This is a genomic window from Paraburkholderia sp. AV2, assembly GCF_054968425.1.
This window is the reverse complement of sequence record NZ_JBANLK010000049.1, coordinates 1-43795: the sequence shown is the minus strand read 5'-3', so window position 1 is coordinate 43795 and position 43795 is coordinate 1. Positions and strand designations below refer to the sequence as shown.

The 43795-nt window shown below is 69.0% G+C and carries 17 protein-coding genes; 15 read left to right on the top strand and 2 right to left on the bottom strand.

Annotation, left to right across the window (positions count from 1 at the left end):
• The first annotated feature begins 1 nt into the window (after position 1).
• The 8 genes from V8683_RS25795 to V8683_RS25760 all read left to right on the top strand — a co-directional run bounded on the left by V8683_RS25795 (position 2) and on the right by V8683_RS25760 (position 23202).
• Entirely contained in the window at positions 2-385 is a 384-nt protein-coding gene (locus V8683_RS25795; RefSeq protein ID WP_462880689.1) for a 4'-phosphopantetheinyl transferase family protein, read from the top strand.
• A gap of 469 nt (positions 386-854) precedes the next feature.
• On the top strand, positions 855-1109 hold the full coding sequence (locus tag V8683_RS25790; RefSeq protein ID WP_411191315.1) for an MbtH family protein: 255 nt from the start codon (positions 855-857) through the stop codon (positions 1107-1109).
• Position 1110: 1 nt separating this feature from the next.
• Complete coding sequence (locus tag V8683_RS25785) at positions 1111-1881, top strand: thioesterase II family protein (RefSeq protein WP_411191314.1); 771 nt, start codon at positions 1111-1113, stop codon at positions 1879-1881.
• Between the two features lie 101 nt (positions 1882-1982).
• Positions 1983-3425 carry a cupin domain-containing protein gene (locus V8683_RS25780; protein ID WP_411191313.1) on the top strand — a complete coding sequence of 481 codons (1443 nt, stop codon included), beginning with the start codon at positions 1983-1985 and terminating at the stop codon, positions 3423-3425.
• Between the two features lie 197 nt (positions 3426-3622).
• Positions 3623-14995, top strand: coding sequence for an amino acid adenylation domain-containing protein (locus tag V8683_RS25775; protein ID WP_411191312.1), 11373 nt, complete (start codon positions 3623-3625; stop codon positions 14993-14995).
• On the top strand, positions 14992-21813 hold the full coding sequence (locus V8683_RS25770; protein WP_462880688.1) for an amino acid adenylation domain-containing protein: 6822 nt from the start codon (positions 14992-14994) through the stop codon (positions 21811-21813). The genes V8683_RS25775 and V8683_RS25770 overlap by 4 nt, the downstream gene beginning before the upstream one ends.
• A gap of 17 nt (positions 21814-21830) precedes the next feature.
• Positions 21831-22865 (top strand): TauD/TfdA family dioxygenase, encoded by a 1035-nt coding sequence (locus V8683_RS25765; RefSeq protein ID WP_411191310.1) that lies wholly within the window; start codon positions 21831-21833, stop codon positions 22863-22865.
• Between the two features lie 37 nt (positions 22866-22902).
• Complete coding sequence (locus V8683_RS25760; protein ID WP_411191309.1) at positions 22903-23202, top strand: acyl carrier protein; 300 nt, start codon at positions 22903-22905, stop codon at positions 23200-23202.
• 57 nt (positions 23203-23259) lie between these two features.
• On the opposite strand, the gene V8683_RS25755 is transcribed toward V8683_RS25760, so the two are convergent.
• Positions 23260-24072: an AraC family transcriptional regulator gene (locus V8683_RS25755; protein WP_411191308.1), complete on the bottom strand. Its 813-nt coding sequence runs from the start codon at positions 24070-24072 to the stop codon at positions 23260-23262.
• A 226-nt stretch (positions 24073-24298) separates the two neighbouring features.
• Between V8683_RS25755 and V8683_RS25750 the strand changes: the two genes are divergently transcribed.
• From V8683_RS25750 to V8683_RS25720, 7 genes are read left to right on the top strand one after another with little or no spacing between them, the layout of a single operon-like run.
• Complete coding sequence (locus tag V8683_RS25750) at positions 24299-26488, top strand: TonB-dependent siderophore receptor (protein WP_411191307.1); 2190 nt, start codon at positions 24299-24301, stop codon at positions 26486-26488.
• A gap of 22 nt (positions 26489-26510) precedes the next feature.
• Positions 26511-34436, top strand: a complete 7926-nt coding sequence (locus V8683_RS25745) for an amino acid adenylation domain-containing protein (RefSeq protein WP_411191306.1) — start codon at positions 26511-26513, stop codon at positions 34434-34436.
• On the top strand, positions 34433-35344 hold the full coding sequence (locus tag V8683_RS25740; RefSeq protein ID WP_411191305.1) for an iron-siderophore ABC transporter substrate-binding protein: 912 nt from the start codon (positions 34433-34435) through the stop codon (positions 35342-35344). The genes V8683_RS25745 and V8683_RS25740 overlap by 4 nt, the downstream gene beginning before the upstream one ends.
• On the top strand, positions 35341-37371 hold the full coding sequence (gene fhuB / locus V8683_RS25735) for a Fe(3+)-hydroxamate ABC transporter permease FhuB (RefSeq protein WP_411191304.1): 2031 nt from the start codon (positions 35341-35343) through the stop codon (positions 37369-37371). The genes V8683_RS25740 and fhuB overlap by 4 nt, the downstream gene beginning before the upstream one ends.
• Positions 37372-37392: 21 nt before the next feature.
• Positions 37393-39057 carry a cyclic peptide export ABC transporter gene (locus V8683_RS25730; protein ID WP_411191303.1) on the top strand — a complete coding sequence of 555 codons (1665 nt, stop codon included), beginning with the start codon at positions 37393-37395 and terminating at the stop codon, positions 39055-39057.
• An 8-nt stretch (positions 39058-39065) separates the two neighbouring features.
• Positions 39066-39953 (top strand): ATP-binding cassette domain-containing protein, encoded by an 888-nt coding sequence (locus tag V8683_RS25725; RefSeq protein WP_411191302.1) that lies wholly within the window; start codon positions 39066-39068, stop codon positions 39951-39953.
• Positions 39954-39994: 41 nt separating this feature from the next.
• Positions 39995-42457, top strand: a complete 2463-nt coding sequence (locus tag V8683_RS25720) for a penicillin acylase family protein (protein WP_411191301.1) — start codon at positions 39995-39997, stop codon at positions 42455-42457.
• A 14-nt stretch (positions 42458-42471) separates the two neighbouring features.
• Here V8683_RS25720 and V8683_RS25715 read toward each other — a convergent pair whose 3' ends face one another.
• Positions 42472-43140, bottom strand: a complete 669-nt coding sequence (locus V8683_RS25715) for a cation efflux transmembrane domain-containing protein (RefSeq protein WP_411191299.1) — start codon at positions 43138-43140, stop codon at positions 42472-42474.
• Positions 43141-43795: the final 655 nt, after the last annotated feature.

Below are 43795 nucleotides of genomic sequence, written 5' to 3'. Positions count from 1 at the left end.
TATTGCTATCGGGGGGGGGCGGGGGGGGGGGGGCCCCCCCCCCCCGCCGGGGGGGGGACCCGCGGGGGGGGCGCGCGGGGCGCGCGCCGCCCCCCCCCCGGGGGGCCACCGGCGGGCGCGCGCGCCGCCAGCGGCGCGCGCCCAGGTATTCGTGCGCATCTGGACGGCGAAAGAAGCGCTGCTCAAGACGCTTGGCATAGGGATCGCACAAGACTTGCAGACGTTTTCGGTCGACCCGTGTCAGCGTGAGGGTACGGGGGAGCCGCGCGTGGAAACCTTGGCCGCGTCGGGACCAGGGGTGCGGCTGCGGACGCTGCGCTTCTGCTGGCTTGACGAACTGGCGGGCAGCGAGGGCTGCGTGGCTTGGGCGCCGCGCTGGCCTTGACGTCGGGGCCAGGCGAGCGTCGATCGCGCGACCTGTCCGAGCGCCCCGGTGCGGGAACAGCGATATGTAGTCCTGATCGACAATCATGGGCTGGCGATTATGCGTTTTGCAATGCAAGTGCGATTGAATGCGGTGTAGCGCGGGCGGCAATTTGTGACAGGAACCTTAAAGCCCCTGATAGCGGTAGTCTTAAATGGCCTTTCCGTGCTTCCCGCGCAGCGATGAAGCTTGGCGCTCAAGTCTTTGATGACGCGGCAGAATCGAGCGAATGAGGCCAGTCCGCCGCGTATGTCTCCAGGCTTGACAGGTTGACACATGAGCAATGAGCTACTACCGTTGAATAAGTTAATGGGAATGATTTGCGTTTTTATTTATAGATGGTCGCTACTGCGGATGCAACACGGAACCCTGCGCGCCGAGTCTCGCGGCGATCGCTTCGATTAACCGATTCATGCGAAGGAGGGCAGTAATGAGCTGGGGCGATGAAAACACCCAATACCACGTGGTGGTGAACCACGAAGAACAGTATTCGATCTGGCCGGACTACAAGGCGCTGCCGGCGGGATGGCGCGCGGACGGCAAGACGGGCACGAAGGACGAGTGTCTGGCGCATATCGAGGCAGTCTGGACCGACATGCGTCCGTTGAGCCTGCGCCAGGCGATGGCGCAGTACGACGCATCGGGCACGCCAGGCGTGCCTGCCGCCGGCGGCGCGCAGGCCTGACATGCGGGCCCTCGCCGAGGCGCCGGTTACGCTGTTCTGTCTGCCCTACGCCGGCGGCAATGCGGCGATCTATCGTGACTGGCGCGACGCGCTTCCGTCGTGGATCGACTGCGTTCCGCTCGATCTGCCGGGGCACGGCCGCCTGCGGGCGATGGCGCCGTGCAGCGACTGGCCGGCGCTGGCCACGGCGCTGCTCGACGCGATCGGGCCGTTGCCCGCGCGCGATTTCGCGATCTTCGGGCACAGCATGGGCGCGCTGGTCGCGCTGGAGCTGGCTCACGCGCTGCGCGAACGCGACGGACGCGAACCCGTCTGGCTAGGGGTAGCCGCGTGCGCCGCCCCGCTCGAGCGCGATTACGAGACGAAATGGCTCGAGTGCGGCGCAGAGCAGATGGTTGAGGAACTGCGGCGCCTGGGCGGCACGCCCGAAGAACTGCTCGGCGACGCGGAATTTCTTGAGCTTGCCTTGCCGGTGCTGCGCGCGGATTTCCACTTGTGCGCCACCTATGTGCGCCGCTGGCGTACGCGATCGGGCCCGCTCGCCTGTCCGGTTTGTGCCTTCGGTGGCCGGGAAGATTCGTTATCCGAACTTCATGAAAATCTTTCTTCGTGGCGCCACGAAACAACCGGCGCGTTTCGCGAGCAAATGCTGGACGGTGGCCACTTTTTCGTCGAAACGGCACGTGCGCCGTTGATTCGTGAAATCGCAGGTGCCTTGCGCGACGTCGTTGCCTTCGCGCAGCAACCGGCCGCGCTCGCCGCCGCCGGTTGAGCCTGGCCGCATCCGGCCGCCAGTGACGTGACGGCATGTTGTCTCCGTTTCCTCTCTATTGATTCGAATTTGCCGCAACGTCGGCACAAGGAGCTTTCTGCATGACGTACCGTTCTCCCGCCTTATTCGATTTCGGGGCCTACGCAGGACAGAGCGAAGCGTATGTCTCGCTGATCAAGCAGTTCGCGGCCGCGCCGGCGTTTCGCAGTGCAACGGTCGACGAACTCGTGCTCGACGGCGATTACCACCGCCGGCCGCTGCGTCCCGAGGATTTCGAGTTCCTGAAGTTCATGAAGCCGGTGCGCAGCGACAACGTGAGCCGCCTGCCGTCGCTGGCCTCGAACCGCACGCTGCTGTCGATCTACGAACTGGACGTGGCGCGCATGCCGCAGAGCGCCGCTCCCGCCGACTGGCAGCGCTTCGCCAGCTTCTACCGCGAAGACGCGCGCACGCTCGGCGCGCAGATCGCACCGTTCCTCGAAGACTATGCGTTCTCGTATCTCGGCGATCCTGCCGCGGACGAGGAGGGCGTAGATGCCGCTGCGGCGCGCCTCGTACGCCTCTTCGACGAAGAAAGCGCGTTCTGGGGTGAAACGTTTGCGCGGCTGCTGCGCAACGACTACCTCGAAGAGGGTCTGCGTTTCATCATGATCCAGCGCTGGGCGCTTGCACCGTCGCAGCGGAGCGCGGTGGCGCGAGCCGTGGCGGGCGGCCGGTTCGACGGCCTGCCGCCCGATGCGCGACCCATGGTCGGCGGCAATGGGCAGGATGACGAAATGCTCGCCCGCGTCGCGAACCATTGCGGCGTGACGCGCCAGCAGCACGCCTACTGGCAGTTCTATCTGCCCACCAGCATGGCGAAAACCAACCTGCTGTACGCGCTGGCCCGCCGCCCGGATCGCGCTTTCGCGCTCGCGGGCGCCGCGTTCGCGGCCGAGGTGGAATGGCTCGCATTTGTCGCAGCGCTCGAACGCGCATGCGCGCATCTGCGCGCGCCGCATCGTCGCGCGGACGACCGCCAGGCACGCAGACAGGATCTGGACGCGCGTCTGCGCCATGCGCTGCAGGCGATCGGAGAACACTACGGCGAAGCCGGCCGCGCGCAGTGCGTGCAGGGCATCGCGGCGTTCGATCGCCTCGCGGAGCGCGCGCGCTGGGATCTCGGCGAACAGCTCAAATGGCTCTCGGCCATCCCGCGCTTCTGCGAGTTCGCGCGGCGTATCAGCACGCGCATCGACGCCGAGTGCCCGGACATCGACCGCGAGACCTTCGTCGAGCCCCACGAGATGTGCTCGACCACGCACGTGCACAACGACCATCGCCTCGTCACGATCCAGGAGGGCGAGATGCTGTTCTGGGGCAATCTCGGCATGCAGCTCCAGATGTTCGAGGGAGACAGGGTGCTGATTCCGGACGGCCGGCTGCACGGCTCGACCGTGGTGTCGGGCGAATGCACGTATCACCAGCCCATCATTCCCGACGACTGGGTACAGGTCTTCCTGCGCGAACTCGAAGCGCCGGACGCCACGCGGGCCGCCGCCTGACATAGCGCTCAACGCAGCGCCATACCAACGGGTGCCGCGCACACCGTTCTCCAGACACCTCGCCAGCAGGTGCGGACGTTCCCCACAAAAAATTCATGAAGCGCCCTTCTCGCGGGGCGGCTAGCGTGCGCCGCCGCCATGAGGCGCCGCGCGCGGACAGCCTGCCTGTGGTTGAGGGCGCAACCAGAGGAACGAAGATGCGACCGAATGACGAAATGACGCAGCACGACGCGACGCCGTCGCTCACCCCGATCGAAGAGAACCCGGCCACGAGCGGTTTTAGTGCGGCCGACTGGAAAAGCCGGATCATCGCCGGGCGCCGGTGCGGCGCGGCAGCGCAGCCGCCGGCATGGCTCGACGCTTCATACGGGACCTTGCGCGAGCAGGTGATGCATCCGGCGTATCCGTGCTTCTTCGGCACGATGGCCGAGCGGCGCGGCGAGATGTTCTATTCGTTCGTCAACGGCAAGGACATCGGCGATCTGCCCGCGACCATGCAGACGTTCGCGGAACTCGCAACGCTACCGCAATACCGCAAGAACAACATCGCGGTGTTCTTCGAGCCCGACGCAGAACCGCTCACGCATGACGCGTATCACGCGCTCTTCTGGCAAACGCTGCAGCAACTGCACAACGTCGACCCGGACCCGGCCGCCGACCAGCAGCCCGAGCCTTCGGACGAAGCGTGGGAGTTCTCCTTCGCCGGCGTGCAGATGTTCGTGGTGTGCGCGTGCCCCTCGTTCGTGCTGCGCCACAGCCGCAATCTCGGCCCCGGCATGGTGCTGCTGTTCCAGCCGCGCAGCGTTTTCGTCGATACGATCACCAACAAGGTGATCGGCCGTGAGGCGCGCAACCAGGTCCGCAAGCGGCTGGAGACGTGGGACGATACGCCCGCGCATCCGGATCTCGGCTTTTATGGCGACCCCGGCAATCTCGAGTGGAAGCAGTACTTCCTCGACGATCACAATGTGCGTGCCGCCGACGTTTGTCCTTTCCTGAAGCGCAAGGCGCGCGAAGCGGGCATCCGGCCGCTCGCGGCGCAGCGCGAGCCTCAACCGGAAACCGAAACGCAGCCCGGCTTGCCGTCGCCGCATGGCGCGCAGACGCAAACCGATCTCGCCACGGTCGCGCTCACCTATGCCGGTCTGCCGGCGGAGAAGCGCACGACCTTCCGCGCGCGCCTGCGCGAGCGCGGCCTGTCTGGCCGGCAACTGCCGATCGTGCCAATCGTGCCGCCCGAAGGCCGCGCGCAGCGTTTTCCGCTCTCGCCCGCGCAGGAGCGTTTGTGGTTTCTCTGGCAACTGAACCCGGACGATGCGGGCTACAACGTCGCGGGTGCGCTGCGGCTGGCGGGCGCGCTCGACATCGAATGCCTGCGTGCGGCGCTCGATCATGTGGTGGCGCGCCACGAGGTGTTGCGCACGCGCTTCGATGAAAGCGACGGCCAGGTGGCGCAAGTCGTCGGCGGCGTCAGCTACACGTGGTCGGAAATCGACCTGGGCACGGCGCATGGGGAGCGCGCGACCGAGTCGGGCGATACGCGTGGCGCGCTCGAACAGCGCCTGCAGGCGCTCTCGCTCGCGCCGTTCGATCTCGTGCGCGGACCGCTCCTGCGCGTCGCGCTGCTGCGCGAGGCGTCCGGGGCCGACTATCCACCCGCACATCCGCCCGCGTCGTACGTGCTGCACGTCGCGCTGCATCACATCATCGCGGATCACGGCTCGGTGAAGCTGCTGCTCGACGAATTCGTCGCGGCCTACGGCGAGCTGTGCGCCGGTCGCTCGCCGGCGGCCGCGCCGTTGCCGGTGCAGTACGGCGACTTCGCCGCGTGGCAGCAGGAATGGGCCGACGACGGCGAACGCGAAGCCGATCTGCAGTACTGGAAGCAGCAGCTTGGCGATGCGCCCGCCGCGCTCGATCTGCCGGCCACGAAAAGGCGCGGCGGCATTCGCAACGTGCCGGGCGCGCGCGTGAGCATCGAACTCGATGCGCAGCAGACGCGCGCGCTCAAACAGCTTGCGGCGGAGCATCGCACCACGTTCTCCACGCTGCTGCTGGGCGCTTACGCGGTGCTGCTCGCGCGCTACACGGGCCAGAAAGACTTGCGCATCGGCGTGCCGGTATCGGGCCGCAATCGTCTGGAGACGGAGCGGCTGATCGGCTTTTTCGTCAACACGCTCGTGATCCGCGCCGACCTGGCCGGCGTGCCGACCTTCGGCGCGCTGCTCGAGCGTTTGCATGGCTGTGTGCTCGACGCGCATCGTCACGACGGCTTGCCGTTCGCGCAGCTCGTCGAGGCGCTGCAGCCCGAGCGCAGCGCCGGGCAAACGCCACTTTTCCAGGTGATGTTCAATCACACACGAGCGCAGCGCGTCGAGCTCGATGTCGCGGGTCTGCGCGTGACCGAACTCTCGACCGACCTCCCGACCGCTCGCTTCGATCTCGTGCTTAATGTGGTCGAACGCGACGACACCGTGCGGCTGTCGTTCAACTACGCGGCCGACCTGTTCGACGCGGCGATCGTCGGGCGCATGCTCGACCATTTCGCCGCCATCCTCGCGCAGGCGGGTAGCGTCGCCCGAGCGCCGCTTGAGCGCATCGCGCTGGAAGAACCGCGGGCCGAACGGGCGGAGCGGCGGCTCGCCGCCTTCGACGCGGTGGGCGCGCGCTTCGACCGCCGTGCCGCTACGCAGCCGCACGCGCCGGCCCTGCATTGCGAAGGCGATCGGTTGACCTACGGCGAGCTTGCGCGCTGGAGCGACCGTATTGCTGCGCGGCTGCGGCGGCTCGGCGTGCAGGCTGACCAGCGCATCGGCCTGTGCATCGAGCGCTCGGCGGCGCTTGCGGCGGGCGTGCTCGGCGTGCTGAAATCGGGCGCGGCGTTCGTGCCGCTCGATCCCGCTTATCCGCTCGAGCGTCTCGAGTCGATGCTCGACGACGCGGGCATTGCCTGCGTGCTGGCCGACAGCACGGGCGTGCAACGGCTCGGCGCCTTGCTGCAGGGGCGCGAGCCGATCGACGTCGCGGCGCTCGCGCACGCGGCCGACGCTGCCCACGGTTCCGCGGGCAGCGAAACAGACGAAGCGCACGAAGCGCACGAATTGCCGATTGAGATTCACCCGGAACAACTGGCCTACGTGATCTACACGTCGGGCTCGACGGGGCGTCCGAAGGGCGTGGCCATCACACACGGCACGCTGGCCCGGCATCTGGACGATTTCATCGGCACGTACGGGATCGGCGCGGACGACAGGCAACTGCAATCCTCCACGATCAATTTCGACGTCGCGCTGCACGAGTTGCTGCCCGCGCTGCTGATGGGCGGCCAGGTCGAAATGCGCGGGCCGCAGCTATGGGACCCGGAAACTACGAGCCGCCATCTGATCGAAGAGAAGGTCACGTTTGCGCGCATTCCCACCGCCTACTGGCAGCAATGGCTGCGCGAGCCGCCCCCCGCCGCATCGCTCGCGGCGCTACGGCAGATCACGGTGGGCGGCGAGGGGTTGCCCGGCGACGCGCTGCGCCGCTGGCGCTGCGGCCCGCTCGGTCATATCCGGCTCGACAATCTCTATGGCCCGACCGAGACCACGATCGCCTGCATGTACCGCGAAACGTGCGACGAGGACGCGGAACAGGCGATTGTCTCGATCGGCGGCCCGTACCCGTCGCGCACGGTGTGCGTGTGCGACGCGGACGGGAACGAAGCGCCGGCGGGCGCGATCGGCGAGCTATGCGTGGGCGGGCATACGCTGGCGCGCGGCTATCTGGGCCGCGCGGCGCTCACCGCGGAGCGCTTCGTTCCGGACCCGCACGGCCCGGCCGGCAGCCGCCTGTACCGCACGGGAGATCTGTGCCGCCGGCGGCTCGACGGCAGCATGGACTTTCTCGGTCGCCTCGATCAGCAGGTCAAGCTGCGCGGGCATCGGATCGAACTCGGCGAAATCGAGGCCGTGCTGCGCGAAGCGCCCGGCGTGGAAGCGGCCGCGGCCGCCTTGCACGGCGAAGGCGAGGCGCAGCGGCTGGTGGGCTACGTGGTGGGCGACGCCGACGACATGGCTGTGCGCCGTCTGCTGCAAAGCCGCTTGCCGGGCTACATGGTGCCGGCGGCACTGGTGTGGCTCGACCGGCTGCCGACGATGCAGAACGGCAAGCTGGATCGCGCGGCGTTGCCTGCCCCCGGCAACGATGCCGCGCGCCGCCGCACCGCGCCGCGCACCGTGCTCGAAGCGTCGCTGCTGGAGATCTGGCAGGCGGTGCTCGGGCGCGACGACCTGGGCGTGACCGACAACTTCTTCGACGTGGGCGGCCATTCGCTGCTGCTGATGCGTGTGGCTTCGCGCGTGCGCCAGACGCTGGGACGCGAGGTGACGCTGCGCACGCTGTTCCTCAATCCGGTGCTCGCCGATCTGGCGGCCGAGCTCGACGCTGAGGCTCCGCACGAGGCCGATGTCATCGCGCCGCGTCAACCCGGCGTGCGCATTCCGCTCACCGACGGGCAAGAGCGCCTGTGGTTTCTCTGGAAACTCGAACCCGAAAGTGCCGCGTACACGATCTCGGGCGCCGTGGGCCTGAGCGGCGCTCTCGACCGCGCGGCCGTGCGGCGTGCGCTCGACGCGCTCGTCGCGCGTCACGAGACGCTGCGCACGCGTTTCGTGGAAGCGGACGGCCAGCCGTGGCAGGTGGTGGACGCCGCGGGCTCGTACGACTGGCGCGAAGAGGACCTGGGCGGCGCGGACGAACTCGACGCGCGCCTCAAGACACTCACGCGTCTGCCGTTCGACCTCGAGCGCGGCCCGATGCTGCGTATCGCGCTGCTGACGTATCCCGAGGCGCCAAACGAAACCGTGCTGCACTTCGCGATGCCGCACATCGTCTCCGATGCGTGGTCGCAGGCGATCTTGCTGCGCGAGTTCGCGCAGGGCTACGAGGCCGCGCTGCGCGGCAACGCGCCCGCGCTGCCGCCGCTGCCGATCCAGTACGGCGACTACGCGCTCTGGCAGCGCGCGCAACGCGATCCGCAGGCGCTCGAAGCGCAATTGGCGTACTGGGAATGCGAGCTCGGCGACGAGCAGCCGCTGCTCGCCCTGCCGGCCGACCGGCCGCGCCAGGGTGCCCGCAGCAGCGCGGGCGCCACGCTGCGCCGAACGCTCGATGCCTCTCTTGTGCAGTCGCTCGATGCGCACGCGCGCGAGCAGGGCGCGACGCGTTTCATGACGCTGCTGGCGGCGTTCGGCACGCTGCTGCAAGGCTACAGCGGCCAGCAGGACGTGCGCGTCGGCGTGCCCGTGGCGGGCCGCGACCGGCTCGAAACGGAGTCGCTGCTCGGCTTCTTCGTCAATACGCTCGTGATCCGCATGACGACGGCGCGCAGCGCGCCCTTCAGCGCGTTGCTGGACGAAGTGCGCGAACGCATGGTGGGCGCGCACGCTCATGCGGACGTACCGTTCGCGACGCTGGTCGAGCGGCTGCAGCCGCAGCGCAGCGTTGCGCATACGCCGTTGTTCCAGGCGATGTTCAACTATGGCGAAGCGGGTACGGATCCGTTTGCACTGCCAGGCATTGCCGTGCGCACGCTCGCGGGCACCGCGTCGGCGGCTCAGGTCGACCTGTCGCTCGACGTGACGGCGGAGCAGGACGGGCTCAAGCTCTCGCTCACTTACGCCACCGATATTTTCGAGCGCGAGACGGCTGTTCGTCTCTTCGACAGCTACGTCGACGTGTTGCGACAGATCGTGCAGGATCGCCACGCGCGCAACCTCGCGCTGCTGGACGCATCCGGGCGCGAGCGGCTCCTCGCGTGGGGCCGCAATCCGCGGCGCTACGCGCAGGCGGCGCCGGTGCACCGGCTCATCGAGCGCCAGGCCGCGGCTACGCCGTATGCGCTCGCGGCGCAGTTCGGCGAAGAGACATTGACCTATCGCGAACTCGACGCGCGCGCCAACCGGCTCGCGCACCGGCTCATGAAGCTCGGCGTTGGGCCCGATGTGAGAGTGGGCATCGGCATGGAGCGCTCGCTGGATACACTGATCGCGTTGCTCGCCGTGATGAAGTCGGGCGGCGCCTATGTGCCGCTCGATCCGGCGATACCGTCGGCGCGGCGCGCCTATATGGCCGCCGACAGCGGCGTGCGCCTCGTCATCACGCACCGCCATCCCGCGCAGGATGTTTCCGGCCTGCCAACGCCGGTACCGCTGCTGGAACTCGACAGCCTCGATCTGAACGGCGAATCCGAGCATCGTCCGCTAGTCGAGGTGAGCGGCGAACAGCTCGCCTACGTGATCTACACCTCGGGATCGACGGGCAAACCGAAGGGCGTGATGGTGACGCATCACGCGCTGGGCCATTTCATGCTCGCCATGCAAGAGGCGCCAGGTCTCGCGGCCGACGACGTGCTGCTGGCCGTGACGTCCTTGTCATTCGATATCGCCGCGCTCGAACTCTACCTGCCGCTGACGGTGGGTGCGCGCGTGGTGATTGCGCCGCGCCAGACGGTGCGCGACGGTGCGGCGCTTGCGCGGCTCGTCGAGAGCTCGGGCGCGACCGCGCTGCAATCGACGCCCGCGGGCTGGCGCCTGCTGCGCGCGGGCGGCTGGCCGTCGGGCGCGCCGCGGCGCTTTAAGGCGCTATGCGGCGGCGAGGCGTTGCAGGCCGATCTCGCGCGGGATCTGCTCGGCCTCGGCGTCGAACTCTGGAATCTCTATGGTCCCACCGAAACGACGATCTGGTCGGCGGCGGGCCGCGTAACCGACGCGGCGCCGGTGCTCGGCGGCCCGATCGCGGGCACGCAGCTCTACGTGCTCGACGCGAATCTCGATCTCGCGCCGGCGAACGTGGCGGGCGAGCTCTATATCGGCGGCGTGGGACTCGCACGCGGCTATCTGGGCCGCTGCGATCTCACGGCGGCCCAGTTCGTCGCCAATCCGTTCGAGGCCGGCGGCGCGCGCCTGTATCGCACGGGCGATCTGGCGAAGTGGCGCAGCGACGGTCGACTCGAATATCTTGGCCGGGTCGATCATCAGGTGAAGATCCGCGGCTTTCGTATCGAGCCCGGCGAAATCGAAGCGCAACTGCTGGCACACGAGGACGTGCGCGAGGCCATGGTCGTTGCGCGGGATGGGGCGCTGGGAGCGTGCCTCGTCGCGTATGCCGTGCCGCGCGACGGGCTCGATATCGATGCCGGGACTTTCGGCGACACGCTGCGCGAGCGGCTGGCCCGCGCGCTGCCGGACTACATGGTGCCCGCGGCGGTGGTCGTGCTCGAACGCCTGCCGCTGAATCCGAACGGCAAGGTGGACCGGCACGCGCTGCCCGCACCCGCCGCGGCGCACAGCCGGTGGGCGCCGCCGCAAGGCGAAATGGAGACGCTCGTTGCCGGGGTCTGGCAGCCGTTGCTGCGCCTCGGGCGGGTGGGGCGCCACGATCACTTCTTCGAGCTGGGCGGGCAGTCGCTGCTGGCGCTGCGCATGACGGCCGCGTTGCGCGAGGCGCTTCGCGTCGAGGTGCCGGTGCGGCTCGTCTTTGCTGCGCCGGTGCTTGCCGATCTTGCGCGCGTCCTTGTCGAGCGGATCGAAGCGAAGGACGGTAGCGGCCTTGCCGCACAGTTGGCCAGCCCCATCTCCGCGCGCCCGGCGGGCATGAACACGGTGCCGCTTTCGCCCGAGCAGGAGCGTCTGTGGTTCTTCTCGCGCCTGCATCCGCAGAGCGCGGCATACAACCTGCCGGGTGCGGTACGGCTGGAAGGCGCGCTCGACCGTGCCGCGCTGCGCGGCGCGCTTGCGGCGCTGGTGGCCCGGCACGAGAGCCTGCGCACGCGTTTCGTCGAGATCGATGGCACCGCGATGCAGCGCTTCGATGCGCCCGCGCCATCGCTTTCCGTGCTCGATTTCGAAGACGTGCCGCGCGCCGGGCAGGCGCAACGCGTTGCCGACACGCTCCAGGCGATCTCGCGCGCGCCGTTCGATCTCGAAACCGGACCGCTCCTGCGCGTGACACTCCTGCGCCTTGGCGACGAGGATCACGTGCTGCACGTCGTCACGCATCACATTGTCTCGGACGCCTGGTCGAACCAGCTCGTGCTGGAGGAATTCTCGCGCGCTTATGCGGCACTGTGCGAGGGTGGCGCCGCCGATGCGGCGCCGCTGCCGCTCCAGTACGCCGATTACGCGCTGTGGCAGCAAGCGGACGCACAAACCGCGCGTGCCCATGCCGATCTCGACTTCTGGCGCATGCGTCTTGCAGGCGGTCAGGGTGGGCTCGAACTGCCCTTCGACCGCCGCCCGGGCGCCACGCGCAGCCCGGCGGGAGCGCGGTCGGGCGTGACGCTCGGCTCGTCCACCGTCGAAGCTGTGCGCGCGTTCGCGCGCAGCCATGACACGACGAGCGTGACGGTGCTGCTGGCGGCCTTCAACGTGCTGCTCGCGCGCTACAGCGGCCAGTACGATATTCGCGTGGGGATGCCGGCAACGGGCCGCGACCGGCTCGAAACGCAGCGCATGATCGGCTTCTTCGTCAACACGCTGGTCGTGCGCAGCGAACTGGATGGCCTTCCCGATGTCGCCGCGCTCGTCGCGCACGTGGGCGGGCGGCTGCGCGAAGCCCAGGCGCATCAGCACGTGCCGTTCGCGCGCGTGGTCGATGCACTGAGCCCCGATCGCAGCCTCACGCAAACGCCGCTCTTCAGCGTGATGTTCAACTACGACCACGGCACGGCGGGCGAGGGCCTGCGGCTGCCGGGCCTGCGGGCGTCGCGCGTCGAAACGTCTACGGGAACGGCACGCTTCGATCTCGTGCTTTCGGCGCGCGAGGAGGCGTCCGGCACGGCGCTTTCGCTGGCCTATGCGCGCGATGTCTTCGACGCCGCCACGATCGGGCGCATGCTTGGCGAATACGTTTCGGTGCTCGAACAGATGGTCCGTGGCGAGCACACGCCGCTGGCCGCGCTGCAGCTCGCGCCCGTGCTTGCCATGCGTGGCGCAGATCCGTTGTGCAGGCATCCTTTCGCGCCGGTGGGCGAGCGCATCGCCGCCCAGGCGCGCCGCACGCCGCACGTGAATGCACTCCATTGCGAAGGCGTCAGCCTGAACTACGGCGAGCTCGACGCGTGGTCGGCGCATATCGCGCGCGCCTTGCAGGCATGCGGCGCGGGCGCGGAGAGTCGCGTCGGCCTGTCCCTCACGCGCGGGCCGGGACTCGTCGCGGCACTCGTTGGCGTGCTGCGTTCGGGGGCGGCCTTCGTGCCGCTCGATCCCGCCTATCCGGCCGAGCGCCTGCGCGCCATGATGGATGAAGCCGAGCCGGGCTGCGTGCTTGCCGATACGCAAACGCTCGCGTCGTGCGCACCGCTTTTCGCTGGCCGCAACACGTTCGACATCGCAACCCTGCGCGGTGCACCGGGAGACGCGGCACCCGAGGTGCACGCATCGATCCATCCGGAGCAGCTCGCGTATGTGATCTACACGTCGGGGTCGGCGGGGCGGCCGAAGGGCGTTGCCGTGAGCCAGCAGGCGCTCTGCCGCCACCTCGACGATTTCATCGCGGCCTATGGCATCGGCGCGAACGACACCCAGTTGCAATCGTCGACGATCAACTTCGACGTCGCGCTGCACGAGATGCTGCCCGCGCTGATCCAGGGCGGCCGGGTCGAAATGCGCGGCGCGCAGTTGTGGGACGTGGAGACCACGAGCCGTCATCTGATCGAGCAAAAGGTCACGTTCGCGCGTATCCCCACCGCCTACTGGCAGCAATGGCTGCGCACGCCCCCGGCCGCGGCGGACCTCGCGTCGCTGCGCCAGATCACCGTGGGCGGCGAGGGGCTGCCCGGCGGCGCGCTCGCGCAATGGCGCGCCGGCCCGCTCGCGCACATCCGCCTCGACAACCTCTACGGGCCGACGGAGACGACGGTCGCGTGCATGTATCGCGAGACGCGCGCGGCCGATTGCGCGCAGACCATCGTGTCGATCGGCGAGCCCTATGGTTCGCGCTGCGTCTACGTGATGGACCGCGACGGCAACGAACTGCCTCCGGGTGCGCTCGGCGAGCTGTGCATCGGCGGGCTCACGCTCGCGCGCGGCTATCTGCGGCGGCCGGGGCTCACGGCCGCGAGCTTCATTCCCGATCCGCGGGTGCCGGGCGCGCGCCTCTATCGCAGCGGCGATCTGTGCCGCCGCCGCGCCGATGGCAGCATCGACTTCCGGGGACGATTCGATCAGCAGGTCAAGCTGCGCGGCTTTCGCATCGAGCTCGGCGAGATCGAAGCCGTGCTGCGCGAAGCGCCCGGCGTCGAGGGGAGCGTGGCGGCGCTGCATGGCGAGGGCGACGCGAAGCGGCTGGTGGGCTACGTGGTCGGCAATGCCGACGAGCGCGCGCTGCGCCGCGCGCTCGAAAGCCGCCTGCCGGGCTATATGGTGCCGGCCGCGCTCGTGCGGCTCGACCGCCTGCCGCTGATGCACAACGGCAAGCTCGACCGCGCCGCGCTGCCCGTGCCCGAGGCGTCCGGGGCACGTGACGCCGCGCGGAAAGCGGTGCCGCAAACGCCCCTCGAAGCCGAACTGCTCGGCATCTGGCAAGCGGTGCTGCCGCACGGCGAATTCGGCGTGACCGACAACTTCTTCGAAGCGGGCGGACATTCGCTGCTGGCGCTGAAGGTGCTCGCGCGGGCGAGGGAGCTAGGCCTGCCCGCGCTCACGCTCGAAGCGCTGTTCCAGCACGCGACGATTCGCGCGCTGGCGGCTCATCTGGAGTCGCAGGCGCAACCGGCCGCCGTGAGCGCCTCGAACATCGTGGCGATGACGGTGCGCAGCGATCTGCCACGCGTGTTCGCGCTGCACGCCGCGTCGGGGCTCGTGTCCGACTACCGGCCGCTTGCCGCGGCGCTCGAAGGCGTGGCAAGCGTGTACGGCGTGCAGGCGCCGTTCTATACGGAGTCCTGGTGGCCCGGCGATCTCGCGCAGCTTGCCGCCGACTACGCGGCGCGCATCCGTAGCGTGCAGCCGCACGGCCCGTACCGGCTGATCGGCTGGTCCGTGGGCGGGATGATCGCCGTCGAAGTGGCGCGTGCGCTTGCGCACGACGGCGCCGAAGTGGCGTTCGTCGGCCTGATCGATGCGTACGTGCCCGAGGCGGCCGACGAAGCTCGCAGCGACGCCTTCATCGGCCACGACGTCGCGCGAACTTACCGGGCGACCGACGCCGAGATGCAGGCGCTGCTCGGCGATACGGGCAGGCAATGGGTGCTGCCGGATGGCCTCTCCGACGCCGACACACGGGCGCTGCTCGGCCGGGCCCTGCTGTTCCAGCGCCACCTTGGCCATATCGTGCGGGGCGCCGAGCGCGCGCCGGCACCCGTCGATCTCAAGCTCTGGTGGGCGCAGCAACGCCCCCATCGTCCGGCGCATGCGGCGGCCGGGTCATGGCAGGCGCGCGTAAGCGGCCGTATCCGGCAGGGCGAGGCGATCGACGCGGACCACAAGCACATCGTGCGGCACCGTGACCTGTTCGACGCGCTCGCACGCGAAATCGAAGCGAGCGCCGCGCTCGACGCACGGAATGCACGAAAGGAGGCACTGCGATGAATGCGCGACAACGCGACAACCGGGGGTCGGGCGCGATGAGTGAAACCGGCCTGGCCGCGCGACTGCGTTCGCTCGCATCGCGGCGGCCTTCCGGCACCGCACTGATCACGATCGACGCGAGCGGCGAGACGCGTTACGACTACGCCGAGCTCGACCGCCGCGCGAGCCTGCTCGCCGCGCGGTTCGCCCGCGACCGTGCCGCGGGCGAACGCGCGCTGTTGTTGATGGACAGCGGCGTCGACTACGTGAGCGCGTTTTTTGGCTGCCTGTATGCGGGCGTCGTTGCGGTGCCGGTCTATCCACCCGAGTCGAAACGCGAGCAGCATCTCGCACGTCTTTCCGGCATCGCTCACGACGCGGGCGTGCGCTACGTGCTGACGACCGCGCCGCTGCACGAACGCTATGCCGGCGAATACGCGGCGCTCGCACCCGGCTCGGCGGCCGTGGCCGTCGATACGCTTGCCGCCGCCCGCCAAGAAGATGCGCGGGCAACGAATATCGCGGGTGCGAGCGACACCGTTTGCCCGCTACATCCGGTGCGCGCGGACGATGTCGCTTTTCTGCAGTACACCTCGGGCTCCACCGGCACGCCCAAGGGCGTGATGGTCAGCCACGGCAATCTGCTCGCAAACGAAATCGCGATCAAGGCCGGCCTCGGTGTGCGCGACGACGACGTCTTCGTGAGCTGGCTGCCGCTCTATCACGACATGGGCCTGATCGGCAGTCTGTTGCAGCCGGTCTTCAGCGGCATTCCGCTCGTGCTGATGTCGCCGCAGTACTTTCTCGAGCGTCCGCTGCGCTGGCTCGATGCCATTGCGCGCCATCGCGGGACGATTTCAGGCGCGCCGGACTTCGCCTATCGCCTGTGCGTCGAGCGTGTCGGCGACGAAGCGCGGGCGCGGCTCGATCTGTCGAGCTGGCGGCTCGCGTTCTCGGGCTCCGAGCCAGTGCGGCGCGATACGCTGGACATGTTCGTCGCGCGTTTCGCTCCGGCAGGCTTCGATGCCGCCGCGCTCTATCCGTGCTACGGCCTCGCGGAAGCCACGCTGTTCGTGACCGGCAGCGTGCGCGGCGCGGGACTCGTCTCGCACGCCTTCAGCAGCGCCTCGCTCTCGGCGGGGCACGCCCTCGTGGCGGGCGAGCGCGAGGCGGCCACCGTGCTCGTCGGCTGCGGTGCCGTACAGGCCGCGCATCGCGTGGCCATTGTCGAGCCGTCCAGCGGGGAGACCCTCGGCGACGGCCGGATCGGCGAGATCCACGTTGGCGGCCCGAGTGTTGCGCACGGCTACTGGCAGCGTGCCGATGCGAGCGCGCAGGCATTTCGCCACGAGCTCGAAGACGGCGGCGCGACGCGTTGGCTGCGCACCGGCGACCTGGGGTTCGTGCACGACGGGCAGCTCTATATTGCGGGGCGGGCGAAGGATCTGATCATCGTGCGCGGGCGCAATCTGTATCCGCAGGATGTCGAGCAGCCCGTCGAGGCGCAGTGCGAATTTGCGCGCAAGGGGCGCGTCATTGCGTTCGGCGCGCAGCGGGAGAGCGGCGAGGGCCTGGCGCTCGCGCTCGAGATCGCGCCGCGCATGAGGAAACGTTTCGCGCCGGACGCGATCGTCGATGCGTTGTGCCGCACGGCGTTCGACGCGTGCGGGGAGACGCCCGCCGTGATCGTGCTGCTCCAGCCCGGCGCGTTGCCGAAGACGTCGAGCGGCAAGCTGCAGCGTGCCGCGACGCGCGAGGGCTGGCAGCAGCGCTCGCTGGATCAGTACGCGCTGTGGGAAGAGGGTGCTTTCCTGATCGGCCCAGGCGAGGTTTCGGCAGAGCGTGCTTTGCGCGAGGATGCCGCGCTCCCGAAGCGGGAGCGAGAACTGGGCGCGCTGTGGCGCGAAGTGCTGGGCGACGACATTGCGCTGACGCCCGACTCGCACTTTTTCGCGTGCGGCGGCAGTTCGTTGAGCGCCGCGCGGCTAGTGGCGCGGATCGGCGAATGCTACGGACGGCGCTGCGAAATCGCTCTGGTATTCGAAACGCCGACACTCGGCGAGATGGCCGAGGCGCTCGCCGCGCAACTCGCGCAGCCCGCATCCTTGAACGCCGATATCGGGCAGGACGCGCCTATTGAAGCCACCGGAGAGGCGCTCGTCTCGCATGCGCAGCAGCGGCAGTTGTTCGCATGGCGGCTCGATCCCGAGAGCCGCGCATATCACGTCGCGGCGGCCATCCGTCTGCACGGTGTGCTCGACATCGACGCGTTGCGGCGCAGCTTCGATCAACTGAGCGAGCGTCATGCCGCGTTGCGCACGTATTTTGCCGAGGCGCCCGACGATGCGCTGATGTACGCGCCACGCGTTGCGGTGCCGGCGCCGCTGGCGTGGGGCGACTTCGATCTGCGCACATCGGCCGGCCCTGGCGGTGCGGGCGATACGGGCGAAGGGGGCGCCGCCATTGAGCGCGCGCTCGCAGCCTGTGCGCAGCGCTTCGCCGCCGAACCGTTCGACCTGCTGCGCGGACCGCTCTTGCGCGTCGGGCTCGCACGTTATGGCGACGACGCGCATCTGCTCATGTTCGCGCTACATCACGTCGCGACCGACGGCTGGTCGATGCAGATCTTCGTCGAGGAGCTTGTCGAAGGCTATCGCGCCGCGCTGCAGGGCGCACCGGCACGGCTCGCGGCGCCCCCGGTCACTTACGCGGATTACGCCGCGTGGCAGCGCCGCTGGCTGAAAAGCGCACAGGCCGCGCGCGATCTCGATTACTGGCGTGGCGCACTGGCTGCCCATGCGCTGCCGCTGGCCTTGCCCTACGATCGAGCGGCGACTCCGGGCGACGATGCACGCGATGCGGCCCGCGTCTCGTTCGCGCTGCCTGCGCCGCTCTCGCAGGCGGTTCGCGCGGTGGCGCGCCGCCCCCGCGCGCCGCCGTTCGTCGTGCTGCTCGCCGCGTATCACGCGTGGCTGTTCCGCGTGACGGGGCAGGGCACGATCCGCACCGGCGTGCCGGTCGCCAACCGGCAGCGGCCCGAGACGCATGGCGTGGTCGGTTTCTTCGTCAACACGATCGTGCTGCACAGCGACTGCGAAGCTGCGCTCACGCCCGGCGGTCTGTTCGCGCAGTTGCGGCGCCGGACGCTCGACGGCCAGGCACATCAGGCGCTGCCGTTCGACGTGCTGGTCGAGCATCTGCATCCGTCGCGCGACGCGCAGCACGGGCCCCTCTTCGAAACCACCTTCAATTATCTGAGCGACGACTACCCGGCGCTCGAACGCTGGCCCGGACTGCGGGCGTCGCGCTACGAGATCGCCGAGGCGCACGTCAAGGTGCCGCTTGCGCTCGACGTGCGCGAGACGCGTGACGGCCGGATGTGCGGCTATTTCACCTACGCGCGTGCGCGTTTTCGCGCGGCGAGCGTCGAGCGTATGGCGGCGCAGTATTTGCGTGCCGTCGAGGCGCTGGTCGCGGCGCTTTCCAGCGACGCAGCGGCGAGCACCGCGACGCTCGCCGATCTCGATCTGCTCGGCGGCGAGGCAAGGGCCCAGGCGGAAGTGCACAGCCGCGGTGCCCGCACCGTGGCAGGCGAGCCGGTGCATGTGCGCATCGCGCGTCACGCCGCAGCGCAACCCGACGCGCCCGCCGTGATCGACGGCGCGCTCAGCCTCAGCTACGGCGAGCTCGAAGCGCGCGCAGCGCGCGTCGCGCGCTGGCTGCACGATCGCGGTCTGGAGGCGGGCGAGCCGGTGGCGGTCGTCGCGCATCGTTCGGCGGCCTTCGTCATTGCGATGCTCGGCGCGCTCAAGGCGGGCGGTGCCTACGTGGCGCTCGACGCGGGTAATCCGCCGCAACGGCTCGCGCAGACGCTGCGGGACTGCGGAGCGCGCTTCGTGCTGCACGAGGGCTCCGTGGCAGGGCTGGACCTCGGGGGCACACAGCACGCGTCCATCGACGAAGCACAGCGCCATGCGCAGACGCACACGGGCCGCGCGGCGCTTGCCGGCCTGCCCGCCGTCGATCTGCGGGCAGCCGCGTATGTGATCTACACGTCCGGTTCGAGCGGCACCCCCAAGGGCGTCGTGATCTCGCACGCGGCGCTCGCCAACTATGTCGACGCGGTGCTGGCACGCCTCGCGTTGCCGCCTGGCGCGCGTTCCGCGATGGTTTCGACCGTGGCTGCGGATCTTGGCCACACGGTGCTGTTCGGCACGCTCGCGATTGGCGGCGCGCTTCATCTCGTGGATCGCGACACGACGCTCGACGCCGACCGCTTCGCGCGCTATATGGCGACGCATCGTATCGATGTCCTGAAGATCGTGCCGGGCCATTTGCAGGCCTTGCTGCAGGCGGAGCATGCCGCCGACGTGTTGCCCGCGCACACGCTCGTGCTCGGCGGCGAGGCGTCGTCGTGGCCGCTGCTAGACACGATCGAGGCCCTGCGGCCGGACTGCCGCGTCGTCAACCACTATGGTCCGACGGAGACGACCGTCGGCATCCTCACGCAAGCGGCGGCGCGCGCCAGCCGCGAAGCGGCGACCCTGCCGCTCGGCCGGCCGCTCGACAACTGCGACGTGTGGGTGCTCGACGAGCACATGAACCCGGTCGGAGCGGGCGAAACCGGCGAGCTTTATCTGGGCGGCGCGGGCGTGGCGTGCGGCTATCTGAACCGTCCGGGCCTGACGGCCGAGCGTTTCGTGCCCGATCCGTTCACGCCGGGCGCGCGGCTCTATCGCAGTGGCGACCGCGGGCGGCGTCTTGCCGACGGCACGGTGGAGTATCTGGGCCGTATCGACGATCAGGTCAAGATTCGCGGGTATCGCGTGGAACCGGGCGAAATCGCGGCGCGCTTGCGCGCGCTTGAGGGCGTGCGCGACGCCGCCGTGATCGTGGTGCCGCCCGCGCGCCTCGCCGCATTCGCGACGCCCGCGCACGGCCGCGCGCCCGAGGCCGCGCTGCTCAAGCAGCAGCTCGCGGCCGTGCTGCCCGACTACATGGTCCCGGCGGTGCTGCGCGTGATCGATGCGCTGCCGCTGAACCGCAACGGCAAGCTCGACCGCGAGGCGCTGGCAGGCCTCGCGAGCCGCGCCGCGGTGCCGCGCGACGCCTGCCACGATGCGAAGCGCGCCGCGCCGCAAGGCGCGACCGAGATCGCACTCGCGCACATCTGGGCCGCGCTGCTGGAACTGCCCGCGAAAGCGCCAACAATCGCGCGCGACGACGGTTTCTTCGCGCTCGGAGGTCACTCGCTCGCGGCGATGCGCCTCGTCTCGCGCGTGCGCTCGGCGTGGGCCGTCGAGCTGCCGCTGCGCGACATCTTCGCCACGCCGACCCTGCAGGCGCTTGCCGCGCGCATCGACGCACTGCGCGCCGGGTGTCCGCCGGTCGAAGCGATCGAGGCGATCGGGGTGCGTGAGTCTGCCGCGGCGCTACCCGCCGTCGAGCGGCGTGCGGGCCTCCCCCTGTCGCTGATGCAGCAGCGTATCTGGGTGGTCGATCAACTCGCCGGCAAGGGGCTCGTGTCGTACAACATGGCTGCGGGACTCGACCTGCGCGGTCCGCTCGACGCCGGCCTGCTGCAGGCCAGCCTCGCCGCCGTGATCGTGCGCCACGAAGTGCTGCGTGCCTCGTTTGCGAGCGACCACGACGGCGATCCGGTGATGACGATCGCGGAGCGGTTGGACGTGCCGATGCCCGTGATCGATTGCACCTCTTCGGCCGGAGGGCACCCCGGGGCGCTCTCCGCGCCTGAGCGCGCCCGCACGGTCGCGTGTGCGCTCGACGAAGCCGCGCGCACGCCGTTCGATCTGGCCGCCGCGCCGCTCCTGCGCGCGTCGCTGCTGCGCTTCGACGCGCAGCATCACGTGCTGATCGTCGCGGTGCATCACATCGTCGCGGATGGCACGTCGGTGCGCATCCTGCTGGACGAGCTATGCGCCGGCTATCGCGCGCGCCGCGACGGCGCAACGCCGGATCGGCTCCCGCTCCCTGTTCAGTACGCCGATTACGCCGTGTGGCAGCGCGCGCAGCTCGCGCCGGCCGCCATGCGCGCGCTGCAGGCGTTCTGGCGCGGCTATCTGGCCGGTGCGCCGCACGTCCTCGCGCTGCCCGCCGACCGTCCGCGCCCCGCGCAGGCATCGCACGCCGGGGAGGCGCTGCACTTCACGCTGTCCGCCGCGATCGGCAAGCGCGTGTGCGCGCTCGCGCAGGCGCATGGCATGACGCCGTTCGCCGTACTGCTCGCGAGCTTCCAGCTCTTTCTGCACCGCCTGACCGGCCAGCCCGACCTCCTGATCGGCACCGACGTGGCGGGTCGCGACCGCAGCGAATTCGAAGCGCTGATCGGCTTCTTCGTCAACGTCATACCGTTGCGCTCGCGTGTCGCGCCGGACCGCGCCAACCTCGCGAGCTTCGACGCCTGGCTCGACGCCGCGAAAGCGGCCGCATGGGACGCGCTTGACCATCGTGCGTTGCCGTTCGACCGTATCGTCGATGCGCTCGCGGTCAAGCGCCGGCGCGATGTGAATCCGCTGCTGCAACTGCTGTTTGTGCAGCGCGACCTGCCGCGCGAGAACACCGGCGTGCCGGGACTCGCTATCGAACTGATGCGCGCGCGCACGACGCAATCGAAATTCGACATGGCGCTGTTCGTCGAAGCGGCGGATGCGGGCTACGAAGTCGAATGGGTCTATGCGAGCGCACTGTTCGACGCCGCGACGATCGAGCGCTGGTTCGGCGCGTGGCGCGCGCTGCTCGATGCGGCGATCGCAGCTCCGCACGCACCGCTCGATCTGCCCCGGACCGCCGGCGCTGCCGACGCGGCCCTTCTGCAATGAACGAGAGTCTTTCCATCATGAACCCAACGCTCTTTCCCGACGCCCATGTCGAGGCATCCTTTTTCGACGAGGCCGGCGGCCTGCCGCTCGTGCTTACACCGAGTGGGCCCATCGGCGATCTGCCCGGCTGGGTCGAAGCGCGGCGCGGTGCCCTGGAAGCGGCGCTGCTACGCCATGGCGCCGTGCTGTTCCGCGGTTTCGCGCTGGACGATGCGGCCGCTTTCGAGGCATTCGCGGAAGCGATTTCGCCAGGGCTCTACGGCGAGTACGGCGATCTGCCGAAGCAGGACGGCGGCCGCAACACCTATCGCTCCACGCCGTATCCCGAGAAGCAGATGATCCTGTTCCACAACGAGAGCGCGCATCAGTCGCGCTGGCCGCGGCGGCAATTCTTCTTCTGCGCGTTGCCTTCGCCGGTGGGGGGCGCCACACCCATCGTCGATTGCCGGGCGATGCTGCGCGCGCTGCCCGCGCCGCTCGTCGAGGCCTTCGAGCGCAAGCAGATCATGTATGTACGCACTTTCACGCGCGGGCTCGATGTGCCGTGGCGCGAATTTTTCCGCACCGACGACCGGCGCGAGGTCGAGGCGCGCTGCGAGGCCGAAGGGGTGCAGTACGAATGGCTGGCGAACGACGAGCTGCAGACGCGCACCGTATGCCCGGCCGTGATCGCGCATCCGCGCACGGGCGAGCGCGCGTTCTTCAATCAGGTGCAACTGCATCACGTGAGCTGTCTCGACGCCGACGTGCGGCTCGATCTGCTCGATCTGGCGGGACCGGGACGCATGCCGCGCCAGGCGTATTTCGGCGACGGCAGCGAGATCGGCGACGAGGCGATGGCGACTATCGGCGCGGCCTACGCGCGTTGCGCCGTGCGCTTCGCCTGGCGCAAGGGCGACGTGCTGATGCTCGACAATATGCTGGTCGCGCATGCGCGCGATCCGTTCAGCGGTCCGCGCAAGATCGTCGTTGCCATGAGCGAGCTGGTCGAGCGCGCCCAGATCGCCGCGCCCTCTTTACCCTCGGCCCTCGCGCAACTAGCGAGCGCCTGACACCCGATTTCTACTTCAACGCTTCAGGAACCCTTTCATGGAACATCTCGCGCCTTCCCAGGCCGTACAGGCGACCCAGCCGGACCCGGCGGTCCAGTCTGCTGAATCGATCGAGGCCGAAGTGCGCAGCCTCTTTGCGGCGCTGCTCGATCTCGACGAGGCCAGCATTGGCGACGACCAGGACTTCTTCGAGCTCGGAGCCGATTCGCTGCTCGTCATCAAGCTGGTCGCGCGCATTCGCCGCAAGCTGAACATGGAGCTGACGCCGGGCGACGTCTTCGACCACCCGAGCGTGGCGTCGCTCGGCGCCTTGCTCGCGAGCCGGCAGGCGGCATAAGGGATCGCCAGGGACTGCCAGGGACCGCTCACATGCGTCCGCGGTCCTGCCCGGCGCTCACTGCGCCGCGCCGAGGTCCTGCCCGTTGCGGCTGCGCAGAAAACGCTGCGGTGTTTCCCCCATGGCGCGCCGGAACATCGTGATGAAGGCGCTGGAGTTGCGGTAGCCGAGCTCGGTGGCGATCGTGGCGACCGGCATGCCCTTGGCGAGGCGCGAGATCGATTCCACGAGGCGCAGCCGCTGGCGCCACTGGCCGAACGTGAGGCCGGTTTCTTCCTTGAACGCACGCTCGAGCGTGCTCTCGCTCGCGCCCACGCGCATGCCCCAGTCGTTGAGCGGCGTGTTGTCGGACGGCGCATCCATGAGCTGCCCGCAGATCTGCTGCAGGCGGCGGTCCTTCGGCAGCGGCAACAGGCCCTCGGTGGCCAACTGCGCTTCGCGTAGCTCCTGCAGCAGAAGCGGGTCGATCAACGCCGAGCGACGCTCGGGCTGGTCGTTCTCCAGATCGACGACGAGCGCGGCCACGAGTTCGTGCAGCAGCGACGAAATCATCAAGACATGGCAGTGCGGGTCGTCGCGCGGGGCGAGATCGGTTTCGAAATAGACCGTGTACATCACCGCCGGGCTGGCCGCCTGAAGTTCGTGCGCGACGAGCGGCGCGATCCACAGGCCCCGGTACGGCCCGAGTGTCCAGGCGCCGTCCGGCGTGATGACGCGTAGCACGCCGCGCGTCGTGTAGACGAATTGCGGCTGCGAGTGCGAGTGCCAGCTCTCGCTATCACCGCTTTCGAAATCATACCTTTTTGCTATGACAGGGCGCTTCAGATAGCGGCGCTGCATACCGGTCAGACGTTGCCAGATCTCGGTCATTTTGTGAATTGCCGTTAAAAGTGGTGCGCAACCGTCAAATTTAGACGGCTTCGCACAGCAATTTGACAGGACGTCGGCGAAGCTCAGGCCGTATTCTATCGCTCTTACACAATTTTACGAATCACAATAGTAATGATTCTTATTACTACCTTTAGTTATCTAAATTAAATTTTTCAACGGGATGGACGGGATGAATCGGGGCTGGGTTGGCGAGGGTTACACCAGGGTGGGGAGCAAAGCAGCGGGCAACACCGGGCGGATCAAGGTCCGCACAATGACGGCGGTGGTGGCGCTGGCGATCGCGAAGATCGCCAGCGCGCAGACCGCGGCGCCGCCCGCTGCGGCGTCGGATACCGCCGCGGGCCAGCAGTTGCCCGCCGTGGTCATCAAGGGCCAGCAGGCTGCCGAGACCGGCACCGGGCCGGTGGTCGGCTACGTCGCGAAAGTCAGCACGGCGGGCACCAAGACCGACACGCCGATCATCAAGACGCCGCAGGCGATCTCCGTGGTCACGCGCGACCAGATGGACGTGCAGGACGTGCAGAGCGTGGCGCAGGCGCTGCGCTACACCTCGGGTATCAACCCGGAGCAGCGCGGCACGAACACGGATTCGCTCGAATATCTCTACGCGCGCGGCTTCCTCGTCGACGAGTTCTGGAACGGGCTGCGCACGCCCGGGCCGGCCGGCGGTTTCGGCTACAACGTGACGAGCTTCGACCCGTACATGTTCGAGCGTATCGAACTGCTGCACGGCCCGGCTTCGGTGCTGTACGGCCAGGGGTCGCCCGGGGGCACCGTCAATCTGGTCAGCAAGATGCCGACCGACACGCCGCTGCACGAAGTGGGCTTCACGACGGGCAGCTACGGCCGGGTACAAGGCTACTTCGATTTCAGCGGTCCGCTCGACCAGGACGGCAAGGTGCTCTACCGCCTGACCGCCGACGGCTTCAATACGGGCACGCAGACCGACTACGTGAACCAGCAGCGCGTGGCGATCGCGCCCACCATCACGTGGCGCCCGACGAAGGACACCACGCTCACTATATTCGCGAACTATCAGGCGGACCCGGAAGCGGGCATCTACAACTCCGTGCCGTATGGCTATCCGAGCCGCAGCCTGTATCCGGGCGAGCCGGACTTCGACAGCTTCCGCAAGACCCAGGAGTCGATCGGCTATGCGTTCGAGCACCGCTTCAACGACGTCTGGTCGTTCAAGCAGAACTATCGCTATCTGCACAACAGCCAGACCGTGAAGTACGTGGGCAACAACGGTTTCGAGTCGGACGGCGAGACGCTTGCCCGCACGCCGTACCTGAACTACGGCATGGTGAACTCGCACACGGTGGACAACCAGCTCGACGCGACGTTCGACACCGGGGCTGCGAAGCACAATGTCACGCTGGGGCTCGATTACCAGAACATCCAGTTCGACCACCACTTCTACGGGAGCCTCGCGAACACGCCGGGGCTGAACGTGAACGATCCGGTCTACGGCCAGGCGATCCCGTACCCCACGTTCATGTACGCGACCTCGGTGGCGCAGTCGATCAAGCAGCTCGGCCTGTACGCGCAGGACCAGATCGACATCGGTAAGTGGTCCTTCCTGTTCGGCGTGCGCGAGGACTGGGCCAACGAGGACCAGACCTCGTACAAGGGCGGCGCATCGAGCCAGCAGTTCAACCGCGCGTTCACGTGGCGCGCCGGCGCGGTCTACCAGATCGTGGACGGTGTGGCGCCGTACTTCAGCTACTCGCGCTCGTTCCAGCCGCAAGTGGGCACGACGTATGGCGGCCAGGCGTTCGCGCCGCTCACCGGTGAGCAGTACGAGGTGGGCGTGAAGCTGCAGCCCAAGGGCTACAACAGCTTCGTCACGGTGTCGGCGTTCCATATCGACCAGAACAACGTGGCGACCACCGACCCGCTGCATGCCGGCTTCAGCGTGCTCACGGGCCAGGTGCGCTCGCAGGGCTTCGAGGTGGAGGGCCACGCGAGCCTCAGCGACAACCTGCAGCTTATCGCGAGCTACACCTACACGAACCTGCTCAATACGGAGAGCACGACGTCGAGCCTCGACAAGGTGCCGGTCGGCATTCCGCGTAACACGGCTTCGCTGTGGGCCGACTACACGTGGACCGGCGGGCCGCTCGCGGGCCTGCTGTTCGGCGGCGGCGTGCGCTATATCGGCGGTTCGTACGGCGACACCGCGAACACGTTCGTGACGTCCTCGGCCACGCTCGTCGATCTGGCGCTGCGCTACGACCTGGGACGCCGTTTCACGAACCTCCAGGGCTGGACCGCCACGTTCAACGTGACCAATCTGCTCAACCGCCAGTACCTCGCTTCGTGCACGAGCGCGGACTATTGCTACTGGGGTGAAGGGCGTCTGTTCCTGGCGGGAGCGAAGTATCAGTGGTAATTCATGAGGAGGCGGCGCTGCCATGCAGTTTCACGCGTATCGATCGATGAGCCCGTCCGGCATTGCCCACGCCTGGCAGCCGCTGTCTGCCTTGCAGGAGGGCATGTGGTTCATGCAGCGGCTTGCGCCGCAGTCCACGGCCTGGCATCTCGCCCGCGCGTTTCATTTGCGCGGGCCGCTCGATACCGCCGCGCTCGGTCTCGCGCTGGCGCGCGTGCGCCAGCGCCAGGCGGTGTTGCGTACGCGTTTTGCCGAGCGTGACGGCACGCCGTACCAGATCGCCGACCTGCCCGCCGACGCACCGCTCGACGTGCTCGATCTGGCGGCGCCGGCCGCTGACGCCGCCGATGCCGCCGCTGCCGATGGAAGCGAGCCCGACGCAGCCCTCGCGGCGGCACTGGACGCGGTACTGACCGGCGAGGCGGCGCGCCCGTTCGATTTCGCGCGTGAGGGCGCCGCGCGCTTTCGGCTCGTGAAGCTCTCGGCGCAGCGGCACGTGCTTTCGGTGGTGGTGCATCACCTGATTTCGGATGGCGGCTCCAATGCGATCTTCGCGCGCGAGCTGGCGCGGGCGTATCGCGATGCCGTGCAGGGCGTGACCGCCGATCGCGCCGATCACGCCGATCTCGATGCAGGAAGCGTGGCGAACGGCGCCGGGCAAGGCGAAGGGCATGCGCTCGCGTGGCAGTACGCCGACTTTGCCGCATGGCAGCGCACACAGCTCGCCGGCGAGAAGGCGAGCGCCGACCTCGCATGGTGGAAGCAGTACATCGGTGCGTCCGACGACGGCTTCGAGCTGCCGGGCGATTTCCCGCGCGCGCCGCAGGCGAAGCGCGTCGCGCGCACGCATACGTTTGCGTTGAGCGAGGCGACGCTCGACGCGCTGCGCGCACGCTGCAAGGCCGAACGCTGCACGCCGTTCGTCGTGCTGATGGCCGCGTACCAGCTCGTGCTCTGGCGTCACGCGGGGAGCGCCGACTTCTGCATCGGCGTGCCGACGAGCGGCCGCACACTCGTGGAGTGCGAGGATCTGATTGGCCTGTTCGTCGACACGCGTGTGCATCGCGCGCGCATCGAGCCGTCCATGAGCGCGCGCGCCTTGCTCGAAAGCGTGCGGCACGACTCGCGTGCGGCGCTCGATCACGGCGACGTGACCTTGCCGATGCTCGTCGATGCGCTCGGCGTGCGCCGCGAGGCGGATCGCCATCCGCTATTCCAGACGCTCTTCAATGTGCAGGGCCCCGCGGCGGCGGGCAAGCTGTCGCTAGACGGGCTCGAAGTCGAGATCGTGGATGCGGAAAGTCCGCTTGCGCGCTTCGATCTGAGCGTGGACGTGCGCGTGAGCGCCGAGGCAGTGCGCGTGACCGCGCGCTACGACGGCACGCTGTATCGCCAGCAAACCATCGAGCGGCTGTTCGGCCACTACGAGGCGCTGCTCGTTGCGTTGTGCCGCGAGCCGGACCGGGCGGTGGCGGAGCTGCCCTGGCTCGACGATGACGAGCGCGCGTGTCTCTCGGCGTGGAGTACGCAGCGCGCCGATTACGGCGTGCCCGTGCCCGTGCACCGGCTGTTCGAGCGCCAGGCCGCAGCTACGCCCGATGCGGGCGCGCTGCTGTTCGACGACACGACGCTGACCTACGGCGAGCTCGACGCGCGCGCGAACCGGCTGGCCCAGCGGCTGCGGCGGCTCGGTATCGGCCCGGATGTGAAGGTGGGCATCGGCGTCGAGCGTTCCCTGGAGATGGTCGTCGGCCTCCTGGCGATTCTCAAGGCGGGCGGCGCATACGTGCCGCTCGACCCCGATTATCCGGCCGAACGCCTCGCCTACATGATCGAGGACAGCGGCATCGGCCTGCTGCTTATCCAGCGCGCGTTGCGCGAACGCTTCGCCGCGCAGTGCACGCCCGAAACCGCGTGTACGGTGCTCGAACTGGACACACTCGATCTTTCGGGCGAGTGCGCCGAGCGTCCCGCGGTGTGTTCCCCGGTGTGTCCCGATACACCGCTCGATCCCGACAACCTCGCCTACGTGATCTACACCTCGGGCTCGACCGGGCGGCCGAAGGGCGCGGCGAACCGCCATGGCGCGCTTTTCAACCGGCTCGTCTGGATGCAGGCGGCGTATCGGCTCGATGCGCGCGACACCGTGTTGCAGAAGACGCCGTTCAGCTTCGACGTATCCGTGTGGGAGTTCTTCTGGCCGCTCATGACGGGCGCCCGGCTCGCGCTCGCGCGGCCCGGCGATCATCGCGACCCGGCGCGTCTCGTCGAGCTCATCGATCGCCATCGCGTCACGACGCTGCACTTCGTGCCGCCGATGCTGCAGGCTTTCGTCGCCGCGCTCGACGGCGAGGCGCCGGTCTGCACAAGCCTGCGCCATGTGATCTGCAGCGGCGAGGCGCTGCCCGCTGCGTTGCAGGACCGCGCGCTCGCACGCCTCCCGCACGTGCAGGTGCACAACCTCTACGGTCCGACCGAAGCCGCCATCGACGTCACGCACTGGACCTGCCGCGCGGGCGATCCGGTCGTGCCGATCGGGCGGCCGATCGCGAACGTCAGCACGCATGTGCTCGACGCCGCGCTGAATCCGCTGCCCGTTGGTGTGGCGGGCGAACTCTATCTGGGCGGCGCGGGGCTCGCGCGCGGCTACCTCGACCGCCCCGCACTCACGGCCGAGCGTTTCGTGCCCGATCCGTTCGAGCCCGGCGCGCGGCTCTACCGCACCGGCGATCTCGCGCGCTGGCGCGCCGACGGCGCGCTCGACTATTTGGGCCGACTCGATCATCAGGTCAAGATTCGCGGCCTGCGGATCGAGCTCGGCGAAATCGAAGCGGTGCTGCAGCGCCAGGAAGGGGTGGAGACGGCGGTCGTCGCGGCGCAGGATGGGCCGAACGGCAAGCGGCTTGTCGCGTATGTGAGCGCGCGCGACGGATATCGCCTCGATCGCGACACGCTCGCGGCAAGGCTCGCGGCGGCGTTGCCCGATTACATGGTGCCGGCGGCGTGGGTCGAACTCGAACGCTTCCCGCTCTCGCCGAACGGCAAGCTCGACCGGCGCGCGCTGCCTCCGCCCCAGGCGCCCGGACGTGCGTGGGAAGCGCCGCAAGGCGAAGCCGAAAGCGCGCTGGCGGCGATCTGGCAGCCACTGCTGGGCGTGGCGCGGGTAGGGCGCCATGACAACTTCTTCGAGCTGGGTGGCGATTCGATCCTGAGCCTGCAGATCGTCGAGCGCGCGCGGCTGGCCGGCTGGAAGCTGACGCCACGTCAACTGTTCGAGCGTCAGTCGGTGGCGGAGCTCGCCGCGGTGGCGCAGCCGCTCGGCACGGTCGCGCCGGCTGCGGTCACGGCCGCGCCCGCCGGTACCGAGGCGGCGCTGCTGCCGATGCAGGCGTGGTTCTTCGACTTGCCGCATGCGCAGCGGCATCACTGGAACCAAGCCGTCCTGCTCACGAGCCGCGAGCCGCTCGATACGGCGCTGCTTGCGCGCGCATTGCATGCGCTCGTCCAGCATCACACCGCGCTGCGCCTGCGTTTCGCGCAGGACACGGCGAGTGCAGGGGGCGTATGGCGCGCGCGCCACGGCGAGGCGCCGCCGCCCGAGACGCTGCTGTGGGTGCGCAAGGCCGCGACGCAAGACGAGATCGCCGCGCTGTGCGACGAAGCCCAGTGCAGCCTCGACCTGAACGGCGGGGCGCTGCTGCGCGCGCTTGCCATCGAGATTGCCGACGGCAGTTGGCGCTTGTTGCTGGCGATCCATCACCTGGCGGTGGACGGAGTGTCGTGGCGACTGTTGCTCGCGCAACTACGCAGCGCGTATGCCGCTTTGCAAAGCGGGCATCCGCTTGCGTTGCCCGCCGCCGCTTCGACCGATGCCTGGGCCGCGCGCCTCGCAGCGCATGCGCAAACGCCCGCGCTGCGCGCGCAGGTGCGCTATTGGCAGGAGAGGGGCAGTGCGATCGCGGCGCTGCCGTGCGATCTGCCGGATGGCGCGAATACCGTGGCGCATCGGCGCCACGCAACGCTCGCGCTCGATCCCATCGAGACGCACCAGCTTCTGCACGAGGCGCCGGCCGCGTGGCGCACGCAGGTCAACGACCTGCTGCTGACCGCGCTGGGCCGCGCGTTGTGCGCGTGGGCCGGCACGGAACGCATTCGCATCGACGTGGAAGGGCATGGCCGTGAAGACCTGTTCGACGATATCGACTTGAGCGGCGTGGTTGGCTGGTTGACGAGCCTCTATCCCGTCGTGCTCGAACCGTGCGGCGAGCCGGGCGCGGCGTTGCGGCGCGTGAAGGAGATGCTGCGCGCCGTGCCCGAACGCGGCCTGGGCTTCGGCGTACTGCGCTACCTCGGCGCCGATGCGGATCGCGCCGCGCTCGCGGCCATTGCGCCCTCGCAGGTCGTGTTCAACTACCTGGGCCAGTTCGACCAGAGCTTCGACGGCGGCGAGGCGTGGCAGCCGGCGCGCGAGACGCCGGGCGCCTCGCAGGCCGCCGACGCACCGCTTGCGCACGCGCTTTCGGTGAGCGGCAAGGTGCTCGACGGCGCGTTGACGCTAACGCTTGCCTACAGCGGTGCGCGCTATCACGACACGACCATCGGCCGGCTCGTCGACGCGCTGCACGACGCGCTGCGCGAACTGATCGCGCATTGCACCAGCCGCAGCGCCGCTGCGACCCCTTCGGACTTCGAACTGGCCGCGCTCACGCAGGACGAGCTCGACCGCCTGCCGCTCGCGATGAACGAAGTGGCCGACCTGTATCCGCTTACGCCGATGCAGGCCGGCATGCTGTTTCACTCGCTATACGCGCGCGGCGGCAGCGCGTATCTGAACCAGTTGCGCGTGGATCTGGACGGTCTCGACGCCGCGCGTTTTCGCGCCGCGTGGACGGCGCTCACGCAGCGTCACGACATCCTGCGCACCGCCTTCGTGGCACACGGCGAGGGCTGGCTGCAATGGGTCGCGCGCGTCGTGGACCTGCCGCTCGTCGAGTACGACTGGCGCTCCCGTACCGATTGCGCTGCGGCGCTCGATGCGCTCGCGGCGCAGCAGCTCGAACAGGGCTTCGATCTCACGCGCGCGCCGCTCTATCGGCTCGCGCTCGTGCGCACGGGCGAACGGCGCTATCACTTCGTGTGGACCCATCATCACGTGCTGCTGGACGGCTGGAGCGTCTCGCAGCTACTAGGCGAGGTGCTGCGCCACTACAGCGGGCAACCCCTGCCCGCGCACGGCGGCCGCTATCGCGACTACATCGGCTGGCTGCGCGACCATGACGGAGCGGCGAGCGCCGCGCACTGGCAGGCGCAGCTCGCGCGTCTTCACGGACCCACACGGCTCGCGGAAGCATTCGGCAAGCGCGAGACGCAGGCGCGCGGCTACGGACTGCACACGGTGGAACTGGACGCGCCCACGACCGCGCGTCTCGTCGCTTTCGTGCGCGAGGCGCGCGTGACCGTCAATACGCTGCTGCAGGGTGCGTGGGCGCTGCTGTTGCAGCGACATACGAACCAGCCCGCCGTGGTGTTCGGCGCGACGCTCGCGGGCCGTCCCGCCGATCTGCCGGGTGCCGCACAACTGCTCGGGCTCTTCATCAACACGCTGCCCGTGATCGCGGCGCCGCGCGCGCAGGCGCGCCTGGGCGACTGGTTGCGCGAGTTGCAGGCCGAGGGCATGGCCGCGCAGGAGCATGCGCATACGCCCTTGTACGAGATCCAGCGCTGGGCCGGCGCGAGCGGGCAGGGACTGTTCGACAGCCTCGTCGTGTTCGAGAACTATCCCGTCGACGCGGTGCTCAAGGAGTCTTCTCCGGGCGGCCTGTCGATCGACAACGTAGCGGCGCGTGACGAAACCAGCTACGCATTGACACTGGGTGCGATCCAGGGAGAGACGCTGCGGCTCGGCTTTCGCTATGCGCGCGACGCGTTCGGCGATGGCGACATCGCGCGCATCGCACAACACATGGCGAGGCTGCTGCGCGAGGTGGCGCTCACGCCGGACGCGGCCGACCGCGCGCCCGGTACCTTCGATCTGCTCGATGACACTGAGCGCGAGGTGCTCCTCGCACTCGGCCGCGCCGAACATGCGGGTCATGCTTCGTCCGCGCGCGTGCCGGTGCACGAACGGATCGCAGCCCGAGCCGCAGAGCAACCCGAGGCGCCGGCGCTGGTCGCGGGCGCCACGCGTCTCTCCTACGGCGAACTGAACGCGCACGCCAACCGGCTCGCGCATCGGCTGAGGCGCGAAGGCGTCGGGCCGGAAGTGCGGGTGGGCATCGCGGCCGGACGCTCGGCCGCGATGATCGTCGGCATGCTCGCGGTGCTCAAGGCGGGCGGCGTTTATGTGCCGCTCGATCCCGCCTACCCGGCGGAGCGCCTCGCGTACATGATCGAAGACAGCGGCATTCGCCTCGTGATCGCCGAGTCCGGTGCGCGCGCTGCGCTGCCGACGCCGCTTGCACTGCCCGTGCTCGATCTCGACACGCTCGACCTCACCGGCGAGCCGGCGCACGATCCCGCGTGCCCCGTGCATGCGGAAAACCTCGCCTATGTGATCTACACGTCGGGCTCGACAGGGCGGCCGAAGGGCGTGGGCGTTGCGCACGGCGCCCTCACGATGCATTGCGACGCGATCGCGGCGCGCTACGGTATGCGCGCCGCCGACCGCGAGCTGCACTTCGCGTCGATCAATTTCGACATCGCACACGAGCGCTGGATTGTGCCGCTCTGCGCGGGCGGGGCGCTCGTGATCGCCGATGCGGCGCGCTGGTCGACGGCGCGCCTTCTCGACGAGATGCGCCGCGAGCGCGTCTCGGTCGTGTTCCTCACGCCGTCGTATCTCAACAATCTCGTGTCCGATCCGGCGCTCGACGCAGCGGCGCTGGCGTTGAGGCTTTGCATCGTCGGCGGCGAGGCGTGGGCCGCGGCGGCGATGCAGGCGGCCTGCCGGGCACTGCCGGACTGCCGCCTGATCAACGCTTACGGGCCGACGGAAACCGTGATCGCGCCGACGGCGTGGGATGTCGATGCGTCGTTCGACGGCGCCTGGGCGCCCATCGGCCGGCAGATCGGCGAGCGCGTGGCCTATGTGCTCGACGCCGCGATGAACCTCGCGCCGCGCGGCGTGGCCGGCGAGCTCTATCTGGGCGGCGCGAGTCTCGCACGCGGCTATCAGCACCGCGCCGCGCTCACCGCCGAGCGCTTCGTGCCCGATCCGTTCGACGCGCAGGGCGGCCGCCTCTATCGCACCGGCGACCTCGTGCGCTGGCGCGACGACGGCGCGCTCGACTATCTCGGCCGTCTCGACCAGCAAGTGAAGCTGCGCGGCTTCCGCATCGAACTGGGCGAGGTGGAGGCGGCATTGCTCGCGCAGCCGGGCGTGCGCGAGGCCGTCGCGCTGGTGGACGGAACGGCGGGTGGCGCGCGGCTCATTGCATATGTCACTCCCGGCGTGACTCCCAACGTCACGCCGGCCCCCACCGCTGCGCTCGACCCTCATGCGCTGAAGCACGCACTCGCGCGCACGCTGCCCGACTACATGGTGCCGGCTGCGATCGTCGTGCTCGAGCGCTTGCCGCTCACGCCGAACGGCAAGGTGGACCGGCGCGCCTTGCCGGTGCCGCAGTCCGCAAGGACGCAAGATTACGTTGCTCCGCAAGGCGAGACGGAAGCTGCGGTCGCGCGAATCTGGAGCGAGGTGCTGGGCGTCGAGCGCATCGGGCGGCACGACCATTTCTTCGAGCTGGGCGGCGACTCGATTCTGAGTCTCAAGGTGCAGCGGCGCGTGGCACGCGAGCTCGCGGCGGACGTGGAGCTCGCCGCGCTATTCGCGGCGCCGACGCTCGACGCCTTCGCGCGCGCCGTGGACGAGGCGCGCGCGCGTACCGCGAGCGGCCCTGCTGCAATGGCCGATACGATGCAATCCCTTCTTTCCGATCTCATGCAATGAACCGCAGGACCTTGCTCACCGCGCTCCTGGGTGGCGCGCTGCTGACCGCCGGTGCTAGAGCGCGCGCGGCCGTGCCGCGCCGCGTGATCGTCCTCGACTGGGGGCTCGCCGAGCTCATGCTGGCGATCGGCGTCGTGCCGGTCGGCATGGCGAACACGCCGGGATTCCGGCGCAACTTCACGGCCTGCCCGGTGCCCGCTTCGGTCGTCGATCTCGGTCTGATGTTCCAGCCGAACATGGAGCTGATGCTGGCGCTCAAGCCCGATCTGATCGTCATCACGCCCGCGCACGCGGCGATGCGCGCGTCGCTCGAACGTATCGCGCCCACAGTGACGCTCGGCATGTTCCGCGCCAGCCCGGCGCCCTATACGGCGGCGTGCGCCGAAACGCTGCGGCTGGCACGCCTCCTGGGTTGCGAGGCACGCGGCGAGGCGGCCGTCGCGCAGACGCAGCGTTCAATCGATGCCGCCCGTGCGCGGCTCGATGCGCTGCCGGCCGCGGCTGGCGCGTCGGTCTATATGGTGCGTTTCATCGACGAGTCGCACGTGCGCGTGTTCGGCGCGCACAGCCTGTTCGGTGAGCTGCTGGCAAAGCTCGGGTTGCAGAACGGCTGGCGCAAGGCGAACCACGCCGCGGCCTACGCGACGATCGGTTTCGACGCGCTCGACGCCGATCCCCGCGCGACGCTCGTCTATGTGAAGCCGCTGCCCGCGCCGACGGCATCCATGATGAAGACGAGCCGCGTCTGGCAGGCCATGCCGTTCGCCGGCGAGGGCCGCATGATCGGCATGGCGTCCGTGCCGCCCGAAGGCGGCATCCTGAGCGCGCAGTATTTCGCCAACGCACTGGCCAACGCTTTGGGCGAGGCCCGCCTCGATGCGCGGACATCCACCGCGGAGCCCACATGAAGAGCGCCGCGACCCTCTCCCTAGTGCCGATGCGGCGCACGCCGCTTTTGCCCGTTTGCGGGCTCCTCGCGCTGGCGGCGCTGCTGTTCCTGCTGCGCCTCGACGCGCGCCTGCCTGCCGCGCTGTGGTGGCAGGCCCTCGTGGCGCCGTCGCCCGGCGACGTGCCGCAGTTGCTCGTCCACTACAGCGACTTGCCGCGCGTCGCGGTCACGCTGCTGTGCGGCGCCGCGCTCGGGTTCGCCGGCGTCGCGACCCAGCAGGTGCTGCGCAATCCGCTTGCCGAACCCATGACGCTCGGGATGTTTTCCGGCGCCTGGCTTGCGCTGGCGCTTGCCACCGTCTATGCGCCGTTCCTGCTCGCCGGCGGCCGCGACGCGGTTGCGCTGGCCGGCGGCGCGGTGGCCCTGGCCGCCGTGTTCGCGCTGGCGGCGCGGCGCGGAATGTCGCCGCTCGCGCTGATCCTCGCCGGGATGATCGTCAACCTGTGCGGCGGGGCGTTCTGCCTCGCGCTGGCCATTTCCCACTACGATCTGCTGAGCGGCCTGCTGGTGTGGGGCGGCGGCTCGTTCGCGCAGAACGACTGGCACGTGGCGGCGGCACTTTGCGCGCGCTTCGTGCCGTGCGTGGCCCTGTTGCTGCTGTGCCTGCGGCCGATGGCGGTGTTCGACCTCGGCGACACGGTGGCGTCGAGCCTCGGCGTATCGCTGCGCACGACGCGCGGCTTCGCGCTGTTCCTCGCGCTGCTGATCGCGGCCTTCGTGGTCAGCGCGGTGGGCGTGGTCGGCTTCGTCGGTCTTGCCGCGCCGTCGCTCGCGCGCCTCGCCGGCGCTCGGCGCCTGCGCGAGCGCATCGTCTGGTCGCCGCTTCTTGGCGCCGCGCTGTTGTGGCTCGCGGACCAGTTCGCGCAGTTGTGCGTCGCGCGTTTTGGCATGGCGATTCCAACCGGTGCGATCACGACGCTGCTCGGTGCGCCGCTTCTGCTGATCATGCTGCGGCGCCTGCGCGGGCGGCCGGACCTCGCCCAGACTCCCGCCGAGCGCCCGGCGCCTTTGTCGGCGCGCGGGCTGCGGATCACGGCGCTCGCCTGCGCGGCGCTGCTCGTGCTCGTGATCGCAGTGTCGCTCACACTCGGGCGCGGGCTCCACGGCTGGCATCTGAGCAGTCCTCACGAAGCCGCGGCGCTCCTGTTCCTGCGCCTGCCGCACGTCGTGGCGGCGCTCGGCGTGGGCGTGCTGCTGGCGCTCTCCGGCGGCATCGTGCAGCGCATGACCGGCAATCCCATGGCGAGCCCCGATCTGCTCGGCATTTCGGCGGGCGGCGCGCTCGGCCTGACCGGTGCGCTGTTCCTCACCGCGCAGCCCGGTTTGCCGACCTACCTGATCTGGTGCGCGGGCGGCGCTGTGCTCACGCTGTGCGCGCTCGTGGTGTTCGCGCGCGCTTCGTCGTTCGCGCCCGACACGCTGATTCTGGCGGGCATGACGCTCTCCGCCGCGTTCCAGGCGATCTCCGTCATTGCCGTGTCGAGCGGCGATCCACGCGTGATCATTCTTTACAACCTGCTGGCCGGGTCGACCTACAACGTCGGCCCGTGGATGGCCGCGCTCGTCGCGGCGGCGGCGCTCGCCGCGCTCGCCGCCGTGCCGCTGTGCCGGCGCTGGCTGGAAATCCTGCCGCTCGGCGATGCCGTGCCGAAGGCCCTCGGCGTCGATCTCGCCGTCGCGCGCTTCGGCCTGCTGATGCTGAGTGCGGTGATGAGCGCCGTGGCGACGCTCGTGATCGGGCCGCTGTCGTTCATCGGCCTGATGGCGCCGCACATGACGCGCATGCTCGGTGTGAGCCGCGCCATGCCGCTGCTGCTCATCTCGGCCGTGCTCGGCGCGACGCTCATGATCGCGTCGGACTGGCTCGGCCGCTGGATGCTGTTCCCGCAGGAAATGCCGGCCGGCGTGATGGCCACGCTGCTCGGCGGACTCTACCTGATCCTCACGATGTTCCGGCGCCCGCCACAGAGCGGGCCCGGTTCCTGATGCACCGTCACAAGGAGTGACATGTCTCTGCTCTTGAAGCTCGCACGCAATTCGCGCTGGACCTTGTTCGTCGCGCTCGTCGCCAGTCTCGTCAGCGGGTTCGGCAATGCCGGGCTCGTTGCGCTGATCAACCAGGCGCTCTCCGCGTCGAGCGCGCAGCTCGCACGCCTCGGCTGGCAGTTCCTCGTGCTCGGCGTAATCGTGCTGGCCACGCGCACGGTCTCGCAGACGCTCTTCATGGACCTCGGCCAGCGCGCCAAGGCCAACCTGCGCATGCAGACGATACGCCGGCTCGGCGACGCCTCGTTCCGCCATCTCGAACAGCAGGGCGCGGCGCGCTCGCTCGCCGTGCTCACGCAGGATCTCGATTCAATCGTGATGCTGTTCGTAAGAATGCCGGCGCTCGCCATGCAAAGCGCGGTGATCGTGGGCTGCCTCGCCTATCTGAGCGTGCTGTCGTGGCAGATCCTGCTCGTGGCGATCCTCACCATCGGCATTGGCGCAGCGGGCTTTCGCGTGGCCAACGGCCGCGCGCTCTTTCACCTGCGCGCCTCGCGCCAGCGCGAGGACGATCTCGTCAGGCATTTCCGCGCGCTGTTCGACGGCGCGAAGGAACTGAAGCTGCACCGCCAGCGCCGCAGCGCCTTCATCGAAGACACGCTCTCGACCAACGTCGAAGCGGTGCGCGTGCAGCGCACGCGCGGCTACGTGCTGTACGCCGCCGCCGCGAGCTGGGGCAGCTTCATCCTGTTCGTCTTCATCGGCATTACGTTGTTCGTGGTCGCGCGGCTCTTTCCGGTCGACACGCACGTGATGTCCGGCTATGCGATGGTGTTTCTCTACATGATCATGCCGATCGAGTCGCTGCTTTCCGCCATTCCGAACATCGGCACGGCGCGCGTGGCGCTCGAACGCATCGAGCAGGTCAATGCCGAACTGCCCGTGGAAAGCGGGCTGGGCGCGCCGACCGCAGTGGGCTTCGAGAGCATCGTGCTCGACGGCGTCACGCACCGCTATTTTCGCGAGAAGGAGAACGAAGTGTTCACGCTCGGGCCGATCGACCTGACGTTCCGGCCGGGCGAACTCGTGTACCTGATCGGCGGCAATGGCAGCGGCAAGACCACGCTCGCGAAGATGCTGGTGGGCCTGTATCCGCCCGAAAGCGGCCGCATTCTGCTGAACGGCGCGCCGGTGGGCGAAGACGGGCGTGACAGCTATCGCCAGTTGTTCTCCGTGGTGTTCAGCGACTTCTTCCTGTTCGACAGCCTGCTCGGCCTGCGTTTCGACGGGCTCGAGGCTTCGGCGCAGCAGTTGCTCGTGCACCTGCAGCTCGATCACAAGGTCAGCATCCAGAACGGTGCGTTTTCCACGCTCGAACTCTCGCAAGGCCAGCGCAAGCGGCTCGCGCTGCTCGTCGCCTATCTGGAGGACCGGCCGTTCTACGTGTTCGACGAATGGGCCGCGGACCAGGACCCGCTCTTCAAGGACGTGTTTTACCGCGAGCTATTGCCCGAGCTGAAAGCGAAGGGCAAGACGGTGCTCGTGATCACGCACGACGATCGCTATTTCCATCTGGCCGACCGCTACATCAAGCTCGAATACGGCCAGCTAGTCGAAGCCGGCGCCGGCGACGACCTGCTCGCGCGCTACAGCGGCGCGCCGCATGCCGCACTCGCAATCCAATGAGCCGCCTCATGAACGTGAATGCTCCGGTCGCGCCGGACCTCGGCGTCGAAGCGCCGGTCGATCAAGCCGTGCAGGTGCGCCGTGTCGATGACGCTCCGGCAGGTGCGTCGCGGTCCGCCGCCGAAACGCTGTTCGCGCTCGACAACGTGTCGTTCGACGCCGGTGGCCGCACGTTGCTCAAGCCCTTGTCGCTAACCCTTTCGAAGCATCGCATGGTTGGCCTGATCGGCCACAACGGCTCGGGCAAGTCGACGCTCGTGAAGCTGCTCGCGCGCCAGCAGCGGCCCAGCACGGGCACACTGAGCTTCGCGGGCCGGCCGCTCGCCGAGTGGGAGAGCCGCGCGTTCGCGCGCAAGGTCGCGTATCTGCCACAGCAACTGCCCGCCGCCGACGGCATGACGGTGCGCGAGCTCGTCGCGCTCGGGCGCTATCCGTGGCATGGCGCGCTCGGCCGCTTCTCGCGCACCGACGCGCAGAAAGTGCTCGAAGCGATGGAGCAAACCGACGTGCTACGCTTTGCCGATCGCGCCGTCGACAGCCTTTCGGGCGGCGAGCGCCAGCGCGTATGGCTCGCCATGCTGGTCGCGCAGGACAGCGACTGCCTGCTGCTCGACGAACCGATCTCCGCGCTCGACATCGCGCATCAGATCGAAGTGCTCGCGCTCGTGCGGCACCTTTGCGAGGAGCGCGGCATCGGCGTAGTCGTGGTGCTGCACGACATCAACATGGCTGGCCGCTTCTGCGACGACCTCATCGCGCTCAAGGGCGGCAGCCTGCTCGCGAGCGGTCCCGCCGCCGAGCTGATGCGCGCCGAGACGCTCAGCGCGATCTACGGTATCCCGATGGGCACGGTGCCGCACCCGGATGGCGGCATGCCCATCAGCTTCGCGCATTGAATCCAGGCATGCCGAAATTTTCTGCTTTTCAGGTTTTCCCGATGAAACGATTCGCCGTTGCAATCGCCCTGGCGGCCGGCTTTGCCGGGGCCGTCCTGCTGGCCGGCTGCGCGCGGCCCGACACCGTGCGCACCGAGCCCTACCACGCCGAGATCCGCCGTACCGCGGACGGCATCCCGCACGTGCTGGCGCGCGACTGGGGCAGCCTCGGCTACGGCTATGGCTACGTGCAGGCACAGGACAACCTCTGCACGCTTGCCGACGCGTTCGTGACGTTCCGCGGCGAGCGTTCTGCCTACTTCGGCCCGGATGCGCGGCCCGTTGCTGCGGCGACGTTCGGGCAGCCGCGCAACCTCGATGCCGACTTCTTTTTTCGCCTCGTCGACGACGCCGACGCCGTCGCGCGCTTCCGCGCCGCGCAGACGCCGCGCACGCGCGCGCTCGTGGAGGGTTTCGCGGCGGGCTATGACCGCTATCTGGACGATCTGCGCCGGGGAGACTTTCCGGGCGCGCACGCCGCGTGCGCCAACGCGGCCTGGCTGCGGCCTGTCGACGCCGACGACGTGTACCGCCGCCTGATCGCGGCGACGCTCGCGGGCGGAGCCGCGCGCTTCGTCGAGCCGATCGCGAAGGCGCAGCCGCCGACGGCTGCGCCTTCGGCCTTGCCCGTACCGCGCGCGGCGAACGACGCAGCGCCGGCAATTGCCCTCGCGCCCGCGCAACTGGAGGTGGGCGGGCACGAAGGCATTGGCAGCAACGCGCTGGCGTTCGGTGCGGGGAAGACGCGCGACGGCGCGAGCCTGCTGTTTGGCAATCCTCACTGGTTCTGGCGCGGCCCCGACCGCTTCTACGAGGCACAGTTGACCATACCCGGCCAGCTCGATGTCGCGGGCGTGTCGTTCCTCGGCGTGCCGGTCGTGATGCTCGGCTTCAACCAGAACGTTGCGTGGACGCACACCGTGTCGTCGGCGCGACGCTTCGGCATTTTCCAGTTGACGCTCGTGCCCGGCGAGCCCACGCACTACCTCTACGACGGCCGCCCCGAAGCGATGACGGCGGTGTCGCTCACCGTGAAGGCACGCAACCCCGATGGCTCGCTCGCGCCGGTCACGCGCACGCTGTACCGCTCGCGCTTCGGTCCGTTGATCGATCTCTCGTCGATGTCGCCCGCGCTCGCGTGGAACGCGCAGCACGCTTTCGCGCTGCGCGACGTGAACGCGGACAACACGCGCGTGTTCGAAAATTTCCTCGCGTGGGACGGCGCGCAGTCGCTCGACGATTTCATCGCGATCCAGAAGCGCTTCGTGGCGACGCCGTGGGTCAACACGTTCGCGATCGGCCGCAACGATCCGCGCGTCTGGTTCGCGGATATCGGCGCGATGCCGGGCGTACCGGATGCGCTGGCGACGGCGTGCACGCCGCCGCCTGGACGCGCATTCGACGCGAAGGCGCCGGGTGTGCCGTTTCTCGACGGATCGAGAAGCGCCTGCGCCTGGCGCAGCGAACCCGGCGCCCCGCAAGGCGGCACGCTGCCCGTCGCGCAGATGCCAGGCATGGCGCGCGAGGACTATGTCGGCAATTTCAACGGCAGCTACTGGCTGACGAATCCGGCGGCGCCGCTCATGGGCTTTCCCCGCGTCGCGGGGGAGACGGGCACGGTCCAGACGCTGCGCACGCGCCTCGGCCATGAATTGGCCGCGCAACTGCAGCGCACGCCGGGTGGAGTGACGCGCGCCGCGCTGGAAGCGGGCGTGCTCGACAGCCGATCGATGTCGGCGGCATTGTTCCGGCAGCCCTTGATCGAAGCGCTCTGCAAGGGTGCCACGCCGGCGGGGGCGCCTGACACCGCCGATATCGCCACGGCGTGCAGCGTGCTCGAAGCCTGGGACGGCACGGCGCGCACCGGCGCGCGCGGCGCCAATCTCTGGGACGAGTTCTGGTTGCGCGCTAGCACGTTGCCGCCGCAGCAGCTCTACCGCATACCGTTCGATCCCGCGGCGCCGCTCGATACGCCGCGCGGCCTGAAGACGGACGATGAGGAGACCGTCGCGGCGCTTCGCAAAGCGCTGGGCGACGCCGTGCGCGCGCTGCGCCGGTATGGTTTCGCACCCGACTCGGCACGCGGCGAGCTGCTCTACACGCAGCGCGGCGCCGGGCGTGTCCCGCTCTACGGCGGTTGCGGCGAGGCGGGCTATTTCACGGTGGTGTGCCCGCAGCACCCGCTCGACCCGGGCGGCTACGCGATGGATCGCAACGGCCACGGCGACAGCTATCTCCAGGTGGTGAGCTTCGGCGAGGACGGAGTGGACGCGGACACGATGCTCGCGCACTCGCTATCGGACGATCCCGCATCGCCGCATTTCGCGGACGCGACGCGCGAATTCGCGCGGGGCGAATGGCAACGTTTCCGCTTCACGGAGCGCGAGATCGACGCCGATCCGGCACGCGTGACGACGACGCTGGAGGGCATGCCTTCCGGCCTGACGGGAAAAATATCGCCCTGACCGGCGAGTGTCGTTCAGGCGGGGCGCGCCCGGACGCGCCGGCAATAGCGCCTGACGAGTCCGTCCTCCTGCAGGAGTCCCATGCCGAGCATCATGGCGCCGATCAGCAGCGCGGCCATCCGGTCCAGATGTGCGATGCCTGTCATCGTGCCAACCGCGCCGACCGCCGCCGCGGCGGCCGATATCGCGTCGGCCAGCGCGTGCGTGGCGCCGGCTCGCAGCGCGTCGACGATGCGAGCATGCACGGCATCGATCCGGGCGGCCGCGGCGCTCAGGTGGCGCGCGGCATATCCGCGTGTCGCGACGACGAGTAGGGCCACGCAAAGCGCAATGGTCTGCGCGGAAGCCGCCTTGGTGCCGCTACTCTCCGCGTTCGCCAGGCTGTGCCAGATCAGTTCGCTGCCGGCCAGGATCGGCAGCGCTGCCGCCGCAACGGCCGGCAACCAGGCGGCTCGGCCTGCGAGCCATGCCGCGAGCGGCCCGCGGCCCGGATGTAGCGGCAGGAAGAGGAGGGCGTCGACGACCAGATCCACCAGCGTATGAATGCCGTCGGCAACGATGGCATGCGAGCCGGTCAGCCAGCCCGTTGCGATCTGCAGGGTCATCATGACGGTGTTGGCAATGGCGGTGTTGCGGGTGGCCCGCAGCGAAGCCTGCTCGGAGGGTGAATGGGCTGACGGCATGCCTTGCGAGGAAATTGTTTTCCGGCAGGGTAGGGACGCCAGATGGCATGGCGATGACAACCGGCTTCACCGTGTCATGCACAAGAGGGGAGTCGGTCTTCCGGGCAGGCCAACTGAAGCTCGCGGCACGGACAGCTTGTGCCTCGTCGGTGCGTGGCTTCGTCTGGGCGACGTCGCGTAAGTGTGCGGAGCGACGGGTTCGATTCCTGCTGACCCGGTACATCGTGCCTGCGAATTGCTGCTTGCTCTACGGCGGAGAAGTCCGACGCGAGGGCGCAGTTGTACGTGCAAGAGTGTATGCTGGTGTCGCCGTCCGGCGAGCACCTCAAAGAACGAGGCGAACCTCGGCACCGAAGCAATAGTGCGCTTCGCACCAGAGCGGGTGCATCATTGCGGTCTTCAGGAGGCGTGCTGACAACCGGCGTTTTCTTGCCACGAAGTCCGGTGCGCCAGCGAAGGATTAATGGTGGTCGTTCGAAGCGCCAGCTATAGATCCACTATATCAGGGTTGCCGATGGAGGCACTCACATGCATCAAGCAACATCAACCGTATCGGCTGGCAACCAGGCGGGGCACCAGCAGGGGTATACGTTCGTTCTGGTCCATGGCGCCTGGCACGGCGGCTGGTGCTGGCGGTTCGTGATGGAGCGCCTGC

Coding starts and splice junctions, on each gene's coding strand:
- V8683_RS25775 (WP_411191312.1), top strand. CDS start 3,623: ATGCGACCGAATGACGAAATGACGCAGCACGACGCGACGCCGTCGCTC.
- V8683_RS25715 (WP_411191299.1), bottom strand. CDS start 43,140: ATGCCGTCAGCCCATTCACCCTCCGAGCAGGCTTCGCTGCGGGCCACC.
- V8683_RS25780 (WP_411191313.1), top strand. CDS start 1,983: ATGACGTACCGTTCTCCCGCCTTATTCGATTTCGGGGCCTACGCAGGA.
- V8683_RS25760 (WP_411191309.1), top strand. CDS start 22,903: ATGGAACATCTCGCGCCTTCCCAGGCCGTACAGGCGACCCAGCCGGAC.
- V8683_RS25765 (WP_411191310.1), top strand. CDS start 21,831: ATGAACCCAACGCTCTTTCCCGACGCCCATGTCGAGGCATCCTTTTTC.
- V8683_RS25730 (WP_411191303.1), top strand. CDS start 37,393: ATGTCTCTGCTCTTGAAGCTCGCACGCAATTCGCGCTGGACCTTGTTC.
- V8683_RS25745 (WP_411191306.1), top strand. CDS start 26,511: ATGCAGTTTCACGCGTATCGATCGATGAGCCCGTCCGGCATTGCCCAC.
- V8683_RS25785 (WP_411191314.1), top strand. CDS start 1,111: ATGCGGGCCCTCGCCGAGGCGCCGGTTACGCTGTTCTGTCTGCCCTAC.
- V8683_RS25720 (WP_411191301.1), top strand. CDS start 39,995: ATGAAACGATTCGCCGTTGCAATCGCCCTGGCGGCCGGCTTTGCCGGG.
- V8683_RS25755 (WP_411191308.1), bottom strand. CDS start 24,072: ATGACCGAGATCTGGCAACGTCTGACCGGTATGCAGCGCCGCTATCTG.
- V8683_RS25740 (WP_411191305.1), top strand. CDS start 34,433: ATGAACCGCAGGACCTTGCTCACCGCGCTCCTGGGTGGCGCGCTGCTG.
- fhuB (WP_411191304.1), top strand. CDS start 35,341: ATGAAGAGCGCCGCGACCCTCTCCCTAGTGCCGATGCGGCGCACGCCG.
- V8683_RS25725 (WP_411191302.1), top strand. CDS start 39,066: ATGAACGTGAATGCTCCGGTCGCGCCGGACCTCGGCGTCGAAGCGCCG.
- V8683_RS25770 (WP_462880688.1), top strand. CDS start 14,992: ATGAATGCGCGACAACGCGACAACCGGGGGTCGGGCGCGATGAGTGAA.
- V8683_RS25790 (WP_411191315.1), top strand. CDS start 855: ATGAGCTGGGGCGATGAAAACACCCAATACCACGTGGTGGTGAACCAC.